The organism is Verticiella alkaliphila (assembly GCF_018904615.1).
Taxonomy (GTDB): domain Bacteria; phylum Pseudomonadota; class Gammaproteobacteria; order Burkholderiales; family Burkholderiaceae_B; genus Verticiella; species Verticiella alkaliphila.
This window is the reverse complement of sequence record NZ_JADCNH010000033.1, coordinates 1-43,463: the sequence shown is the minus strand read 5'-3', so window position 1 is coordinate 43,463 and position 43,463 is coordinate 1. Positions and strand designations below refer to the sequence as shown.

The following is a 43,463-nucleotide window of genomic DNA, read 5'->3' as shown; positions in this document are numbered from 1 at the left end:
CACCGTGAGTTACTCGCTGGCGCGCCTGCGCGAATTGCTGGACGATCCGCTCTTCGTGCGCGGTGCGGACGGCATGCGCCGCGAGCGCGCCCGTGGCGGCGACACCGGCCCTGTGTCGGCATGGTTTGGCGCCGGCCCTGCCGTTCGTGTGAAAGTGGCCTCCAGCGGTCTCATCGCAGCCGGCGCGCGCAGCTCGGCGATTCTGTCGGTGGATGGCGGGCGCGCGAAGACCTATGGCGTGGGAGACGCGCTGGCCAATGATCTGGTGCTGGATGCCGTGCGCGGCGATGGCGTCGTGATCCGCCAGGGCGGGCAGACGAGCTTCATCGAAGTGCCGCGGCTGCCGCCACCCACCGGCATCACGACAGTGGGCTCGACCCGTTGAACCTGACGCCCGCGCAGGGCAAGACGGGCGCGGCCTGCGTCGGGCCGTCACGGCGCTTCGAACGATGTGCCTACTGCACCAGCTGGTTGATCTCGATGATCGGCAGCAGCACGGCCAGCACGATCAGTAGCACGAAGCCGCCCATCACCAGAATCAGCAAGGGTTCGAGCAAGGCCGTCATGGCCATGGCGCGGCGCTCCAGCTCGCGCGACAGTGTCTGCGCCGCACGGGTCAGCAGCTCAGGCAGGGTGCCCGTCTTCTCGCCGCTCGCCGTCAGGTGCACGAGCAGGGGTGGAAAGCTCTTCTGCGCCTTCAGGGCCTGAGACAGCGACGCGCCCTCGCGCACGCGGCCCGTGGCGTCGGCCACATCCGCGCGCAGCTTGTCGTTGGACAGCGTCTGACGCGCGGCATCGAGCGAGCGCAGCAGCGGCACGCCACTGCCGGTCAGGATCGCCAGCGTCGAGGAAAAGCGCGCCGCGTTCATGCCCAGCGAGAAGCGGCCTGCCACCGGCAGGCGCAGCACGCGCCGATGCCACGCGAGGCGGGTGGCGGGATTGCGCAGCGACCAGCGCCACGTCGCAAACCCGACGGCCACGAGGGCAAAGGCCCACAGCCCCCATTCGCGCACGGCGTTGCTCAGGGCCAGCATGGCGCGGGTCAGCCAGGGCAGTTCCTGCTGCGCCTGCGAGAACGCGCTCACCACCTGGGGTACCACGTAGCCCAGGAGGAAGACGACGATGAGCACTGACACGATGCTCACGACGCCGGGGTAGATGAAGGCCGTCATCACCTTCGTCTGCAGGGTGTTGCGCTCTTCGATGTAGTCCGCGAGCTTTTCCATCACCTGGGCCAGGTCGCCGGATTCCTCGCCGGCGGCCACGAGGGCCCGGTAGATCTCGGGGAAGTCGCGCGGCCGTTCGGCGAGCGCATCGGCCAGGCGCTGCCCGGCGCGCACGTCGGCGCGCACGGCCGAGAGCACTTCGCGCACGTGGCGACGTTCGGCCTGGTCGGCGGTGGCGGTGAGCGCCTCATCCAGCGGCAACCGGGCGGCCAGCAGGCTTGCCAGCTGGCGCGTGGCCCAGGCGAGTTCTGCATCCGTCAGTTTGGGCGCGAACAAGCCCGCGCGAGGGCTGCCACGCGTACCGGCGGCGATCTCCACCGCCAGCGGCGTGAGCCCGCGCGAGCGCAACTGGCCGCGCGCCCCGCGGGCGGTGTCGGCTTCGATCAGGCCACGTTCGATACGACCCGTGGCGTCGGCGGCCTCGAAACGAAAGGACGGCATCGGGCGAAGCCGCGCGTCAGCGCGCGCTGGACTTCATGATGCGCTGATGCTCGCGCTGCCAATCCTTCTCGCGCGCCGTATCCCGCTTGTCATGGAGCTTCTTGCCGCGGGCCAGCGCCATCTCGAGCTTGATGCGGCCGTTCTTGTAGTGCAGATTGATCGGCACCATGGTGTGACCGCGCTGCTCGACCTTGCCGATGAGCTTGCGGATCTCCTCGGCCTTGAGCAGCAGCTTGCGCGTGCGCGTGGCATCCGGGCGCACGTGGGTGGACGCCGTGGGCAGGGCGCTGATGTGCATGCCCAGGATGTAGAGCTCGGCATTGCGCACGATGATGTGCGCTTCCTTGAGCTGCACACGCCCGTCGCGGATGGCCTTGACCTCCCAGCCTTCCAGCACGAGCCCGGCCTCGAAACGGTCTTCAATGAAGTAATCGTGAAAGGCTTTGCGATTGTCGATGATGCTCATGGTTGCCAAGCCGGTAAAATCGTCCGATTCTACCCTTTGGATCTGTCCGTCGTATGCACAACGTGAAACGGTCGGTGCTCGTGCCGTATTCCCCCGAGCGCATGTTCGATCTCGTGGCGGATGTGGCCCGGTATCCCGAGTTCATGCCCTGGTGTGGCGGCGCCACCGTGCTGGAGCAAACCGACACCAGCATGCGGGCCTCCATCACGATCAGTCTGGCCGGCTTGAAGCAATCCTTCACCACCCAGAACACCCATGATTACCCGCGCAGCATCCATCTGTCGCTGGTCGATGGCCCGTTCTCGGCGCTCGAAGGCCATTGGGAATTCCAGCCCCTGGGCGAGGCGGGTGACGCCTGCAAGGTGTTGTTCACGCTGGAGTACGCGTTCTCTAGCCGCACGCTGGAAATGCTCGTGGGCCCGGTCTTCAATCGCGTGGCGAGCAGCTTCATCGACGCCTTCAGCCAGCGCGCCGATGCGTTGTACGGCAATGACAGCGCCTGAGCCCGGCCTGCAAGTCGAAGTCTGTTATGTGCAGCCGGACGCGGCCTGGCTGTGCCCGCTCGTGCTCGACGCGGGTGCCACTGTGGCCGACGCGATCGCCGCGAGCGGCTTCGTCCAGGTGTTTCCTGGCGTGGATCCGTTTGCCCATGGCGTGAGCGTGTACGGCGTGTTGCGCGGGCCGGAGCACGTGCTCGTCGCGGAAGACCGCGTCGAGATCCTGCGCCCGCTACGATTCGATCCCATGGAGTCGCGCCGCCGCCGCGCGGAGCACAAGGCGACGAATACGCCGGGCCCGCGCGGGCGCCGCTAGCGGCTCAGGCCGCTGGCGCCGTGGCCCGGTCAAGACCGCGCCACCCGCGCGCGATCACCCAGGCCGTGACGGCATACGTCACCAGCAGCAAGATCAAGCCGTCCACGTGCAGCAGGGCGGGCAGGCCGTCCAGGATCGGCGCTGCCGCTCTTGGTGCCGCGACGAGCGCGATGCCCGTCAGCGCAATCGTGCCGGTGGCGTAGGCGACGAGTCGGATGCTGCGGCGCCGGAATCGCCCGGGCACGCAGAGCACGCTGCCGATCAGCGCTACCGCACACAAGATCGTGACAGTCATGCTCGCCACGCTCAGCGTGGAAAAGAAGGGGGCGGGTAGGGCCAGCTCGCGCGCGCCGTACACGGCGGCGGGCAGCACGAGCCCCAGCGTGAGCGCGCCGGTCAGCGCCACGAGTCGCGCTGCCCAGTCTTTCGGGCGCAGCGTCCAGACGCCCGCGCCCACGAGCAGCGCGAAGAGGCCGCCCGCCAGTTGCCACCAGAAGCGCATCGGCAAGCTGTTCAGCGGTCGACTCTCGGACGGGCTCACCGTGTGCGCCACGCGCGCGCCCTCGGGTAGCGTGAGATACACCGCCACCGCAGGCTGCGCGAGCAGTTCGGCGAGCTCGGACTGGCGCTCGTAGAAGCGCTGGCGCGCCGCCGCGCTGGCGAGCATGCCCGGATCCTGGCGGATGTCCGCCATCTCCACCTGCGTGTGGCAGCCATCGCACCGACGCATCGGCACCCCCACGCCCTGCAGCCGGGCTGGTGTCGTCATGCCGTCGGCGGGCCCGCGGGCCTGGGTGACCCACACCGCGCCAGTGGCATCCGGCACGAGCGTCAGGCCAAGCCAGGGCGCCTTCAGGGCATACCCGACCGCCAACGTACAGGCGAGAAGTCCGATCAGCGCAACGACCAGAAGCCGCAGGGCGGCGGAAACCGAGGGAAGGGGAACGCGGCGGGGGGCGACCATGTCAGCCTGGCGAGGAAGGGGAACGCTTGAGCAGGCATTCTGGCATGACCTCGTCAAACTCGGAAGCATGATGTTTCAAACGGATCGGAGCTCGACAGTACCGTGGCTCGCGCGCCACGCCGCCGCGTTCGTCACCCGCTGGAAGCGGGCGGTGCGCTTGCGTATAATTCGGCTTTGCGCCCAGAGATTTTCCTCATGCGTCTCGTCAAACAAGCACTCACATTCGATGATGTGCTGCTGGTCCCGGCTTATTCCGACATTCTGCCGCGCGACACCAGTCTCGCCACCAAGCTCACCCGCGACATCGTCCTGAACATCCCGCTCGTGTCCGCTGCCATGGACACGGTCACCGAAGGCCGCCTGGCCATCGCGATGGCCCAGGAAGGCGGCATCGGCATCATCCACAAGAATCTCACTGCCGACGAACAGGCCCGCGAAGTCTCGCTGGTCAAGCGTTTCGAATCCGGCGTGGTGGGCGATCCCGTCACCGTGTCGCCCGACATGACCGTGCGCGATGCGCTCGCGCTGCAACGCCAGCACGGCATCTCCGGCCTGCCGGTCGTGCAGGGCCGCCAGGTGGTGGGCATCATCACCAACCGCGACCTGCGCTTCGAAGACCGCCTGGATGCGCCGCTCTCGAGCGTCATGACCCCGCGCGATCGCCTGGTCACCGTGCGCGAAGGCGCCACGCCCGAGGAAGCCCAGACGCTGATGCACAAGCACCGCCTGGAGCGCGTGCTCGTCGTCAATGATGCCTTCGAGCTGCGCGGCCTGATGACCGTCAAGGACATCACGAAGAACACCGAGCGCCCCAACGCCTGCCGCGATGCCCAGGGCAAGCTGCGCGTGGGTGCGGCCGTCGGCGTGGGTGACGGCACCGAAGAGCGTGTGGAGAAGCTCGTCGCCGCCGGCGTGGACGTCATCGTCGTCGATACGGCGCATGGCCACACCCGGGGCGTGATCGAGCGCGTGCGCTGGGTCAAGCAGAATTACCCGCAGGTGCAGGTCGTGGGCGGCAACATCGCCACCGGCGCCGCCGCGCTGGCGCTGGTCGAAGCCGGCGCCGACGGCGTGAAGGTCGGTATCGGCCCGGGCTCCATCTGCACCACGCGCGTGGTGGCCGGTGTGGGCGTGCCGCAGATCTCCGCGATCTCGGACGTGGCTGCCGCGCTCGAAGGCACCGGCGTGCCGCTGATTGCCGACGGTGGCGTGCGTTTTTCAGGGGACGTTGCCAAGGCCCTCGTGGCCGGTGCACACACCGTCATGATGGGCGGCATGTTCGCCGGTACCGAAGAAGCCCCGGGCGAAGTCGTGCTGTACCAGGGCCGTTCGTACAAGTCCTACCGCGGCATGGGCAGCCTGGGCGCGATGACCGAAGGCTCGGCCGATCGCTACTTCCAGGATCCGGCCAACAACGCCGACAAGCTCGTGCCGGAAGGCATCGAAGGCCGCGTGCCCTACAAGGGCAGCGTGCACGCGATCATCTTCCAGCTGGTGGGTGGCGTGCGGGCCTCGATGGGCTATTGCGGTTGCCCCACCATCGAAGACATGCGCACCCGTCCGGAATTCGTCCAGATCACCGCCGCCGGCATGCGCGAATCGCACGTGCACGACGTGCAGATCACGGAAGAAGCCCCGAACTACCGCGCCGGCTGATCGCCGTCGGCGTGCCATGGAGCCCACGTCCTCGCCCTTCAAGAGCGTGCGTGGTGTGCGCCGGGTGTTCAATGCCTGGCGCTACTCCATGCAAGGCCTCGCTGCCGCCACGCGGCACGAGGCCGCCTTCCGCCAGGAATTGCTGCTCGCCGCGGTGCTCGTGCCCGCGGCGTTCTTCGTTGGGCGCTCGCTCATCGAAATCCTGCTGCTCCTGGGCACCGTCTTCGTGGTGCTCATCGCCGAGCTCCTCAATTCCGCGCTGGAAACCCTCGCCGACGCCGTGTCGGTCGAGCACCATCCGCTGATTGGTCGCGCCAAGGACATCGGCAGCGCCGCCGTGTGGTTGTCGCTGGCCCTGCTCACGCTGGTGTGGGCGGCCGTGCTGTGGGATCGGTTCGTCTAGGCGAATCGCCGCCGATGGGTTCATACTCCCGTCATCTTTGGGAGTCACGGCCATGATGCAACCCGCGAGCGACAAGACGCGCACACACGTGGCAGCGGCGCCACCGCTGGATTACCGCATTGTTCAAGACACCCGCGCAGGCGCACGCCGCATGGTGCGGGCGCGCTCGCCCCAGCCCGGCGTGAGCGGCGAGCGGGCCTATCTGCACGTGGGCACGGACATGTCCGTGAGCGCGTCAGACATGCGTCGCGCCGAGCCCGGCAGCGAGACGATCACGGTGGGCGATGTGCTCAAAGTGCATGTGCGGCTCTCCGGCGCCAGCCGGGTGGGCGTGGGCGCGACGTCCTCCTTGCCGGTGGGCATGGCCAGTTGCTCGGCCATCATCCATCCGGATGGCGAACGCAAGATCGAGCATTTCGGGGCAGACGTCGTCGAGCAATCCGTGACGGTGGCGTGCCGGCCGGATTGGCTGGCCAACGAGCTCGGCCTGGCGGATACGCCCGCGCCGGCATCCATCACCCGCTTCATGGCGGGGCGCAAGGAAGGCTGGTTCAGTTTCGATGCGCCGCTGCACCCGGAGGCGCACCGCGCCGCACGTGCCATCTTGACCGAGTTCGCCGGTGATGCGCCGGCATTGTTGATGGTGGAGGCGCGCGGCCTGGAGATCCTGGGGCATTTCTTCGGCCACCTGCGTCGCGCCGCCGACGGCGCGCCCGAGCCCGCCCTGCATCCGCGGGATCGTCGCCTGGCCGACAACGCGCGTGCCATCCTGGATGCGCGGGCGCTCACGCCGCCGTCCGTGTCTGCCCTGGCCCGTGAGGTCGGCACGCATCAGGCCAAGCTCATGCGCATCTTCAAGGCCACGCACGGGCGCACGATCAGCGATTATCTGGAGGCCGCCCGCATGGAACGCGCACGCGAGCTCCTGTGCGACGGGCATCACAGCATCACCGAAGTCGCCTTCGAGGCGGGCTATCAGCACCCTGCCAACTTCACCACCGCCTTCAAACGCTACTTCGGCATGCCGCCCAGCGCGCGCGCCGCGGGGCGAGGGGCGTCGCGCATAAGTGAAGCTGCCGTTGCGCAAAAGTCCCGGTGGGCGTGGCCACGCACCATGCGAAGGTGATTTCTTTCCTCTCGTGTGCCGCCCATGACAACGTCTTCTGAGTTCGATCCGTCCACGCCGTCTTCGCGCATCGTGCCGCACTTCTCCCGCACGCGGGATGCGGGCGATCTGGTCTTCGTGTCCGGCCAGCTGCCGTTCGATGCGAACCAGACGGTGATCGAAGGCGACGTGGCCGAGCAGACGCGCCAATGCCTGCGCAATATCGAAGCGAGCCTTGAGGCCACGGGCCTCACACTGGCGCACGTGGTCAAGACCACCGTGTGGCTCGCCCGCATCGAGGATTTCCTGCCGTTCAACGCGGCCTATGGTGCGGCCTTCCAGGGCGCCACGCTGCCCGCCCGCTCCACCGTGCGCGCCGATCTCATGGTGCCGGGTGCGCTCGTGGAGATCGAGGCCATCGCGCATCGCGGCTGAGTGCTGCCGCGCCATCTTTCATCGAGGATTCGCATGTCCACTGAACTTCCCTCGCTCGATCTGGGCGAGATCCGCCAGGTCGCGGCCACGCTGGCGCCGCATCTGGTGCGCACGCCGGTGACCCCGTTGCAGGGGCACACCCTGAACGCCCTGCTCGACCCGGCCACGCGCGTGCATCTGAAGCTCGAGCTCTTTCAGAAGACGGGCACCTTCAAGGCGCGTGGCGCATTGAACGTGGCGATGCAGCTGACCCCCGAGGCGCTGGCGCGTGGCGTGACCGCGGTGAGCGCGGGCAACCACGCCGTGGCGGCCGCCTTTGCGGCGCAGGCCGTGGGCGCCTCGGCCAAGGTGGTGGTGCAGCGCACCGCCAACCCGGCGCGTCTGGCCGCGGCGCGCGGCTACGGGGCCGAGATCGTCCTGGCCGACGACGGCACACAGGCCTTTGCCGAGATGGACCGCATCGTCAGCGAAGAGGGCCGCACGGCCATCCACCCCTTCGAAGGCCTGCACACGTCGCTCGGCACGGCCACCCTCGGCCTGGAGTTCATCGAGCAGGTGCCGGACATGGACGCCGTCATCATCGCCGTGGGCGGTGGCGGGCTGGCCAGCGGTGCGGCCGCCGCCATCAAGGAAGTGCATCCGGATTGCGCCGTGTATGGCGTGGAGCCCGTGGGCGCGGCCGTGATGCGGCTGAGTTTCGACCAGGGCGAGGCCATGCGCCTGCCCGAGCCGCCGCGCAGCGTGGCCGACAGCCTGGCACCGCCCATGACGCTGCCGATGTCGTATGGACTGTGCCGTCGGTATCTGACGGACGTGGTCACCGTCAGCGATGACGAGATCTGCCGCGCGCTGGCGGTGCTGTTCCGCGACGGCAAGCTGGCGGTGGAGCCCGCAGCGGCGGCGGCCCTGGCGGCGCTGCTGGGCCCGCTGCGCGAGACGCTGGCCGGCAAGAGGGTGGGGCTGGTGGTGTGCGGGGCCAACCTCGATCACGCAACCTATGCGGATCTGCTGGCCAAGGGCGAGGCGATGCTGGGTTGAGGTAGCCACCAGGGCAGATCAATCCTGCCCTGATGGGGCCAGACCGTCAGGACTGCGCCGGGCGAGTGACGGAGCTGACGGATCAGCAGCCGTAGGCCAGCCGTGTCCGTGATGCGTTGGCCTCAGGCGCGACTGCCCAGATCCCCCAGCGCCTGATCGATGAGGTGCTGCGAGCGCTCGAACACCGCGCGCCGCCATTGCGTGTCTTCGGGGTAGAAGAAACGCAGCACGGCCTGCCGGTACGGCTGCGAGACATGGTCTGCATCCGGCTTGGCCAACGTGTGGCGGTGGTCCGCCAGCAGGATCTCCAGCATGCGGTCCGGCGCGTACGTGCCGTATTCCAGCACCAGCGCCGTCACGTCCGCGTGCGCAAGAATGGCTTCGTAGCCCGGCGTGGTGTGGCCCGTCACCGGCACGAAGTCTTCCTCGCGGTCCGGCGTGAGCGGGGCCACCACCCATTCGCCGAACACGCGGCGCACGCGCGCCAGCGCCTCGCCCTGCTGCAGAGCCACCACGCAGCCGAAAGAATACGAGCCCAGGCCGGTGTGGTAATCGATCATTGTCACGTGCTCAGCCTGCGCCGCATGCTCGGCCAGGATGCGCTCCATCGTGACACGCGACCAGTTCTTGAACGTGCCGCCGAATCCCAGGCCATCCGGATGCTGGTACTGGCCTGCCATCAAGGCGCTGTAGAGGGCAGGGCTGCCGTGCTCGGCGCGGTAGCGATCCAGCGCGGCATCGGCCGCCGCCAGGGCGCCCGCGTCATGCGGGTCCACATTGGCATGCACGTGGAGCGGCGCATAGAGCGCCCCGGGTGGCAACGGGGCATCGAAATCGATGTAGTTCCGGCACAGATCGACGTTGTGCTCGGTGTAGCGCCGCAGATGCGCCGCGCCCCACGGATTGATCGCGTGGATGAGCAACACGGCCGTGTCGGGCGGCAGCGGCAGGCTCGCGCCGCCGCGCAGCAGGTAACCCGTCTGGCAGCCGGAGCCCGCCATCATCTCCGGTCCATGCACGCCGGAGGTCAGCACCAGCAGCCGCCGCGCGTTCATCGGGCCGATGCGCGCCACGTCCGTGAAGAGCGGCTCGCCCGCCGGCCCCGTCACCGTCTGCGCGTGCGATTGCACCGGCAGTTCTCGGATGGCGCAGGCCGCGAGGAACTTGGCGCGGGCCGTGGCGTAGTCGGGCGAGAAGTAGAAGTCCGTGGGCATCGTCGTCATGGTCATGCGTTCACTGCGCCTGGTAGCCCGATTCCTTCACGATCGGCCCCCAGTGCGCGAGCTCGTCGGCAATCGTCTGGCGCATGGCCTCCGGCGTGCTCGTCTCCGGGCGAAAGCCCATGGGCTCGAGCGTGGCCTGGATCTCCGGCATGGCCGCCACCTTGGCGATGGCGTCATTCATGCGCCCCACCAGGGCCGGGTCCGCGCCAGGCTTGGTGAAGAGGCCCACCCAGCCCGAGGCCTGCAGGCCCGGGTAGCCCAGCTCGCTGAACGTGGGTACATTCGGCAGCGTCTTCAGGCGAGTCTCGCCGGTGGTGGCCAGAATCTTCAGTCGGCCGTTCTCATGGTACTGGGTCAGTGAGCCCAAGGCATCGACCGCCGCGGGCACGTGGCCGCCCAGCAGATCCGACAGCAGCGGGGCGCCACCCTTGTAGGCCACGGGCTCCAGCGCAATGCCGTTTTGCTTGCCCACCGTGTAGCCGATGAAATGCGGGGCGCTGCCGGGGGCGGGGATGCCGTAGAGGCGATCCTTCTGGTTGGCACGGGCAGCCTTCAGATAGTCTGCCAGCGAATCCACCTTCAGGCTTGGCCCTGCGACCAGCACGTGCTCGAAGCTCGCCATCCGGCCGATCGGCTGGAAGTCCTTGACGGGGTCGTACGTAACCGACGGCACCGTGAGCGGCAGCGTCGTCATCATGTGGTTGTTGGCAAGGAGGAAGGTGGTCGTGTCGCGCGGGGCGGCAAGGAAGTTCTGCGCGGCGATCTGCCCACCCGCGCCCGCCTGGTTCTCCACCATCACGTTCGTGCCCAGCACCGTGCGCAGCTTCTCGGCATAGGCGCGCGCCACGGCGTCGGCCGTGCCGCCGGGCGGATAGCCCACCACGATGCGGATCGGCTGGGCTTGCGCCAGCGCCAGCCCGAACGGCGCCACGCTGGCGACACACAACACGGCCACGCGCGCGTGGCGAACGAGATTCTCGAGCATGGGGCATCCCTCAGGCAGCGCTCCCGGCGGCGCGACGGTGCCCGCCAGTAAAGACTCATTCAGTGTAGGGGTGCCCCCGCGCGCGCTGTTTTGCCTGGGAATGGCAAAAGCTTTGCGTGATGGTGCAGGTGAACGGTCGGGTTTGTGGCGTCTAACGCAACAACGCGCTCAACTGCGCCAGCCAGCCCTCGCCGGCAGCCACGGCCTCCTTGAAGGCCGCATCCGTGTTGCGCACTTCGCGATCCAGCAGGCGCACGTCATGGGTCGGGTTTGTGTCATTGTCGATCCACAAGCGCAGCTCTACACGGTGTACGGTATCCATGGGGACTTGTTCGCCGCGCGGGGAGGGTGGCGCGGCGGGCGCCGGCTGGCGCTCGCGCAGCGTGGCCAGCCGGGCCTGCGCGCCGTCGCGTGTCACCGTGCCGATGCGCTGGCCATCCTGGTAGAGATCCGCCCCCAGCACGCGGCTGGCTTCCACGCGCGTGGCAGGGCGGTTGGGCTGCAGCAGGCCCACCGCGCGGGCATTGGGATCCAGCGCCACGCCGGTGCCGCCGTCTGCGCCGAACAGCGTCAGCGCCGGGCTGAAGCCCTGCATGGCATCGAGCGAGGTTTGCAAGGCCGCCTCGCGCTTGGGCTCGTCGCGTTGCCAGACGAAGGCGCCCAGGGCGATGACGATGATGAGAGCGATGACGATGAAACCCATGGTGGCTCCAGGAGCGCCGAGAGACGGACAGTGTACGGCAGGGCCTGGTCAGGGCTTGACTACAATCGGCTCGGGTCCGGGCTGCGCACAGCGCTCGGCTGGCGCAGGATGGAACGTGGAGATTGACGATGTCGAGAGCCGGCTGGCGGCCATGTCTGAGGGTGCTGAGCGCGATCGTTTGCGCCGCGGTAGCGTTGCCCGTGGCCGCCAGTCGGCCCGCGCCGCTGGCGCCGCCGTCGGCGCCGGCAGTGGCGACGTCCGATCCTGTCCAGCGCGAACGCGATCATCTCCAGCTGTACACGCATTTCGCGGAGATCGCGCAGCGCAACCCCGCGGCCTTGAAGGCCATGATCGAAGCCGATGTGAGCTACGCCGCCATCGGCCCGTCGCAGTACCAGCGTCTCATGCAAGGTGAGGAGGCGCGTATCAGCCGTATCGTGCGCGTGACGGGCGCTGACGGTGAAGACGCCCGCGCCGACTGGCCGTATCCCCTTCGCCTCTCGGGGCAACGGGCGTTGGCGGCGGGCTGGTATCGGGTGCATGGGCGCGTGCGCCTGGATCCGCATACGCGAGATGAGGAAGGCTTGCCGATGACACGCATCCAACCGGACCACGACGGCGTGCTCGCCTGCACCCAGCCGGGCTGCGCGGAACGCGCGAATGCGCTCACGATGACGCGCGATCGCATCGGCGATCCGGAGTGGACGCCCGAGCGCGCGCAACAGGTGATCGCAGGTGCGCCGTCATCGTCGCGGGGCGTGCCGTGATGGCACGTCGCACGCGATTCCTGGCAGTGGCAGGCGGTGTCGTAGCGCTTGGCGTCGCGGCCTGGTTTGGCACCACCCATCTCGCCACGCAGCGCGCAGAGGCGGCGGTGATCGATCTGCTGCAACAGCGCGGCCTGCGCGATCATGTGCACTGGCGCAGCCTGTCGGCTACGCCATTGGGCAGCGTAACGCTGCGCGAGGTGACGGTGACTGGGCCCGATGCGGTCACGGCGCTCACCTTGGACGCGGTGACGATCTCGGACCTGCAACACCACGCCACGCAGTCGCGCGGCAGGCTCGGCTTGCGCGGCGTGTCAGCGCCTGACGGCAACAGCCCGCTGGCCGACTTGCCGCTGGTGCATGCCGGCGGCGTCGTCGCGTTGCCCCCCATGCACGCCGATGTGGCGTGGGACCTGGACCGCGTGCAGGGCGACGCCACGGTATCCGTCGCCATCGACCAGCCGGAGGCGTTACGTGCGGAGGCTGACGTGTCGATCGTGGGCCTCGCGCCCATCCTGGAAGCGTTGACCACCGGCGCCATCAGTCCCATGGATCCGGGCAGTGTGGGGCCCAAGGTCTGGATCGAGCTGGGCGGGCCGATCGGCCTGGTTCGGGGGCGTGTTGCGGTGACGGACCAGGGACACGTGACGCGCAGCCTGGCGCTGCACAAGCGCTACGCCTACGCGCTCGATGCCCAGGGCGCGAGCCCGGCGGAGCAGCGCGACGCCGCCTTTGCCCAGGCCGTACAGAAGGAGGAAGTGGACTGCCCCGCAGCGTTGGCGCAGTTTGGCGCGGAGGACAGCTGCAAGGCCATCCTGGCCTTCGTCAGCGGCCAGGAGAAGTCCTTGACGGTGCGGGCCGATCCGCCTGTCGTCGTGGTGCTGGGCCAGGCCTTGCCGCACTGGGCGTTTGGATCACGCCAGACCGTGATGCGGCAGCTCAACGTGACGACGAGCAACGACTGAGCGGTCCGAGGTGTGGGCCGCGATGAGCGAGCGCCGGAGCTGATGAGGGCGTTGGCCGAGCAGGCGAAGTGAGACCCGCACCTGCCCGTGCGACGCCGCCGATCAGACGCGCAAGCCCGCGCGCTCCACACGCGCAGTCAATAGCGTCTCCAGCAGGATCAACAGCAAGGGCGCGTCGAAGAGTGTGGTGTAGCTGTGCGTCACGATGCGTCCGTCGTGCAGTTTGAGCGTGATGCGCTCGCTCCAGCTCGAGACATCAATGGCCGCGATCGAGCCCAGATTGACGGTGGCATCCGGCAGCTCGATGCGATCGCGGCTCAGGCGCACCGTCTGCGTGGCCATCGTGGCGTAGTGCTTCACGCCCAGGCTGAAGATGCTCTTGAGCTTGCCGCCAGCGGAGAGTGTCTGAAACCCAAGTGTGTCGCCCGCTTCCAGCTGCCGGAGCAACACTGGCACGCGCGCCTCGTGATAGCCCGTCAAGAAGCGATCCAGGAACTTCAAATAGCCGCCCGTGCGCGCATCCAGGGCAGCCCACTCGGTCTCGCCGTCACGACGCCAGGCGAGGCCCACGGACATCCCGTAGCGGTAGAACTGGCAGGTTTCGCCAACGTCGGTGTAAAGCCACGTGGCGCCATCCGGCAGGCGCTGCACACCCAGCTCGCCTTGCACCCAGCGCTTGCGCCGCAGGTACAGCGCCAGGGCCATCGTCGCTAAGCCCATCACGCCCAATCCCACCATCACCGCCTGGATGAGAGCTGCCGCCTCGAGCGGCGCGCGATCCCGGACCGCGAACAGCAACCCAGCGGCGCCCAGGCACAGCGCACCGAGGAAGAAAGTGGCGACGCTGAGCATCGAGAGATTGACGTGGCGCCCGAGGATGGGCCCGAGGCGAGAGGTACTGGACATGCCAACGTTCCATGAATGAGGGGCCGGCATTATCGCCAGCCCCTCATCTGCTGCAAACCCAAATCCGTAACAGATTCATGCGGATTGTGGGTACATGGAAAGCGTCACTGATCCTCTCGTGTCAAAGCCGCAGCGGGTCCGATCCCGAGCCCGCTGTCTGACGTTCGCGCTAGCGTGTGTGCGGCGTCACCCGAAAGCCCAGCCCCGGCGACAGCACGGTCACGCCATCGCTCTCCAGCGCGGTCACGGGCAAGGCCGCTGCCGACACGGCATCCTTCGCGAAAGTGGCAATGTCTCTGAGCTTGGACACCGGCACGTTGCGCCGCATGAGCCGCGCTTCGAGCGCATCCCCCGTCTCACGGGCAAAAGCCTCGCGCAGCCGCGACTTGAGCGCCGCTGGGTCCTTGGCGCGCACGAAGCTCGGCTGGCCGCCCAGGGTGAGCGGCGGATCGAAGATGGCCGGGTCCGACATGGCGTCCTGCATGCCGAGCTCGTCCAGCAGGGCAGCCAGCTGCGGGGGCGTGTTGGCGCCCACGGCAATCCACCCGCCATCGGCGGTGGGGAAGAAATCCGCCGAAGGGCTTCCCGAGTAACCCTGGTTGCCCACGCGCGGCGGGTTGCCGCCTTCGGTCAGCGCCACGCAGGCAAAGGGGTACATCATCTGCATGGCCGCTGCCGTCATGGACACATCCAGGAAGCAGCCCACGCCGGTGCGATCGCGCTCGCGCAGCGCCGCCAGGATGGCGAACGCCGCCAGCACGCCCGTGGCCGAATCCACGCCCGGAAAGCCCGCCTTGATGGGCGGATCGCCTTCGGTGCCGGCCATGAAGGCCATGCCGGTGGCGGCCTGGATGACGTGATCGTAGGCGGGGCGCTGGCCCCAGGTGGGGCTGTGCCGGCCAAAGCCCGAGATCGCGCAGTAGATGATGCCCGGGTTCACCTCTTGGGCGGCCTCCAGTCCCAGGCCGAGGCTTTCCAGCACGCCGGGGCGCAGGTTGTCGACCAGCACGTCGGCTTCGCGCAGGAGGGCCTTGGCGCGCGCCAGATCCTCCGGCACCGCCAGGTCCAGATGCACGCAATCCTTGCCCGCGTTGAGCGCCACGAAGGGCGCCGGGCCCTTCTCGTTGTTGCGCATCACGTCGCCGCCGCGCGCGTTCTCCACCTTGGTCACCTGCGCGCCCAGCTGCGCCAGAAAGAGCGTGGCCAGAGGCCCCGCGATCACGTGCGAGAAGTCCAGCACGCGCACGCCGGTCAGTGGCGCAAAGCCGGCCGTTGGGTTCTGGAAGCTGCTCATTGGTCCACCTTGATGTCGTTGTCGCGAATGATGCGAGCGTACTTTTCCGTCTCGGCGCGCACGAAATCCTTGAAGGCCGCAGGCGAAGCCGTGGTGTCGATCACGAGTCCCGTCTTCTCATAGAAGTCCGCCTGATCCGGTTGCGCATACACCGCCTTGAAGGCCTTCTCGAGCTTGGCCGTGATGTCGTCCGGCAAGCCCTTGGGCGCCCAGATGCCGCTCCACGAATCCAGCGCCAAGTCCGTGCGCCCGAAGATCTCGTTCAGCGTGGGCACGTCTGGCAACTGGGCGCTGCGCTTTGCCGAGGTCACGGCCAACGCGCGCACCTTGCCGTCGGTCACGTGGGGCAGGGCGGTCGAGGCGGTGGGGAAGGCAAAGGCCGTGTCGCCCCGCAGCAGCGCGGGCACGATCTCCACCGAGCCGCGATACGGGATATGCACGGCCTTGATGCCCGCATTGGACGCGAACGCCGCGCCCGCCAGGTGCGCCGCGCTGCCGATCCCGCCCGAGCCGTAGTTCAACGGGTCCTTGGCCGTCTTGGCGGCCTCGATCAAGGCCTTCACATCCGTGTAGGGCGAGTCGCTGCGCACCACCAGCACCTGCGGCGAGAAGCCCGTGCGCACGATCTGCGTGAAGTCTTCCACCGGATCAAAGCTCAACGACGGCTGCAGGATCTTCTGCACCACCAGCGTGGAGGCGCCCAGCATCAGCGTGTAGCCATCGGCATGCGCGCGAAACAGATACTCGCCGGCCAGCATGCCGCCCGCACCCACCTTGTTCTCCACGACGACGTTGGCGTTCATCTCGCGCGCCAGTGCCTCGGCCGTACGCCGCGTCTGCACGTCCGGCCCGCCGCCGGGGGCGTAGGGCACGATCAGGCGGATGGGGCGGTCCGGGTAGGACGCGGCCATGGCGGGGGTGATGAGGAAGGCGGGCAGGGCGCAGGCCAGCGCGGTGAGCACCGTGCGCCGGCCAAGCTGACGGGATTGGGGCATGAAAGTCTGCTGATGATTGCAGATCGCACGCCGCATCGGCATGGGCTCCGGGGTGCCATCGTCTGTCGCGGCGGCTATCCCGGGGATGTCTGCATTGTTCGCCGTCAGGCCATCGCTGTAAATTATCCAGATCGGATTACGTGATCAGGATTGGTGATGGCAGAAGAAGGCAGCGCTTCCATGTCGCAGTCGCCAGAGGGGCCAGCGCCCGACGCCGCCCTGGGCAGCCCGCTCGAAAGGCTGCGCATTCGTCATCTGCGTTTGCTGTCGCTCATCGACACGCAGGGTTCATTGACCGCGGCCGCGCAGGCGCTGCACATCAGCCAGCCTGCCGCCACCGCCATGCTGCGCGAGCTGGAGCAGGCATTGGGCGCGACACTGATCACGCGTAGCGCCACCGGCAGCCACCTCACCCCCGCCGGCCGGATCGCGTGGCAGCGCCTGCAGCACGCCCTGGGCGCGCTGCGCCATGCCGCAGACGCCATCGCCGCTGCGCCGGATCTGCCCACCGTCCATCTCGGCATGGTGCCGGCCGCCGGTGTGGCCGTGGTGCCAAGGCTGGTGGGTGCTCTGACGCAGGCCGGACGCCTGCCCCGGCTGGTGCTGCATGAAGCCAACGTGCCCCGGCTGATCAACGGCCTGCTGCGCGGGGATATCGATTGCCTGATCGGCCGCCTGGATCCCAGCGACGCCTCGCCCGAGTTTCTGCGCGAGCTCGTCTCTGAAAACCTGTGGACTGAACAACTGGCCGTGGCTGCCGCCATCGATCACCCTTTGGCGAAGGCCGGCGCGCTGGACACCGCCGCCCTCTTGGCAGCCGACTGGATCGTGGCCCCGGCCGGCACGCGCATCCGGCAGCTCTTCGATCAGCGGTTTCACCAGGCCGGCGTGATGCCGCCCACGCCGCGCATCGAATCGTTCTCGCTGCACACCAATCTGTGCGTGGTGGCCGACAGCGCCTTGCTCACCATCGCCCCTTTCACGGCGGTGACGCATTACGCGGCGCGGGGCAGGGTGGTGCCGTTGGCGCTGACGGAGCCGTTCACACCAGGCGAGATGGTGTTCGTGCGCAGGCGCGGCGTGGCGCTGCCCGCCGTGGACGACATTGCCGCGGCCTTGCGCCAGACGCAGGGGTAGCGCCGGCAAGTGCCACTACACTGGCCTCGGTGCAACGACCACGTGTTCCGGGAGGCAATGCTGCATGACAGAAGACCCCAACGAGCGTCGCTGGGATGACGATCCCGACGCTGCCGCCTGGAAGGCGGGGCTTGACCACGAGGAAAGGCGCAACCGCCGACACATGCGCTGGGCCGTGCTGCTCTTTTTCGTCGTCTTCGGCGTGCTTGCCTGGGACAACGCCACCGATCGCACGCCGGCGATGCGCGCTCTCTATGCACTGCTGGTGGGGGGCGGCGCTGCCGCCTTTTTCGCCGGCATGTGCTGGTTGCTGGTGCACGGCTCACGATGGGCCGGCGAGCTCCCGTTTCGCATCCGACACCGGTGGCGCCAGCGCCGCGGCCGGCGCTGAGGGGAGATGTCGTGCCGCTAAGCGCGCTCGTGATGTCGCTGGGCTTGCCTGCCGCCGCCGTGGCGGGCGTGCTGTTCCTGCTGATGCCCGCCGTCTGGGGTAAGCGCGTGTGGCTGGCGGTGGCCGTGTTGGCCGTCACCTGGCATCTGGGCGGACAATCGAACGACACCGGGCAGGATCTCACGCCAGGGCCACTGTCGGGTTTCCTGCTGATCCCGGCCGTTGGCGCGCTGGTGGGCGGTGCCGTGGGCATCGCGCTGCGGGCAGCCAGACAGCCGGGCACGCTGCCCTCGCGCAGGGCCATAGACATCGGCGAGGCCCTGCTGGCGTTCGTCGCGGTGCTGCCCATCGGGCCCTTCGTGATTGCGGCGGCCAGCCTTGCGCTTGCCGGCAGTGCGCATCCGGTGGCCTGGCACATCGGCTTGCTGACTGCCGCCGCCGTGGTGGGCGGGCTTGCGTGCTGGCGCGGCAAACCGGTGCTGCGCGGTCTGGCCCTGGGCGTGGCGGTCTCGTGCGCCTGGGCCACCATCGATTCCCTGCGCTTGGAGGCCACCTTGCGCGCTTACCTGGAGACGGCGTACTTCGAGCCCGGCGCCCAGGCGTGTCTGGGCACGGGCCCCCAGGGCCGCGCACTCACCGACCAGCGCCCATTGATGACCCTGACCGTCGAGCGCCCGCTCATGCTGCGCACCACCGGCGAGCCCTTGATGGCCTCGCGTTACTGGTTCTTTGGCGAGCGTACCTTCGCCACCACCTCGCCCCCACCGCCGCTGCCCACCTGCGTACCGTCGTCCGGCCCACTGCTGCCTGAGTGAGGAGAATCCGCCCGCAAACCGTTAAAATGCCCGGTTTCCCAGACATTTTTCGGGCACCCACGCCATGCACGACCGCATCCTCATCCTCGACTACGGCTCACAGGTCACCCAATTGATCGCGCGCCGCGTGCGCGAGGCCCAGGTCTATTGCGAAATCCACCCCGGCGACGTCGACGACGCCTTCGTGCGTGACCAGGTGGCCCAGGGCGTCAAAGGCATCATCCTGTCTGGCGGCCACAACTCCGTGTACGCCGACGGCGCCGACGCCGTGCCCCACGCCGTGTTCGAAGCCGGCGTGCCCGTGCTGGGCATCTGCTACGGCATGCAAGCCATGGCCAAGCAGCTGGGCGGCGAAGTGAGCTTTTCCGACCACCGCGAATTCGGCTACGCCGAAGTGCGCGCCCAAGGCCACACCAAGCTCCTGAACGGCATCGAAGACTTCCGCAATGCCGAAAGCCACGGCATGCTGAAAGTGTGGATGAGCCACGGCGACAAGGTCTTGAAGCTGCCCGAAGGCTTCGTGCTCATGGCCAGCACCCCCTCGTGCCCCATCGCCGGCATGGCCGACGAATCCCGCGGCTTCTACGGCGTGCAATTCCACCCCGAAGTGACGCACACCATCCAGGGCCAGGCCATGCTCTCGCGCTTCGTGCACGAGATCTGCGCCTGCGCCCACGACTGGAACATGCCCGATTACGTGGACGAGGCCGTCGCCCGCATCCGCGAACAAGTCGGCAGCGACGAAGTGATCCTGGGCCTGTCCGGCGGCGTCGATTCGTCCGTGGCCGCCGCCCTGATCCACAAAGCCATCGGCGACCAGCTCACCTGCGTCTTCGTCGACCACGGCCTGCTGCGCCTGAACGAAGCCGAACAGGTCATGAAGACCTTCGCCGACAACATGGGCGTGAAGGTCATCCACGTCGATGCCAGCGAACAGTTCCTGGGCCACTTGGCCGGCGTCACCGACCCCGAAGCCAAGCGCAAGATCATCGGCCGCGAATTCGTGGAAGTGTTCCAGGCCCAAGCCGGAAAGCAGACCAGCGCCAAGTGGCTCGCCCAAGGCACCATCTACCCCGACGTGATCGAATCCGCTGGTGCCAAGACGGGTAAAGCGGTCAGCATCAAGTCCCATCATAATGTGGGCGGGTTGCCGGATACGCTGAACCTTCAATTGCTTGAGCCGCTGCGCGAGCTCTTCAAGGACGAAGTGCGCAAGCTGGGCGTAGCCCTGGGCCTCCCGCCGGACATGGTCTATCGTCACCCGTTCCCTGGCCCCGGCCTGGGCGTGCGCATCCTGGGTGAAGTGAAGCGCGAGTACGCCGACTTGCTGCGCCGGGCTGATGCGATCTTTATCGAAGAGCTGCGCAACACCAAGGATGAGGCTACCGGCAAGACCTGGTATGAGCTGACGTCACAGGCCTTTGCGGTGTTCCTGCCGGTGAAGTCGGTTGGGGTGATGGGGGATGGGCGGACGTATGACTACGTTGTGGCCTTGCGGGCTGTGGAGACGACCGACTTCATGACGGCGGGGTGGGCGGAGTTGCCTTACTCGCTGCTGGGGCGGGTGAGTGGGCGGATTATCAATGAGGTGCGGGGGATCAATCGGGTGGTGTATGACGTGAGTTCTAAGCCGCCTGCTACGATTGAGTGGGAGTGAAATCAGGTCCTTCGGGGACTATCGTCAGCTATCGAAAATATGTTGTAACGTATTGATTTATAAGGAGATACGTCACGGCAGCTATCGGTGGCTATCGCCGGCCAGCGGAACAGGTTGGCGGTAGAAGTGGCGGTAAGAACTGGAGGCCGGATTAAGACCGTCCCGTTCACTATTCAGACCAAAGCCGTCTTTGACGGTAAAAGTCTTCTCGGGAAAGCTGGTTTTATGCGGCTTTCCGAGCATCAGCAGGTCTCCTGGCCCCTGACGGTAAAAGCCGTCCAAAACTGGAGAAGAACCTCGATGCTCACCGACACCGCACTGCGCAACCTCAAGCCTAAGTCCAAGACTTATAAGGCTTCCGACCGTGATGGGATGTACGTGACGGTATCGCCTACCGGTACCGTCACCTTCCGCTACGATTACCGTCTCAATGGCCGCCGTGAGACGCTCACCATCGGCCGTTATGGGCCTGCGGGCATTTCGCTGGCGCTGGCCCGCGAAAAGCTGATTGACGCTAAGAAGGCCGTCGCCCAAGGCAAGTCCCCGGCGCTGGAGAAGCAGCGCGAGAAGCGCCGGCTGACCGCCGCCAAGACCTTTGGCGAGGTGACCGAGAAGTGGCTGGCGGGCGCCCGGATGGCCGACAGCACGAAGGCGATGCGTAAGAGCATCGTTGATCGGGACATCCTGCCGGCCTTCGAGAACCGGCAGCTCAATGAAATCACTGCCGATGACCTGCGCGCCCTGTGCAACAAGGTGAAGGCGCGCGGTGCGCCCGCCACGGCGGTACATATCCGCGACATCGTGAAGCAGGTCTATGCCTTCGCCATCTTGCACGGCGAGAAGGTGGACAACCCCGCCGCCGACGTGGGTGCCGCGTCGATTGCGACCTTCGTGCCGAAGGATCGTGCCTTGTCGCCGTTGGAGATCCGCTTGATGGCGCGGCAGATGGAATCGGTGGCCACCTATCCGACCATTCGGCTGGCGCTGCGCATGATCCTGCTGACGCTGGTGCGCAAGAGCGAACTGATCCAGGCCACGTGGGATGAGGTCGATTTCGAGAACGCGACCTGGACGATCCCGAAGCAGCGGATGAAGGGGCGAAACCCACATGTGGTCTATCTGTCGCGCCAGGCACTCGACATCTTCGTGGCGCTGCACACCTGTGCGGCTGGTTCCAAATTCGTGCTGCCATCGCGCTATGACGCCGACCGCTGCATGTCGAACGCGACCTTGAATCGGGTCACGCAGATCGTTGCGGAGCGAGCGAAGGCCGCAGGCCTGCCGCTAGAACCATTCACCGTCCACGACCTGCGCCGTACCGGCTCGACGTTGCTGAACGAAATCGGCTTTAACCGCGACTGGATCGAGAAATGCCTGGCACACGAGGACGGGCGTTCCTCGCGCTCGATCTACAACAAGGCCGAATATGCCGAGCAGCGGCGCCACATGCTGCAGGAGTGGGCCAACATGGTCGATGCCTGGATCGACGGGCAGACCTACGTGCCGAGGCTGATGCCGGAGAACGTGGTGGTACCCGCGTTGAGCGCAACTGCCTGACAGGGTGAAAGGGTGGCTGGAGAGGTTGCAGGTCAACATGGCGAAGGAAGTCCGGTGGTTGCCGCCCCTTGTCGTCCAAGCAACTACAGCCGTGGTCGGATGAGCGCCCGCCCTCGTTTTCATTCCTCGCCCGAATCCGTCCGGACAGGGCGAGTTTTTCGCAGGTGGACATCCGGCTTCGAGGTGCCGGCGCGAGGGGTTTGCTTGCGCTGCTCGATCCACGCTTCCACTTCGGCCAGGTCCCACACGACGCAGCGCGGGGTCAGGTTGAAGCGACGTGGGAACTCGCCGCGGCGCTCCATTTCGTAGATCGTCGTTTCTGCCAAGGGGACGATCTGACGCAGCTCCTTTCGGCGGATGGTGCGGCGGAAGGGAAGAGCGCTGCGTTTGGGGAACTGCGGCAGCGACTCGTAGGCTTCTGTCCCCGGCAACGGGAGGGACTGATCGGCGTCGATGCCATCCGTGTTCAATGCTTGCGGTAGCTGTTTCACCTCGGACTCCATGAGTGTGCTGCATGGAGTCATGGTGAGGTTCAGTACCTATCGGAGACAACCTGCTAGGGCGTGTTGGGGAACACTCCAGCGGACGTACAGTCCGCTCGGAGCGTTCCGCCTCCAGCTATCCGAGCAATGCTCGTAGGTTGTCGCGAACGAGGCTGGCCACGTCGCTCGCAGGTAGCCGATGCAAACGCCCCAGTTCCTCAACGACGCTTGCTACATCGGTCGGCTGTGAAGGCCTGTCGCCGGTGCGAGTGAAAGGGCCATCGGTTTCCGTCAGCATCCGATCCAAGGGGATAGCCTGCACCATCGGTGCGTGCCTCTCATTGCCCAGCATTCCCGCGTTGATGGAGAAGTAGCAGCCCAACGCCAACGCGCGCTTCGCCTCGCTCTTTGTTCCCGTGAACCAGTGGAGAACGATTTTTCCGCGCTCGGGCGGTAGATTCGCTTCGACGAGATCGAGAACCGCCTTGGCCGATCTGATGCTGTGGACCGTAATGATCTTGTCACCGGCCTGCGCGCAACGCTGCAACACGTGCTGGAAAACACGCTTCTGCGCATCGAGCGACTTGAAGAACCGGGGGCCGGCGTCCAATCCGACTTCGCCAACATAGCGCGTCTCCGCGAGGTATCGATCCCACAGCTCGATCTCGCTTTCACGCTCCGCGACCAGTTGGGGGTGCAGCCCCAGCGCTGCGCGCACATGCTTCGTGCGCTGCGCGAGTTCGTGATTGCGGGGCCACGCGCGAGGTGTCGTCGTTACGGCCAGCGTGAACACGCCGGACGCCTCCGCATCCTGGACCGCCGCTGCATGGTCCGGGTAGAGGTCAAGATGGCAGTGGAAGTCCACGAGGCCCGCAGTGGCGATCATGCGCGTACCCTCATCTTGGTTTCGCCTCTGCACCGTCGATGAGTCGTGCGACTTCGCCCAGGCCGCGACGGTAGACATCGGCAAGCTGGTCCAAGTGTGCGGCTTCATCCGCAAGCGAGCCGGGCTTGTGGATCAAGAGGTTCGCGAGCTGGGGCTTACCCTTCAAGCGCTCGATAGCGTACTGGAACGACCTGACCTGCACTCCTGTCGCCTGGCGTGTGTCCAACGGCTGCGCATGAAGATCGGGTACCGTGTACGTCGTCGGGTCGTTCCCGGTCCCCCATGCTGCTGTCAACGCTGCGCGACGGATGAGGCATGGCAGGCAATAGCCACATTGCTCGATACCATGTCCTAGCCATCTGGCCTTGGCGGGCGACGAGCACGACAACGAATCTGTCGCCAGCTTTTTCAAGAGGTCTGGGTTGCGGCAGGCTGCGGCCATCTCGCCCTTCGTCTTCTCCCAGTATGGGTTCCGGATCTCGCCGTCTATGCCGAGTGCGACGAGCAGGTCGTTCCACCTCGCCATGTAATACGGATGCGTGGTGCGGGTGCTGTTTGATCCCAACCGCAGGGGGTCCAAAGGCACATTCAGCGCGATCAGCCCATTCTCTGGGACACGCAGGATGAAACGGCGCCCAAGCCCAGTACCCGCGAACACCCCGAGAGCGAAAAACAGGAACGACCTGCCGCGTGTGCTGTTCTCGCCGCCGACGCCTTCCACAAGACCATCCACGAAGGTCATGCCGACCCGCAAACGCTCGAAAGATGACTTGACGTAGTGCTTCTTCAAACCTGCGAACAGCTTGCCTTGAGCATCGCTCGTCGCGCCCTCGCCGAAGTGGCTGACCAGTAGGGGAGTGGCGCCGTCCTCCAGCAGATCGATCGCCCCGATCAAGCTGTCCAATCCACCCGAGAACAGGCTGACGGAATCAAAGGGAGGAGCGATCAGACTCGGAGGCGCTGCTTGGGTGATCGTCGCGAACCGATCTGGACGTGCCCTGAACCCGATCGTCCAGCGATCGCCCGTCAGGAAATCCAGAGACTTCTTGAGAGTCGGTGCCGCAGCGGTCCAGCGAGATGGATCGCTTACCGGCACAACCAGTCGTATCTCGCGCGTCCATGAGTCCTGCGATTGCTCGGTGCGAGAGATGCGTGTGTCCGCCGCATGGACATGGGCGGCCAAGACCAGCAGGTCAATGCCGATCTCCGAGGGAAACACACCGATTTTTTTCAAGCTAGTCAGCGCGCCACCGATGCCATGATCCAAAGACTTCTCGCCGGCAACGAGTTGCAGGTAGGTCCTTTGTTCATCGGCGCCCGCCGTCACATCGAAGCTGTCGTCAGGACCGAAGCGGCCCGCCAGGAGTTGTCGCTTCATTGGTCCGCCTCCGCATCGCCCAGGGTTTGCAAGATTGCAAATGCAGACTCGTACAGCGCATCGACGAAACCCTGAATTCGCTCCGGCGTGAGATTCGGCGTTTCCGCACGGGCCCGCGTCAGCGCGTCGCTCACCCCGCCCCGGATGAAGTCGCGCAACTGCTGTTCGACGCGGTGCGCAGCTTGCGTGTCCGCTGGCATGGTCACGGCCTTTGTGCCAATGTCGTTGCAGATGCGGGCTTCTATCGCGTGTGTGGCATACAGCTCGAAGACTGTCTGCATCTGATCCGGCGTGAAGGTGGTCAGATCGGTAAGCCCTTCACTTGCCAGTTCAACGATGGTTTCAATGTACGCCTCGCGGGCGATGCCTTCATCGACGGTGCCCGCGCCTGGGCAGACGTAGTCGGCTAGGCCAACGAAGATTTCCGTGAGCGGTCGTCCGGCCAACGACTCCAGGTCCAGCGCCCGTAGCGCCTCGCGCACACCCCTTGCTTGTGCATCGGCCAGAAAGCCAAGCAGCCGTGCCCCGGCTCCGCGCGAGGCGCCCATGCGTTGGGCAGCCTGGCGCGCGCCGCCGGCCGATGTTGAGACGTATCTTGAGACTGCGCGGCCCAGGTTGGCACGATCGCTGCCACCAGAACCGGCAAATCGCGTGAAGCTGTTGCGAGCACCGGAGAAACGCTGCGGGTCTGCCGTCTTGGGAATGGGTGGCCGGTTCGGCGGCACCGGCGGCGCGGTGCCGTCCGCCGGCGGCTGGCCATCCGGGACTGCGCCATCGCCCGGAGGGGCTGCTGGCGCGCCCGCGCCATCGGCGTCACCCAACCATGACGGAACAAGCGGTGTTCCGCCGCCAGGGCCGCCGTAAGCCGTCGAGGTTCCCATCAACGTCCTCCCTTCAAATCCTTGAGCGCCGCTTCGGCGCTGGCCTTAAGGCGGGGTTATTGGTGACCTTGCTCCAGTCTCCCAGCAGCTTCGTCAGGCGAGCAGCGCATTCGCTGTCCTTGATGACGCCTTGCCAGCCGCTGACAGCCCAAGGCCCACACTTTCCACTTGGCAGTGCCTCCAGGAAATCCATCAACCGGCTCTGGAGTCCAGGCTGCGCCTTCACAAGGACGGCGAGACCATCGATGCCTGCAGGCCTGGTATCGAAGGTGCCCGTGCTCATGATCTTGCTGCGCGCTGCCTCGAACACCTTTTCGGCTTCGGGCTGCACGAGCTGCTTCAACTCGGCTTCGTAGCCCTGGACGGTCATCTTGCCGCCGAACAGTTTCTCGACCACGCCAGCTAGGTGGCCGAGTACCGACACCGGACCGAAGTAGTCTTTCTTGTCCTTTGTGACGAACAAGTAGGGGCGCAGATCGATTCCTGATAGCTTCGGGGAGAGGTGCGCCCAGTCGCGCACCGTCTCCGACGACTTCCACTCGTTCAACACCGCGTTGTCAGAGGCGGACACCGCTTCGGCGGCCTTTTGCCCCTTCGACTCGCTATCCTTGCCGTCAGCCGACACCAGGCTCTTCTCCAGCGTTTCGAGGTCTTCACACAGCCCTTGTGGATGGACCGCTGCGACGAACGCGATTTGCTCGAACAACCTTGGGATGAATCGTTCTGCGAGCATGAGCTTCGCGAGTACGGGGAGCTTGATGTCGTCGCCAAAACCGCGTGCAGTCGCAGTGCGCTCGCGCAACAAAAGCGTGTTGAGGAAGCGTTTGATTTGGCGCGGGTTGCCCTTTGCGCCGCTTGCGAGAATGGGTCCGATCTGGTCGCTGAGTGCCAGCGCATTGTTTGCCTTCTCGGCCTGTTGGCCGAGCGCTGTCTTGACCGTCGCGGCATCCAGACCGCCACTGGTCCACGGCCGTTTCAGCTTCTCTCGCGCTACAGCGATCAGCTTCCCGTAGTTCTCGTCGTTCTCGCCGACTTCTGCGCCAGCGAGCAACAACGTCACGTAGATTCGCGTCTCGGTTTCACCCAGGGCCGGGATGCGGAACGGAACTTGTATGAGTTTTTCGAGGTAATTGCGGGCGTAGTCTCGCGGCCCAGTGCTGTCGGGTAGGTCTGGAAAGTGCTTGCGCACCGCGTATTCGATCATTGCCTCATCAGCCGCGACGACGAAGGCCGTTCGCGCGGTGAACACGAACAGCCGGATGGCTTCGAGCGTTTCAATGGCGGTGTCGGGCAGGCATCGATCAAGGTCGTCGATCAGGACAACGAGCTGTTTGATGCCTGCATCTTTCAGGAGCTGGTCGAATGCCTTGCGGAAGGCCTCCACTTCCTCCGGCACATTCTTGGACTCGCCCGGTTTCAGGACGGCCTTCGCTTCATCAATGGCTGTCGAAAGGTTTTCTTTCGTGAGGAGCTTGGCGGGGTCTGCCACGAGTGCTTCGAGTGAGCCGACGATGGCTCCGATTTGCTCGGGCGTCGGGATGCCAGTGAATGCGGTCAGGGCCAGGCCCCCGGCCCGCTTGGCGACCTTCAGCCAGTCGATGCGACGGAAAACATCCTTGACGGCCACTGCCGCCTTTTTTAGTGCTGGACGTTTTTCGACCAAGCCTGTGACGATTCCCTCGATCAACGCGATTTTCGCGTCCTCGAAGCCTTGGAAGCGCCATCCATTGAACTTGAGACACAGAACATCGTCCTGATCGGCAAAGCCAGCCTCGATCATTTCGAGCACGCTGGACTTTCCCGCCCCCCAGTCGCCATGTACGCCGATCGTCACCGGATGGTCGGGCTTCGCGCGAAGCAGCCCGATGATCGTGGTGGCAATGGCCTCGTTGTTCAGCAGATCAACTTTGGTTTCGTTATCGGTCAGGATCATTCGTCTCTTCCCCGTTCATCCAGCAACGCCAGCCGCATCACTCCTCGGGCGCAATAGTGTGGCTGTGCCTGCCCCCACGCAGCGGCGAAGCCGGTCTTCGTCCAGATTTTTCAGGTCATCTTCGTTGCGAACACCGATGGACAGCAATTCCAGGCATTGGCCGCGTGTCAGCCGCACCGAAACCTTCATGAGGGGCAGGGCCGCGGAGGGCAGCCCGAATTCGAGCCGCTGAAGAATCTCGTCCAAGCCCTTGAGGAAATCAGGTTGATCAGGGAAGAGCGTTGCGAGAATCTGATGCGCGGAGCGCAAGTGAAAGCGCGTCGCATCGGCAATGCCGATGATGTTTCCGTAGCCGATGGCCCCGCCAAATGGCGTGGTGGAGTAGCGCTTCTCCAGCACGTCAACGGGCGTTCCCTCGATCCAGTCATGAAGCAGCGCCGCGCGCTTGCAGCGAGCCCAGAACTCGATCTGGTCGCGGCAATACCGCTGCAGCATTTGAGGCATCTGATGCCCGAAGCGCTGCGATGCCTCGCCGGCGCGCACGCTCTCCGATTGGCCTTTCTTCATGACTGGCGTGTAGATGGCGTCCAGTTCATCCAACACCTGCACCATCGCGAGGATGTGGCCGGGCGGCGTCAGCGCTACGTTCAGGTGTCCCATCAACTCGACCAGGCGCAAGCTCGACTCGAACGACAAGGACGAGGAGCCGCAGGCGCGCCCGAGCAGTGTCAAGTGAATGAGATCGCCTTCGCGCTCGGCCAGTCCCGCCTGCAGGAGGCGATCAACCAGCGTGGTTACGTCCCGCTCCACCATCGCGACCCATTGCGGATTCGCGCGCGACGCCGAATATCCTCCGAACGTGTTGACCAGCAACCCCGGAATCTCATTGGCGCGAACGCCGCGCACCTGGCTAAGCAAGCGCAACGTCCATGTCGGCAGGTCGCGTTGCTGAAAGGAGGACTTCACGTCCTCAGGCACGCCCAGCACGTAGCGCTGAAAAAGCTGCGCACGTTCCATTGGCGTTTCCGCCAAGATGATTGCCTTGCCAATCTCGTTGAAGCCCAGCCGTCCGGCACGACCCGCCATATTCTTGTACTCGGCCACGGTAAATTGCCGGCCGTCTTCACCGACGAACTCGTTCTCCGCGAGCACGACCGTCGATGCTGGCGTGTTGATGCCGGCCGCCAGAGTTGTTGTGGCAACCAGCGCGTGAATGCCACCCGTGGCGCTGCGATACCCTCTCTCAACGGCCTCACGCTCCGCCCGCAGCAAGTTGGTGTTGTGAAACGCGGTGCCCCCGCTTAGGCACTCCCGCAAGTCCTGTGAGGCGCCCGTCAGATCCTGGGTCGGCAGAACGTCGAGGACAGCGGTTGCTGGTGGCAGACCCAGTTCCTTGGCGAGATACTTCGCGCAACCTTGGGCTGGGCCACGCATGTTGCGAAAGATCAGCAGTTTCTCGCCCTGTCCCACCAGTTGCTGTGCAAGAGGCACGATCACGTCTTGGGAACTGGGTTTGTCCCGGCGCTGCACGATGCGATGCGAAGGCAGCAAGGCCTCGGTCTTCGTGCTTCCATCGGCATCGACGTACTGGAATGTTCCGCGGCGGTCGAGCACGCCTTCGACCAACGGCACGGGCCGCTCGCGCGACAGTAGGAGCGGAACGCCGAGCCAGCGGTCGAAGCTGTTCAGATTGCCGATGACCGCCGACAGGATCACGAGCTGTGGCTCGATACCCCGCTGGCGTGCCCGCAAGAGCAGCGAGAAGATCAGTTCGACCGTGATGCCGCGCTGCGGGTCGGTGATGAACTGCCCCTCGTCTAGCACAACCAGACCGAGCTGGGTCAGAAGCCGTGGTGAGCCGAGGGCGAGGTTAAGAAAGGTCTCGTAGGTGAAAAAGCCCAGGTCATAGCGCCCAGCCAGCACGGGCCCAATGCCGTCAGTGGCATCGCCACTGCAGCGGGCTACGCGCAGTCCTGCCGCCGCATAGCGCTCGGTGAACTCCTCGAATTTTTCGTTGACCAGCGCGCGATAGGGCAAGAGGAACGCCGCCTTCTTGCCGGCGGTGACTGCCTGAATCGCCGCCACCTCGCCGACCATCGTCTTGCCTGAACTCGTCGGCGCAACGACCAACAAGGAATTGCCGCTGAGTACGCCGAACTCGTTGACTGCCTTGAGCTGCAGTGTGTTGAGGCCTTGCGGAAAGTCTGCTGACCATCGCTCGACGATCTCGGGCGGAAAGCCGTGCGCGGAAAACTCCGCGAACGATCCGGACATCTGCTGCACGGCTCTGGCGGGAAAGGCCGCGGCGTAGTTGTCGCCGCGCTTGAGAACCGGGAACGTCAGACCGCCCTGAACATTGCCCAGGAACACAGGCGTTTGCGTGACGCTGATGCGCTCGGCCTCTACCCGTGCCAGTCGGATGATCTCGCCCGCGATCTCGGGGAAGCTGACAGATTCGCCGGCGTCACCGGTCAGGGCCTCGATCACCGCATGCGTGAGTAGCCCGTGCCCAGTGCCCGGTTGCTCCCATGCGGATTCGTTGGTTGCGCAGGCGGCTAAGAGGATGCGTCCCTCACCGTAAATGCCAGTGAGCGCGAACGCACTGCGCGGGCGAGCTGCCGTCTCCAGCACGCGCGCCGGCGCTTGACCGCTGAAGCAGCAGTCAAGGATACACAGGACGGCACGGGCCTTCGTTGCCTTGAAGGCATCCGCCAAACCGGCCATCGAGAGGGCCGTTCCTGCGAGGTCACTCGCGTTCGTGTCGAACAGCACCAAGTTGCCGTCTGGAGAGCCATGCCCAGCGAACGCGATGACCACCACGTCGTCCGTGCTCGCTGCAGCCAAGGTGCCGAGCATGGCGCTTGAAACTTCCGTGTGCGTTGCGGCTTCGTCTACCAGCAGACGTGCACTCAGGCCTTCGATCGTATCGGTGAACAACGCCCACAACGCTGTCGCGTCACGGCGCGCACCGCTCAATTCGGGTATGGAGCTATCGAGATGCTTGTTGATGCCTACGAAGATTGCTTTGATCGCCATGCATGTCCCCCTTATCCGATTCGCGCAAGGAGTTGTTCGATCACGTCGCTGGCTTGACGCTGCCGCAATGCCCGCACTTCGCGTTGCTCGGGATCATCGCCTTCGCCCAGCTCGAACTTGGCAACCGACACGGGGCCATCCTTGCGATAGCCCTCCGTCTTCTCGTCGTTGGTGAAACGGCTACGCAGGATCGCCAGCGAGGCCTCGATGACGGCGCCATGCTTGCCAGCTCGTTCTTTGCGGAAGTGTTCGGCCACGGCGTCCATGCCTTCGGGCGCGTGCTCGATGCAATAGATCAGATCGTGCGCGTCTTTACGCTCGAATCGCTGGTCGAACGCGAAAGACTTCAGGCAGGTGAAGCTGACGAGATTGGCATGCTTGATCTTCTCGGTGGCGACGCCGTTGCCGCCCAGCAGCTCCGCCTGGATTTCGGTGACCTGATGCAGGTCGAAGACGATCGATGAATGCGGGATGTTCAGGGCCGAGATCGTCCCCTCGGTCGGCAGGGGCTGTACCTTGCCGCCGGCGAGATCGGGGGCGTCCGCCAGTAGTTCCAGGACCATCAGCGCACCATGTTCGGTGCGGGTCTGCCAACGCCACGAGAGTTTTTTCCCAGCTTCGTTCTCGGCGCGCTCGAAGCCCATCTTCTTGAGGTTGTCCTCCAGCGTGTGATACGCCTCGGTGTCGGCCAGGATTTGCAGGTCGATCACGATGTCCACGTCCAGCGTGCCTGCGTGCGCCGGAACCATAGGCGGCCGCGCGGCGACGAGATACCGTGGTGTGAGTCCACCGACCAGGTAGACCGAATCCTTCCACGGCCCGAGACCGCGCAGCAGCGTCACGAGGACACGTTCGCAGTCCACCGTGTACTGGTCGCTATAACCGTCGAGCGTTGCGGGCTTGGCCATCAGAAGCCGATCCTTTCTTTGCGGAAGTGCTCGGCCATCTCCTTGGAGCGGCCTTCGCCGCGCAGCAGATCGAGATAGATTTGGATTGGGCTAGCCAGCCATAGGCCATCCATCTGCTCGCGAAACAACAGCTCACCCGGAGACTTGGCTTCGACGACGCCCAAGTTAGCGCCTTCGTTGACGACACGTGCATCCAAGTCGCCGATCGCGGCATCGGCGTTCGCCCCGATCAGTACCCGCACGCGCACCTGGGAGACGTTGGAAAGGAACGGCGCATAGCGTTGCGCGGCGGCCTCGTGGCTGACCTCGTACTGGACGTCGTGCGCGTCGAAGGCACGGCCGATCCGCGCCGCCAGCGTGTCGGCCTTTGTGCCTGGCACGTAGTATCGGCGCAGGGCTGGCGGGCGAATGGTGGCGAGTTGCTTGGCCCAGGCGTCCAGCAAGGCCGCCGGCTCGCGAAGGTGGCGCTCCTTGCTTGGGCCTTTCCCACGCGACTCCAGCCAGTCGAAGCGTTCTAGCTCGGTCAGTACCTGCGAGGCGGTGGCAGGCGAAACCATAGCCTGCTGTGCCAGCTCGGTGACGCCGAACCAACTCTGATGCTCGACCAACAGAGCATGAAGCACTTGGGCGCGTCGACCGCTAAACAGCGTGCGCACCGACTTTGTCAGGGTTTTGGGGGGCGGTTTGTCTATATAGAGGTATGCACCGGGCGCAGGCAGGTACAGGCTGCCGCCGCTGTCGTAGTAGCCAACGCGCTCGCTTCTGAGCAGTTCCTTCGCGCCAGGGGAGATGGACTCGGCCACGAGCAACGGCAAAGGCTTTTCCCCGTGCCCAGCAGGCTTCCCGTGGCTCGCGGCCTGAAGCTGCCAGATCACCTGGCGGACATCCCGGGGAAAGACGGCCTTCTTGGCTTCAAGCAGCAGGACGAAGGACCTGCCGGCGACATGCAGATCAACCTGAGCATCGTACCCACGGTCGTGCGCGCCGGTGGGCTCCCAACGGTCGAGGCTAGCCTCCACCTCCGGAAGCTCCCGCAGGGCGTCAAGGAAGCGCGCAATTAACTGTTGTTCGGTCAGGCTGGACTCAAGCATTTGGGCAGTCGTGGCTCGTTTACTGTTCAGTAAATATGGGCACCCTACCGTAAATTCGGCAAAACAGCAATTTTTACTGAGCAGTGAAAGATGGCCTTCCTGCGGCTGCCGGACTCAGCCCTGTTGGGTGTCCCGCATTTCGCGGTCGGGTTCGCGGGCCGCACCCAGGTCTCGTGCAAAGTCGCGGCCATCCGGCTTTGACCCTCGACACCTTCGATCCTCGCGGGCCTGCTGCGCGCTTCGCTTGCTGGTCCTGTGCGCGTGGGAGGGAAGGGCGGTCTTGCTGTTTCCTTCACCGTATCACGGCGTTCTCGCCTTCAAGGGCGGCGCGCGCGTTGCGCGCTGGCGTCCTGGCGGCCGGCTTCGCCCCCTGACGGCTTGCGCTGCGCCGTGCTGGCGCCGGTTCCGGGCAATTCCGCCCGAGCAACCGGAGCACGATCATGTCGCAGTTTTCCCTCTCTTCCGATGCATCGCTGCTGGTGCGTGACGGCCGTGGCCGCTATCTGCCGGCGTCGGCCGACCAGATTCTGGACGCTGCGCGTCGGGTCATCGACCAGAAGATGCGGCGTGGTGCCGAGTTCAGTTCGCCGGAGACGGTCAAGGAATACCTGCGCACCAAGCTGGCGGGCTTCGATCATGAGGTCTTCGCGGTCCTGTTTCTCGATGCGCGCCATCGGTTGATCGAGTACGTCGAGATGTTCCGTGGAACGATCGACGGCGCCGAGGTGCATCCGCGCGAGGTGGTCAAGGAAGCACTGCAGCACAACGCGGCGGCGGTGATCTTCGCGCACAACCATCCGAGCGGGAATCCAGATCCGAGCGCTGCCGATCGAGCCCTAACCCAGCGGCTCAAGCAGGCGCTGGTGCTGATCGACGTGCGTACACTGGATCATGTCATCGTCGCAGGCGACAAGACGATGGCTTTCGCCGAACGCGGCTGGCTGTGAAGTAGGGGGCTTCGGCCCCCTTTTTGCTGCGCCGCTAGGGTGATTTGCGCGTTGCCGATGGTCGGCGCGTTGTCACTTGCCGCCGTTGCGTTCGCGCTGTCGGAGGCGCTTCACATAGGTGCTGTCGGCCAGTTCGTCCGGTCCAAGATCCAATGCGCAGTTCGCCAAAGAGGCCAACGTGCCGTCGGTGGGCTTGAAACCCTTGGGTAGCAGCCCGTAGTTGCGTGCGCTGTTTTCCTCGATGGCGGCGAACAGAGCCTTGAAGAAGTCGGCCCGGGATGGACGCGACGCCATGGTGGCCGCTGCGGTCAAAGGGTCTGTGGCCTCCATGCCGGCGTTCTCCGCATCAGCGGCCAGCAGCCGAACGAACTGGTCCAGCGACGGCCAGTATTTCAGGTCGAACTGGCCGCGAAGGGCATCCAGGCGATCCTTGACCCAGGAGTTGAACAAGTAGTTGTGCTCGGATGCCGCTTCAATCACATCGCAAACGTGGTAGTGCGTTTCGCTGCTGAAGCCTGATGTGTTGTTCAGATCGGTACGTCGCTCCAGCAGCTGCGCCAGTTCCTCGGCCTTTCGCGCGATCTGCCGGTTGACGTTGGCCAGTTCGTCCCGCCCCACGCGCGCCTGGGCGATCTTCTCTGGGCTCCAGAACGCCGCCGTGCTCAGCAGAAGGTCCAAGAAGACCTTGAGTGTCGGTGGGCGCTGGTGCAACTTCTCGTACAACTCGCCGTAGGCCTCCCTCAACTCGATGCCGCGGGCGAGCAGACGGTCGGCGACGGCGTTCTCGCTGGGCAGGATGCCATGCTCGATGTTGTAGCGCTTTCCTTCGATGAGGATGGCCTCGCAGGCTTGCTGCGGGTTCGTGGTCTGGGGTGAACTCATGCTCCGTCCCTGCTGTTGAAGACGCTTTGCAGCGTATTTAACCAAGGCGGCCTTGTCGGTACCCGAGTCTTGGTCGACCGACTGGCTCTCAGGTACCCGGCGCGTCATGCCCCTTTCATGGTTTGAGCAAAGCCGGCAGGCAGTCGGCGAAGGCCGGTTGGATCTTGCTCAGCGGCTTGGCCACGGCCTCGTCGCCGGTGAGAACCGCCATCGTCATGCCGGTCATAGTGCTCAGGCCGTTCGAGTTGCGCAGCACCTGCAGCGCTAAATGGACGGGGAATCCTTCGGCGTTGCGCCGCAGCGGATGGATGCCGCCATGCACGAATGAGTTCATGGCGTGCCAGGACACATCCTTGAAGTGCGACAGCATTTGGTGTGCGGCAGGCGGCACACCTTGTCCGGCCCGCCTGCCGATCTGCTCGATCATTTCGCTGGCACCGGGAAGATTCTTGGCGGCTTGTTCACTCTGCAGCGTCAGAGGGGCCAGCAGCTTGTCGATCGCTGTATCGCTGGCGGCGTAGAGCAGCCACATCGCCCGCGTCAGCGCCTCGAACTGCAGCCGCATGAGACTGACGGCCGAGGTGGGCAACCGCAGTGCCATCAGCGTGCGCAATGCGATCGCGTGTTCCATAGCGACCATGCACATGCCTAGGGCCGCTTCGCCACGGGGTGAGCCGTCGAATTCGGCATCGCCGAGCAGTGCATCCAGCCGTGCGTGCAAGGCGTCTGAGCGTTGGAGCATCTGCTCCAGAGGATCGTCTTTGTGGATGGTGGTCTTCTCCGGCATGTCGGGATAGTACGGCGATGCCTCCAATCGTGCGTCCCCGGCCAGGAGTTGTGGCCGGGCGCGCTGTCGTGCTGCGCATCGAGCCACCTGCGGCGTCTCGCCCCTTTGGGCTTCCATCACTGACGCCTACGGCCCGGATTGCTTGGTCCGGGCCTGCGCGCTTCGCTTGCGTGCGGTCTGCACATAGGGGCGGCCGTTGCCTTGTCCAGCCGTCTCCCCTGACTTCATCACCTTGACCGCGACTGTAGCCCGCGCCCGTGTGCCGTCAAGGCGCGCAGGGCCGTGTCCTCGCTTCGCTGCGGGCCGCACCAACCCTGCGCTTGCCTCCTTGACGACCCCCGTCCGCGCGCTCCTGACCGTCGCGGGCGATGAACTCAGGAAAGACGGTGGCAACAGGGCCAACCGGGTTCCTCGTGCCGACCGCACCGAACAGCCGAAAGGCTGGGCTTCCGAATCTAGGAATCCGGTGTGCGGTGAACAGCAAACCCTTTTTTCTTTGTCAGGAGAAATGCCATGCAACTCGCATCCCGCTTCGCTTCCCGTTCCCCGGTGCTGCGTTCGGAACGTCCCTTGTCCGACGACCAAATCCGGGCCGTGGCCCCGTCCATCTTCGCGGACGCGCCGCACGAAAGCCGCTCCGAGCGGTACAGCTACATCCCCACCGCGACCGTGCTGCAAGAACTGCGCGGGGAAGGCTTCGAGCCTTTCATGGTGACGCAAACCCGCGTGCGCAACGACGACCGCCGCGACTACACCAAGCACATGATCCGGCTGCGCCACGCCAGCCAGATCAACGGCCGCGAGGCCAACGAAATCATCCTGCTGAACTCCCATGACGGCACCAGCAGCTATCAGATGCTGGCCGGGATGTTCCGCTTCGTTTGCAGCAATGGCCTTGTCTGCGGCGACACCGTGGCCGACGTGCGCGTGCCGCACAAGGGCGACGTGGCGGCGCATGTGATCGAAGGCGCTTACGAAGTCCTGCACGGCTTCGACCGGGCGCAGGAATCCCGCGATGCCATGCGCGCCATCACGCTGGACGCCGGGGAATCGGAAGTGTTCGCCCGCGCTGCGCTGGCGTTGAAGTACGACGAGGACAAGCCCGCGCCCATCACGGAATCGCAAATCCTGATGCCGCGCCGCCATGACGACGACCGCCGCGACCTGTGGAGCGTGTTCAACCGCACGCAGGAGAACTTGACCAAAGGCGGCCTGTCCGCCCGCGCCGCAAATGGCCGCCGCCAGACCACCCGGCCCGTGCAGGGCATCGACCAAAGCGTGCGCCTCAATCGCGCCCTGTGGCTGCTGGCCGATGGCCTGCGCCAGTTGAAAGCCTGAATCCCCACGCGGCAGGGGCAGGCAGCAGCCCTTGCCGCTTCTCTCGCTGCTGCATCCCAACCGCAAGGAGTTATCACCATGAACGCCGTACTCAAAACCGAAACCGTCGCCATCGAAGCCGCCGCACCGCTGGAAGTGGCCGACCCGACCAAGAACCTGATCTTGGTTCCGCTGTCGCAACTGTTGCCGCGCCGCTCCAAGCGCAACGTCCGCACGACCCCGCGCCAGTCCATCCCCGAACTGGCCGCGAGCATTGCCCGCATCGGCCTGCTGCAAAACCTGATCGTCATCCTTTCCGCAGATGGCGAGGCTTACGAGGTGGTGGCAGGCGACCGCCGCCTGACCGCCTTGAAGCTGCTGGCGAAGAAGAAGCGCATCCCTGCCGACTACGAAGTGCCGTGCCTGCTGGTGGCCGATGCTTCCGCCCGCACCGTCAGCCTCGCGGAGAACGTGCAGCGCGAGAACATGCACCCCGCCGACCAGTTCGCGGCCTTCGCCGCGCTGGTCAAGGAAGGCCGGCCCGTCGAAGACATTGCCGCCGACTTCGGCGTGTCCCCGCTGGTGGTGCAGCGCCGCTTGAAGCTGGCGAACGTCTCGCCGCGCCTGATGGCCGACTACCGGGCCGGTGGCGTGACGCTGGAACAGTTGATGGCCTTGACCATCACCGATGACCACGCCGCGCAGGAAGCCGCGTTCTATGGTGCGCCGGAATGGCAGCGCAGCCCGTCCAAGCTGCGCGAGCGCCTGACCGAACGCGAAATCGACGCCACGCACGCGCTGGTGCGCTTCGTCGGGCTGGACACCTACCGGCAGGCAGGCGGCGGCGTCCGCCGCGACCTGTTCGCAGAAGGCGATGCCGGAACCTACCTCACCGATACCGCAGTGCTGGAAACGCTGGTGCGCGACAAGCTGGCAACGCTGACCGAGGACGTGCGCGCCGAGGGCTGGGCATGGGTGGAGGCCGTGCCACATCTGGCCTACGAGGAACGGCAAGCGTTCCAGAACGCCCCGCGCCACCGCCGCGAGCCGACCACCCGCGAGGCTCGCCGCATCGCCTCGCTGGAAACTCGCCTCGAAAAGATCGACGCCGAACTGGAAGAAGCCTGCCAAGGTGAAAGCAGCGAGGACGAGGCCAAGGCCGAGAAGCTGGAACAGCGGCGCGATCAGGTGGTCGGGGAACTGCAAGACGCGGAGGACGCCTTACAGGGCTATGCCCCCGAGGTGTGCGAGGTGGCCGGTGCCATCGTCGCCATCGACCGCAACGGCGAGGCCGTCATTCATCGCGGCCTGCTGCGCGAAGCCGAGGCCAAGGCGCTGCGCACGCTGGAAAAGCTGCGGCGCGGTTTCGGCAGTGTCGATGGCGAAGCCGCCAACGACGAGCACGAGGACGCCGACGACGCGCCCAAGGCCGCGAGCCTGTCCGACCGGCTGGCGCAGCGGTTGAGCGCCCACCGCACGGCGGCGCTGCAAATCGAAGTCGCCCGGCATCCGCACGTCGCGCTGGCCGCGCTGGTGCATGGCATGGTGCAGACCGTCTTGCAGGAAAGTCACTACGGCCACGACCTGCCGCTGGGCGTGCGCCTCACGGCGCAAGACCGACTGGAAGGCATGGCCCCGGACTGGCCGGAATCGCCTGCCGCCGTGGCGCTGCGCGAACTGCAACAGGTAGCCGGTGAAGCCTTGCCGGAGGACGGCGCCGAACTGTTTGCCGCGCTGCTGGCGAAGTCGCAAGACGAACTGGTGCGGCTGCTGGCCGTGTGCGTGGCTTCCACGGTGGACGTAGTGACGCCCCGTGCCACGCCGCACCAGCCCGGCGCAGAACTGGCGCAGGCCGTGGGCCTCAACATGGCCGCATGGTGGAAGCCGACCGCAGAAGGCTACTTCAAGCACGTTTCCAAGGCCGTGATTCTGGATGCCGTGGGCGCGTTTGCACCGGAATCCGTCACCCGGCTGGCGAAGCTCAAGAAGGCCGACATTGCCCGCGAAGCCGAACGGCTGGCCGATGGCACGGGCTGGATGCCCGCCATCTTGAAGGCCGCAGGCCCGCAGGATGCCGCGCAGGAAACAGGCCCGGAGCAGGACGCCCCGGAGGATGCCGAGGCAATGGCGGATGAACCCGCCGAGGCGCTTCGCTGCAAGGAGAAGCCCCCATGACCCGCACCACCACCAGCCGCCCGCGCATGGCGGCGATCTACGCCGCCGGCACGGTACGCGTCCGCCGCTGGCACGGCGAAGGCGACGTGCGCGGCTACCGCCCGCCCTCGGGCTGGTCGGCCCGCGCCGACCTCACCGACATTCATCCCATCACGGGCCGCGCCTTGCCGCGTGCCGCGTGGTGGCTCATCGAGACGAAGGAATAACCGCGTTCAGCACCGCGCCCAGGCCGTTCCGTCCTGGGCGCGGTGGACGCAAAATCCGGGCGCGGCAGTGGCCGCGCCCGGTGTTCCAAGCCCACAGCCAAATCGGAACGCCGCCGCCATCACGGCAGTTCAGGCGGCGGCGTTGACGTGACCGGGCTTCCCGCCCGGCAATGGCAGGCCCGCATGAGCCTGCAAGCCGAAGCGCCCGCAGTGCGCAGGAATCACCAGCAGTTTTTGGCTTGCCGCGTGCATACCCCGCAGCGTAGGCCGCGCCCATTTCATCAGAGGCATGTCCGCGTTTCCTGTTTGGAAATCTGGAACGGCCTGGGCGTGTCGGCGCACAGCGCCGCCGGGCTTTCGGGCTGCGCCCCGTGCCGACTTCGCTGTCACGGCCATTCGGCTTCAATCCCTCACGCCTTCGCGCCTGCGGCGCTGCGCGCTGCGCTTGCCTCTAGGGGAAAGCCCTGCGGGCTATCCCCGCCGCGCGCAGCTTGGCGCCCCTCGATGTGGCCGAACCGGCTGCGCCGGATCGGCCCGTCCAGCGCCCCGCCGCGATGAACGGGGCGCTGGCGAACACGCTGGCGCTTGCTGCGGCAGGTTGTGCAGGTGCGTGCCGTCCTCAACGCTGGCGGTTCCTGCCCATCACGTCACGAAGGACGGTTCACGGACAACCCGCCCGGCATCGCTAGGGAGCTTCCACGCCACGCCTCAAGACCGGCGCCGCAAGGTGTGGTGGAGGCGTTCTCGCCTGTCGTTGCGGGGTTGACCTCGCCCGCGTCAGCGGGCGAGCCGGAGAAGCCTTCGAGCGGGGATGCCGAGCAGGCCCTATCTCCTTTCGGAGCGGTTCGACCCAAGGCGTCCTTGCCTCGTTGTGAATCCTGGCGGTGGCGCGGCTGCGCCTCGGGCTTCATGGCTGCAACCGTCCGGCGAAAACAATTTCCCCGCCGCTGCACGGCTTCCTCGCGCAGCAAATTCTCTTCGCCTCCCGGCTCTCCACTGCGTTTCGACCGCAAGCGGTGCGGCCAGCCCGTCCCCTGCCGGCCGGATCACAACAAGGACGCGATGGGCGCGAACCTTGTTCAACCGAAAGGAGAAAACATCATGGCCAACATCGGCACCTTCACCGCAGACAAAGACGGCTTCACCGGCACGCTTCGCACCCTGACACTCAACGTCAAGGCCAAGCTGGTTCCCAACGACAAGGGCAGCAGCGAGAACGCCCCCGACTTCCGCCTCCAGGCCGCCGGCCACGACATCGGCGCGGCGTGGAAGAAGACAAGCGAGGCCGGGCGCGATTACCTGTCCGTGACCCTCGACGATCCTTCGTTCCCGGCTCCGGTCTATGCCCGCCTGATCGAAGGCGAGGACGGCACGCACGACCTTATCTGGTCGCGCAGCAAGCCCCAGGCGGCGTGACCGCCGCAGCGCCCCGCCCATCGCGGCGGGGCGCTGTGCTGCTGGTCGCAGCACATCACAACGTCACGCGCGCGGCTTCGCCGCGTCGCGTTCCTTCAACACCGCCTCCAGCTCCTGGCGCACCTGCGCCAGCAGCTCGTCAGCCTTGTGCGGGCTATCGCCCGCGTAGGCCAGCGTCAGCAGCGTGAGCGGGTGGATCTCCATCACCTCGCACAGCTCGGCCAGCTTATGCAGGGTCGGGCTTTTCAGGTCGCGTTCGAGGGTGCTCATATAGGTGCGGCTGGACACGTCAGAAAAGGCTTCCTGGCTCAAGCCACGCGCCTTTCTAACTATCTTCAACGCCTTCGCCAATGAGTTCCCAGCCGCCACCTATGGTTTCCCTCGAAAAACCAAGATGACAGCCCATTGCGCCCTATAGGGCTACAATCTATAGTGTTCATTTGGTGTTCTACGTTTTTGTGCCCTTACGGAAATCCGCATCGGCGGATTCCAGCAAAGCCACGCAAGCGCCTTCGTGCTTGCGCACGAAGGCGTAAATCCGGTTTGGCGGTTCTGCGCTTGGGCGTGAAACCGCATCCGTGCATCATTGGATTTGTGGGATTGCCGACCATGCCCCAGCCACTCGCCACCGTCCCGGAGCGCGCGCAACTGCTCGCCAACGGCGAGGCCCGCGCCGCTGGCCGGGCCATCGACCCGGTGCCCGTGGTGCGGCTGTTCACGCCGGACGCGCATGTGACCTGGCTGCTGGCCGCACTCGATCCCGCCGATGGCGACACCGCCTGGGGACTCATCGACCTGGGAATCGGGATGCCGGCGCAGGGAACCGTCAAGCTGTCCGAGCTGGCCGGCATCGTCGGGCCGCGCCAGCAGCCCGTGATGCGCGACCTCTATTTCCGCCCCACGCGCACGCTGTCGGAATACACCCGGCTGGCCGAGCGCGACGGAGCGATCCCGGACTGAATACGGCTTACTGTGACTTTTTCAGTCTGGTGTCATACCGGGTAAGTCTCAATCGGGATTCTTGCGGCGTAGCCCCACCAGTCTGACCCAAATAGACAGGATGCTTGGCGCGGGTCGCGGCAGGCTGGCTTGTGCAGTGTCCCCGGTCGGGGCGCTGCCGCCGCAGCATTGAGACGAATACCGCAACACATCGGAGCCAATCGGTCTTGACAGCCCCATCCGCCTTTGTAACCCATGACGTTCCGACGAGGGCGATGTAGCGCGTAGTTCTTCCGTGGCGGCGAGTCCTGTTCGCAGGAGGAGACGTCATGGTCAATCCTCATCACCTCGCGCATTGGTATCCGACTGCCGCATACCTGTATGTCTTTTGGCTGGATGCGCTCGCGCTCGCTTGGGAGTACCTGCGCAGGCATCCCGACTACCGGCTCGACTGGCTGCGCCGTCATCGCCGGCCTGAAGCAGCGCATCGCTGGGGCTTGCGCCTGCTGGAAGATCCGATGCTGGATGCGCGTGACGCGCATCCGGCCTGGCTGCCTGGTCATGCCGCCGTGGTGCAGCTCTACCCCGACGCTGATCCGCCGCAGGATGCCACCGCCTTCGCGTTCTGGCGCATCCCCGGCCACAAGCAACTGTTCCACGACGGCAAGAAGCTGGCGCTGATCGCGCGCAGCCCAGGCCATTGCCTGCGCTTTGCGCTGGCGCCCGGCCTGGAAGACGGCATGGCCGTGGCCTATGCCCAACGGAGCGGCACTGCCGCGCCTGTGCGCGGTCATGCACGCGGCGCGACCTTCGCTGCCACCACGCCCAGGCCAACACCTTCCGCGCTGCTGGAACTGCACACCTTGCAGGCGCTCGACGCGACCCTCGCGGGCGCGTCCTTGCGCGATGTGGGCGAAGGACTGTTCGGTGCCGACGCTGTGGCCGATTGGTACAGCGACGGCGGCCTGCGCTCGAAGGTGCGCCGCCTGGTGCGGCGCGGCGATGCGCTGATGCGCGGCGGCTATCGCCACCTAGCACAGCTTCCGCCGCTTGAGAAGGGTCGTTTTGATGTGGACGCAAAACGACCCTGAGTAGAAGGGCCGCGTTTTCTGAGACTGCCTCCATCCGGTCGCGCTGTGTGGCCGGGCGCTTTCAACCGATGGAGGTTCACACCATGCGTCCCGCTCCCTTGCGGCCTGCCGCCACTGTCTCGACCGCTGCCGCGCAGCCCCAACGCTATCTCACCAACGACGAAGCGGCCGAATACCTGCGCCTGTCGCCGCGCACGCTGGAAAAGCAGCGCGTGATCGGTGGTGGTCCGCGCTTTCGCAAGTTCGGCCGGCGCGTCATGTACGCCGTGGCCGACCTCGATGCCTGGGCCGCCGACCGCAGCTTCGAGACGACTTCCGATCCCGAATACGCCGAGCACCACTCGGCCGACAGCCGTGCGTGCTGATCGGCGGCGCGCGGCAGGCCATCGCCATGTCCAGCACCGTGCTGCCGTCCCGGCAGCGGCCGTTGCAGGAGCGCGAACAGCTCGACCTGTTCCGCGCCTTGCCCGGCGACATGGCGCCGCGCGACAGCCAGGACTTGATGGCCTATCCGTTCTTCTCGCTCGGCAAGTCGAAGCGGGTCAAGCCCATCGACTTCCGTGCGGGCAACGTGACGATTCGCGTGGAAGGCACGGCCGAGCAAGGCATCGCCACGATTTGGGATGCGGACGTGCTGATATGGGCGGCCTCGCAGATCGTGGAGGCGAAGGACGCGGGCTTGCGGCCATCGCGGCTGATGCGCGCCACACCCTACGAGATCCTGCGCTTCATCGGGCGCGGCAAGTCGCTGCGCGACTACCAGCGCCTCAAGGCCGCGCTCGACCGGCTGCAATCGACCACGGTGGCCACGTCCATCCGCGAGACGACCGGGCGGCGCCTGCACCGCTTCTCGTGGATCAACGAATGGAAGGAACTGGCCGATGCCAGCGGCACGCCGCTGGGCATCGAACTGATCCTGCCGGACTGGTTCTACGCGGGCGTGCTCGATGCCGCCCTGGTGCTGACCATCGACCCGGCGTATTTCCGGCTGACCGGCGGCATCGAGCGGTGGCTGTACCGCCTGGTGCGCAAGCACGGCGGCAAGCAGACATACGGCTGGCAGTTCGACTTTCGCTACCTGCACCAGAATGGGCTTGCCCCATCCCGCCGGACAGGTTGTTTAACCTAACAAGCCGCCGCCTCGAACTGGATGGGGCTGACGTATC

The 43,463-nt window shown here is 65.8% G+C and carries 44 protein-coding genes and 1 pseudogene; 24 read left to right on the top strand and 21 right to left on the bottom strand.

The annotated features are described in order from the left end of the window. Window positions 1-385 (top strand): type II secretion system protein N (locus tag IMZ29_RS17520; RefSeq protein ID WP_216186486.1); only part of this gene is annotated, 385 nt, incomplete at its 5' end. Window positions 386-455: 70 nt separating this feature from the next. On the opposite strand, the gene gspF is transcribed toward IMZ29_RS17520, so the two are convergent. Continuing rightward, window positions 456-1,667 (bottom strand): type II secretion system inner membrane protein GspF, encoded by a 1,212-nt coding sequence (gspF, locus tag IMZ29_RS17515; protein WP_216186484.1) that lies wholly within the window; start codon window positions 1,665-1,667, stop codon window positions 456-458. 16 nt (window positions 1,668-1,683) lie between these two features. Continuing rightward, window positions 1,684-2,133 (bottom strand): SsrA-binding protein SmpB, encoded by a 450-nt coding sequence (gene smpB, locus IMZ29_RS17510; RefSeq protein ID WP_216186482.1) that lies wholly within the window; start codon window positions 2,131-2,133, stop codon window positions 1,684-1,686. A 53-nt stretch (window positions 2,134-2,186) separates the two neighbouring features. Here smpB and IMZ29_RS17505 point away from each other — a divergent pair, with 53 nt between their 5' ends. Together IMZ29_RS17505 and IMZ29_RS17500 are read left to right on the top strand one after the other, a co-directional pair. Beyond that, window positions 2,187-2,636: a type II toxin-antitoxin system RatA family toxin gene (locus tag IMZ29_RS17505; RefSeq protein WP_216186480.1), complete on the top strand. Its 450-nt coding sequence runs from the start codon at window positions 2,187-2,189 to the stop codon at window positions 2,634-2,636. Further along, window positions 2,623-2,946: an RnfH family protein gene (locus IMZ29_RS17500; protein WP_216186478.1), complete on the top strand. Its 324-nt coding sequence runs from the start codon at window positions 2,623-2,625 to the stop codon at window positions 2,944-2,946. Before IMZ29_RS17505 ends, IMZ29_RS17500 begins: the two co-directional genes overlap by 14 nt. Window positions 2,947-2,950: 4 nt before the next feature. Here the strand turns inward: IMZ29_RS17500 and IMZ29_RS17495 are convergent, their stop codons facing one another. Beyond that, window positions 2,951-3,910 carry a hypothetical protein gene (locus tag IMZ29_RS17495; RefSeq protein ID WP_216186476.1) on the bottom strand — a complete coding sequence of 320 codons (960 nt, stop codon included), beginning with the start codon at window positions 3,908-3,910 and terminating at the stop codon, window positions 2,951-2,953. A 195-nt stretch (window positions 3,911-4,105) separates the two neighbouring features. Between IMZ29_RS17495 and guaB the strand changes: the two genes are divergently transcribed. The 5 genes from guaB to IMZ29_RS17470 are packed head-to-tail and all read left to right on the top strand — an operon-like array spanning window position 4,106 to window position 8,547. Continuing rightward, a complete protein-coding gene (gene guaB, locus IMZ29_RS17490; RefSeq protein ID WP_216186474.1) occupies window positions 4,106-5,566 on the top strand; it encodes an IMP dehydrogenase in 1,461 nt (486 codons plus the stop codon). 16 nt (window positions 5,567-5,582) lie between these two features. Next, entirely contained in the window at window positions 5,583-5,969 is a 387-nt protein-coding gene (locus IMZ29_RS17485) for a diacylglycerol kinase (protein ID WP_216186472.1), read from the top strand. A 52-nt stretch (window positions 5,970-6,021) separates the two neighbouring features. Continuing rightward, window positions 6,022-7,095 (top strand): helix-turn-helix transcriptional regulator, encoded by a 1,074-nt coding sequence (locus tag IMZ29_RS17480; RefSeq protein WP_216186470.1) that lies wholly within the window; start codon window positions 6,022-6,024, stop codon window positions 7,093-7,095. Between the two features lie 24 nt (window positions 7,096-7,119). Then, window positions 7,120-7,509: a RidA family protein gene (locus tag IMZ29_RS17475; RefSeq protein ID WP_216186468.1), complete on the top strand. Its 390-nt coding sequence runs from the start codon at window positions 7,120-7,122 to the stop codon at window positions 7,507-7,509. Window positions 7,510-7,542: 33 nt separating this feature from the next. Beyond that, window positions 7,543-8,547, top strand: coding sequence for a threonine ammonia-lyase (locus tag IMZ29_RS17470; protein ID WP_216186466.1), 1,005 nt, complete (start codon window positions 7,543-7,545; stop codon window positions 8,545-8,547). A gap of 122 nt (window positions 8,548-8,669) precedes the next feature. Here IMZ29_RS17470 and IMZ29_RS17465 read toward each other — a convergent pair whose 3' ends face one another. The 3 genes from IMZ29_RS17465 to IMZ29_RS17455 all read right to left on the bottom strand — a co-directional run bounded on the left by IMZ29_RS17465 (window position 8,670) and on the right by IMZ29_RS17455 (window position 11,458). Further along, the gene (locus IMZ29_RS17465) at window positions 8,670-9,776 is read right to left on the bottom strand and encodes a DUF2817 domain-containing protein (RefSeq protein WP_216186464.1); all 1,107 of its coding nucleotides are present in this window, start codon (window positions 9,774-9,776) and stop codon (window positions 8,670-8,672) included. Window positions 9,777-9,780: 4 nt separating this feature from the next. Next, window positions 9,781-10,755 carry a tripartite tricarboxylate transporter substrate-binding protein gene (locus IMZ29_RS17460; protein ID WP_216186462.1) on the bottom strand — a complete coding sequence of 325 codons (975 nt, stop codon included), beginning with the start codon at window positions 10,753-10,755 and terminating at the stop codon, window positions 9,781-9,783. A 151-nt stretch (window positions 10,756-10,906) separates the two neighbouring features. Further along, window positions 10,907-11,458: a hypothetical protein gene (locus IMZ29_RS17455; protein WP_216186460.1), complete on the bottom strand. Its 552-nt coding sequence runs from the start codon at window positions 11,456-11,458 to the stop codon at window positions 10,907-10,909. Between the two features lie 248 nt (window positions 11,459-11,706). On the opposite strand from IMZ29_RS17455, the gene IMZ29_RS17450 reads away from it, so the two are divergent. Next, on the top strand, window positions 11,707-12,225 hold the full coding sequence (locus IMZ29_RS17450) for a hypothetical protein (RefSeq protein ID WP_216186458.1): 519 nt from the start codon (window positions 11,707-11,709) through the stop codon (window positions 12,223-12,225). Continuing rightward, window positions 12,225-13,190 (top strand): hypothetical protein, encoded by a 966-nt coding sequence (locus IMZ29_RS17445; protein WP_216186456.1) that lies wholly within the window; start codon window positions 12,225-12,227, stop codon window positions 13,188-13,190. The genes IMZ29_RS17450 and IMZ29_RS17445 overlap by 1 nt, the downstream gene beginning before the upstream one ends. Window positions 13,191-13,292: 102 nt before the next feature. On the opposite strand, the gene IMZ29_RS17440 is transcribed toward IMZ29_RS17445, so the two are convergent. The 3 genes from IMZ29_RS17440 to IMZ29_RS17430 form a co-directional block, all read right to left on the bottom strand. Continuing rightward, a complete protein-coding gene (locus IMZ29_RS17440; protein WP_216186454.1) occupies window positions 13,293-14,096 on the bottom strand; it encodes a hypothetical protein in 804 nt (267 codons plus the stop codon). A 169-nt stretch (window positions 14,097-14,265) separates the two neighbouring features. Next, window positions 14,266-15,390 carry a CoA transferase gene (locus IMZ29_RS17435; RefSeq protein ID WP_216186452.1) on the bottom strand — a complete coding sequence of 375 codons (1,125 nt, stop codon included), beginning with the start codon at window positions 15,388-15,390 and terminating at the stop codon, window positions 14,266-14,268. Further along, window positions 15,387-16,385 carry a Bug family tripartite tricarboxylate transporter substrate binding protein gene (locus IMZ29_RS17430; protein ID WP_216186449.1) on the bottom strand — a complete coding sequence of 333 codons (999 nt, stop codon included), beginning with the start codon at window positions 16,383-16,385 and terminating at the stop codon, window positions 15,387-15,389. Before IMZ29_RS17430 ends, IMZ29_RS17435 begins: the two co-directional genes overlap by 4 nt. 180 nt (window positions 16,386-16,565) lie before the next feature. Between IMZ29_RS17430 and IMZ29_RS17425 the strand changes: the two genes are divergently transcribed. The 4 genes from IMZ29_RS17425 to guaA all read left to right on the top strand — a co-directional run bounded on the left by IMZ29_RS17425 (window position 16,566) and on the right by guaA (window position 20,385). After that, window positions 16,566-17,522: a LysR family transcriptional regulator gene (locus tag IMZ29_RS17425; protein WP_216186447.1), complete on the top strand. Its 957-nt coding sequence runs from the start codon at window positions 16,566-16,568 to the stop codon at window positions 17,520-17,522. Window positions 17,523-17,586: 64 nt separating this feature from the next. Further along, the gene (locus IMZ29_RS17420; protein ID WP_216186445.1) at window positions 17,587-17,913 is read left to right on the top strand and encodes a hypothetical protein; all 327 of its coding nucleotides are present in this window, start codon (window positions 17,587-17,589) and stop codon (window positions 17,911-17,913) included. An 11-nt stretch (window positions 17,914-17,924) separates the two neighbouring features. Next, the gene (locus IMZ29_RS17415) at window positions 17,925-18,728 is read left to right on the top strand and encodes a hypothetical protein (RefSeq protein ID WP_216186443.1); all 804 of its coding nucleotides are present in this window, start codon (window positions 17,925-17,927) and stop codon (window positions 18,726-18,728) included. 64 nt (window positions 18,729-18,792) lie between these two features. Continuing rightward, window positions 18,793-20,385, top strand: coding sequence for a glutamine-hydrolyzing GMP synthase (gene guaA / locus IMZ29_RS17410; RefSeq protein WP_216186441.1), 1,593 nt, complete (start codon window positions 18,793-18,795; stop codon window positions 20,383-20,385). A gap of 81 nt (window positions 20,386-20,466) precedes the next feature. On the opposite strand, the gene IMZ29_RS17405 is transcribed toward guaA, so the two are convergent. After that, complete coding sequence (locus IMZ29_RS17405; RefSeq protein ID WP_198654994.1) at window positions 20,467-20,628, bottom strand: hypothetical protein; 162 nt, start codon at window positions 20,626-20,628, stop codon at window positions 20,467-20,469. A gap of 57 nt (window positions 20,629-20,685) precedes the next feature. Here IMZ29_RS17405 and IMZ29_RS17400 point away from each other — a divergent pair, with 57 nt between their 5' ends. After that, window positions 20,686-21,942: a tyrosine-type recombinase/integrase gene (locus tag IMZ29_RS17400; RefSeq protein ID WP_216186439.1), complete on the top strand. Its 1,257-nt coding sequence runs from the start codon at window positions 20,686-20,688 to the stop codon at window positions 21,940-21,942. A 119-nt stretch (window positions 21,943-22,061) separates the two neighbouring features. Here IMZ29_RS17400 and IMZ29_RS17395 read toward each other — a convergent pair whose 3' ends face one another. The 8 genes from IMZ29_RS17395 to IMZ29_RS17360 form a co-directional block, all read right to left on the bottom strand. Further along, the gene (locus tag IMZ29_RS17395; RefSeq protein WP_110140764.1) at window positions 22,062-22,445 is read right to left on the bottom strand and encodes a helix-turn-helix transcriptional regulator; all 384 of its coding nucleotides are present in this window, start codon (window positions 22,443-22,445) and stop codon (window positions 22,062-22,064) included. 115 nt (window positions 22,446-22,560) lie between these two features. Then, window positions 22,561-23,310: a Qat anti-phage system TatD family nuclease QatD gene (gene qatD / locus IMZ29_RS17390; RefSeq protein ID WP_059529390.1), complete on the bottom strand. Its 750-nt coding sequence runs from the start codon at window positions 23,308-23,310 to the stop codon at window positions 22,561-22,563. Between the two features lie 10 nt (window positions 23,311-23,320). Next, window positions 23,321-24,688 (bottom strand): Qat anti-phage system QueC-like protein QatC, encoded by a 1,368-nt coding sequence (gene qatC / locus IMZ29_RS17385; protein WP_110140762.1) that lies wholly within the window; start codon window positions 24,686-24,688, stop codon window positions 23,321-23,323. Continuing rightward, window positions 24,685-25,569: a Qat anti-phage system associated protein QatB gene (gene qatB / locus IMZ29_RS17380; RefSeq protein ID WP_032966680.1), complete on the bottom strand. Its 885-nt coding sequence runs from the start codon at window positions 25,567-25,569 to the stop codon at window positions 24,685-24,687. Before qatB ends, qatC begins: the two co-directional genes overlap by 4 nt. A gap of 13 nt (window positions 25,570-25,582) precedes the next feature. Then, window positions 25,583-27,502, bottom strand: coding sequence for a Qat anti-phage system ATPase QatA (qatA, locus tag IMZ29_RS17375; RefSeq protein WP_253207218.1), 1,920 nt, complete (start codon window positions 27,500-27,502; stop codon window positions 25,583-25,585). Window positions 27,503-27,517: 15 nt separating this feature from the next. Then, window positions 27,518-30,538, bottom strand: coding sequence for a DEAD/DEAH box helicase (locus IMZ29_RS17370; protein ID WP_110140758.1), 3,021 nt, complete (start codon window positions 30,536-30,538; stop codon window positions 27,518-27,520). A gap of 11 nt (window positions 30,539-30,549) precedes the next feature. Beyond that, window positions 30,550-31,446, bottom strand: coding sequence for an antitoxin (locus IMZ29_RS17365; protein ID WP_110140756.1), 897 nt, complete (start codon window positions 31,444-31,446; stop codon window positions 30,550-30,552). Then, a complete protein-coding gene (locus IMZ29_RS17360; protein WP_216186437.1) occupies window positions 31,446-32,537 on the bottom strand; it encodes a hypothetical protein in 1,092 nt (363 codons plus the stop codon). Before IMZ29_RS17360 ends, IMZ29_RS17365 begins: the two co-directional genes overlap by 1 nt. A 440-nt stretch (window positions 32,538-32,977) precedes the next feature. On the opposite strand from IMZ29_RS17360, the gene radC reads away from it, so the two are divergent. After that, the gene (gene radC / locus IMZ29_RS17355) at window positions 32,978-33,484 is read left to right on the top strand and encodes a RadC family protein (protein WP_088375410.1); all 507 of its coding nucleotides are present in this window, start codon (window positions 32,978-32,980) and stop codon (window positions 33,482-33,484) included. 72 nt (window positions 33,485-33,556) lie between these two features. Here radC and IMZ29_RS17350 read toward each other — a convergent pair whose 3' ends face one another. Both IMZ29_RS17350 and IMZ29_RS17345 read right to left on the bottom strand, forming a co-directional pair. Beyond that, complete coding sequence (locus IMZ29_RS17350) at window positions 33,557-34,474, bottom strand: hypothetical protein (RefSeq protein WP_253207217.1); 918 nt, start codon at window positions 34,472-34,474, stop codon at window positions 33,557-33,559. 7 nt (window positions 34,475-34,481) lie between these two features. After that, entirely contained in the window at window positions 34,482-35,153 is a 672-nt protein-coding gene (locus tag IMZ29_RS17345; RefSeq protein ID WP_088375412.1) for a DUF6988 family protein, read from the bottom strand. A 513-nt stretch (window positions 35,154-35,666) separates the two neighbouring features. Here IMZ29_RS17345 and IMZ29_RS17340 point away from each other — a divergent pair. The 4 genes from IMZ29_RS17340 to IMZ29_RS17325 all read left to right on the top strand — a co-directional run bounded on the left by IMZ29_RS17340 (window position 35,667) and on the right by IMZ29_RS17325 (window position 40,267). Further along, window positions 35,667-36,491, top strand: a complete 825-nt coding sequence (locus IMZ29_RS17340; protein ID WP_110140749.1) for a DUF932 domain-containing protein — start codon at window positions 35,667-35,669, stop codon at window positions 36,489-36,491. Between the two features lie 78 nt (window positions 36,492-36,569). After that, window positions 36,570-38,645 carry a ParB/RepB/Spo0J family partition protein gene (locus IMZ29_RS17335; protein ID WP_216186435.1) on the top strand — a complete coding sequence of 692 codons (2,076 nt, stop codon included), beginning with the start codon at window positions 36,570-36,572 and terminating at the stop codon, window positions 38,643-38,645. Then, entirely contained in the window at window positions 38,642-38,851 is a 210-nt protein-coding gene (locus IMZ29_RS17330; protein ID WP_216186433.1) for a hypothetical protein, read from the top strand. The genes IMZ29_RS17335 and IMZ29_RS17330 overlap by 4 nt, the downstream gene beginning before the upstream one ends. A gap of 1,101 nt (window positions 38,852-39,952) precedes the next feature. Next, complete coding sequence (locus IMZ29_RS17325; protein ID WP_015014848.1) at window positions 39,953-40,267, top strand: DUF736 domain-containing protein; 315 nt, start codon at window positions 39,953-39,955, stop codon at window positions 40,265-40,267. Window positions 40,268-40,330: 63 nt separating this feature from the next. Here the strand turns inward: IMZ29_RS17325 and IMZ29_RS17320 are convergent, their stop codons facing one another. Further along, complete coding sequence (locus IMZ29_RS17320) at window positions 40,331-40,636, bottom strand: helix-turn-helix domain-containing protein (RefSeq protein ID WP_041110964.1); 306 nt, start codon at window positions 40,634-40,636, stop codon at window positions 40,331-40,333. A gap of 240 nt (window positions 40,637-40,876) precedes the next feature. Between IMZ29_RS17320 and IMZ29_RS17315 the strand changes: the two genes are divergently transcribed. The 4 genes and pseudogenes from IMZ29_RS17315 to IMZ29_RS17300 form a co-directional block, all read left to right on the top strand. Then, entirely contained in the window at window positions 40,877-41,227 is a 351-nt protein-coding gene (locus IMZ29_RS17315; RefSeq protein WP_216186431.1) for a DUF2958 domain-containing protein, read from the top strand. A 308-nt stretch (window positions 41,228-41,535) separates the two neighbouring features. Continuing rightward, window positions 41,536-42,297, top strand: coding sequence for a DUF2285 domain-containing protein (locus tag IMZ29_RS17310; RefSeq protein ID WP_110140737.1), 762 nt, complete (start codon window positions 41,536-41,538; stop codon window positions 42,295-42,297). Between the two features lie 83 nt (window positions 42,298-42,380). Further along, entirely contained in the window at window positions 42,381-42,662 is a 282-nt protein-coding gene (locus IMZ29_RS17305) for a helix-turn-helix transcriptional regulator (protein WP_216186429.1), read from the top strand. A 26-nt stretch (window positions 42,663-42,688) separates the two neighbouring features. After that, window positions 42,689-43,384 (top strand): annotated as a pseudogene (locus IMZ29_RS17300) (replication initiator protein A); the annotation flags it as partial. Window positions 43,385-43,463 lie beyond the last annotated feature (79 nt).

Bases quoted from the DNA above. Each gene is read 5' to 3' on its own strand.
- gspF (WP_216186484.1), bottom strand. From the start codon at position 1,667: ATGCCGTCCTTTCGTTTCGAGGCCGCCGACGCCACGGGTCGTATCGAA.
- IMZ29_RS17460 (WP_216186462.1), bottom strand. From the start codon at position 10,755: ATGCTCGAGAATCTCGTTCGCCACGCGCGCGTGGCCGTGTTGTGTGTC.
- IMZ29_RS17315 (WP_216186431.1), top strand. From the start codon at position 40,877: ATGCCCCAGCCACTCGCCACCGTCCCGGAGCGCGCGCAACTGCTCGCC.
- IMZ29_RS17370 (WP_110140758.1), bottom strand. From the start codon at position 30,538: ATGGCGATCAAAGCAATCTTCGTAGGCATCAACAAGCATCTCGATAGC.
- IMZ29_RS17445 (WP_216186456.1), top strand. From the start codon at position 12,225: ATGGCACGTCGCACGCGATTCCTGGCAGTGGCAGGCGGTGTCGTAGCG.
- IMZ29_RS17350 (WP_253207217.1), bottom strand. From the start codon at position 34,474: ATGACGCGCCGGGTACCTGAGAGCCAGTCGGTCGACCAAGACTCGGGT.
- IMZ29_RS17405 (WP_198654994.1), bottom strand. From the start codon at position 20,628: ATGCTCGGAAAGCCGCATAAAACCAGCTTTCCCGAGAAGACTTTTACC.
- IMZ29_RS17305 (WP_216186429.1), top strand. From the start codon at position 42,381: ATGCGTCCCGCTCCCTTGCGGCCTGCCGCCACTGTCTCGACCGCTGCC.
- guaA (WP_216186441.1), top strand. From the start codon at position 18,793: ATGCACGACCGCATCCTCATCCTCGACTACGGCTCACAGGTCACCCAA.
- IMZ29_RS17465 (WP_216186464.1), bottom strand. From the start codon at position 9,776: ATGACCATGACGACGATGCCCACGGACTTCTACTTCTCGCCCGACTAC.
- IMZ29_RS17470 (WP_216186466.1), top strand. From the start codon at position 7,543: ATGTCCACTGAACTTCCCTCGCTCGATCTGGGCGAGATCCGCCAGGTC.
- IMZ29_RS17345 (WP_088375412.1), bottom strand. From the start codon at position 35,153: ATGCCGGAGAAGACCACCATCCACAAAGACGATCCTCTGGAGCAGATG.
- IMZ29_RS17310 (WP_110140737.1), top strand. From the start codon at position 41,536: ATGGTCAATCCTCATCACCTCGCGCATTGGTATCCGACTGCCGCATAC.
- smpB (WP_216186482.1), bottom strand. From the start codon at position 2,133: ATGAGCATCATCGACAATCGCAAAGCCTTTCACGATTACTTCATTGAA.
- qatB (WP_032966680.1), bottom strand. From the start codon at position 25,569: ATGGGAACCTCGACGGCTTACGGCGGCCCTGGCGGCGGAACACCGCTT.
- IMZ29_RS17420 (WP_216186445.1), top strand. From the start codon at position 17,587: ATGACAGAAGACCCCAACGAGCGTCGCTGGGATGACGATCCCGACGCT.
- IMZ29_RS17485 (WP_216186472.1), top strand. From the start codon at position 5,583: ATGGAGCCCACGTCCTCGCCCTTCAAGAGCGTGCGTGGTGTGCGCCGG.
- IMZ29_RS17500 (WP_216186478.1), top strand. From the start codon at position 2,623: ATGACAGCGCCTGAGCCCGGCCTGCAAGTCGAAGTCTGTTATGTGCAG.
- IMZ29_RS17425 (WP_216186447.1), top strand. From the start codon at position 16,566: ATGTCGCAGTCGCCAGAGGGGCCAGCGCCCGACGCCGCCCTGGGCAGC.
- IMZ29_RS17395 (WP_110140764.1), bottom strand. From the start codon at position 22,445: ATGGAGTCCGAGGTGAAACAGCTACCGCAAGCATTGAACACGGATGGC.
- qatA (WP_253207218.1), bottom strand. From the start codon at position 27,502: ATGATCCTGACCGATAACGAAACCAAAGTTGATCTGCTGAACAACGAG.
- IMZ29_RS17330 (WP_216186433.1), top strand. From the start codon at position 38,642: ATGACCCGCACCACCACCAGCCGCCCGCGCATGGCGGCGATCTACGCC.
- IMZ29_RS17435 (WP_216186452.1), bottom strand. From the start codon at position 15,390: ATGAGCAGCTTCCAGAACCCAACGGCCGGCTTTGCGCCACTGACCGGC.
- IMZ29_RS17495 (WP_216186476.1), bottom strand. From the start codon at position 3,910: ATGGTCGCCCCCCGCCGCGTTCCCCTTCCCTCGGTTTCCGCCGCCCTG.
- IMZ29_RS17440 (WP_216186454.1), bottom strand. From the start codon at position 14,096: ATGTCCAGTACCTCTCGCCTCGGGCCCATCCTCGGGCGCCACGTCAAT.
- IMZ29_RS17365 (WP_110140756.1), bottom strand. From the start codon at position 31,446: ATGGCCAAGCCCGCAACGCTCGACGGTTATAGCGACCAGTACACGGTG.
- IMZ29_RS17480 (WP_216186470.1), top strand. From the start codon at position 6,022: ATGATGCAACCCGCGAGCGACAAGACGCGCACACACGTGGCAGCGGCG.
- IMZ29_RS17360 (WP_216186437.1), bottom strand. From the start codon at position 32,537: ATGCTTGAGTCCAGCCTGACCGAACAACAGTTAATTGCGCGCTTCCTT.
- IMZ29_RS17325 (WP_015014848.1), top strand. From the start codon at position 39,953: ATGGCCAACATCGGCACCTTCACCGCAGACAAAGACGGCTTCACCGGC.
- IMZ29_RS17475 (WP_216186468.1), top strand. From the start codon at position 7,120: ATGACAACGTCTTCTGAGTTCGATCCGTCCACGCCGTCTTCGCGCATC.
- IMZ29_RS17340 (WP_110140749.1), top strand. From the start codon at position 35,667: ATGCAACTCGCATCCCGCTTCGCTTCCCGTTCCCCGGTGCTGCGTTCG.
- qatC (WP_110140762.1), bottom strand. From the start codon at position 24,688: ATGAAGCGACAACTCCTGGCGGGCCGCTTCGGTCCTGACGACAGCTTC.
- radC (WP_088375410.1), top strand. From the start codon at position 32,978: ATGTCGCAGTTTTCCCTCTCTTCCGATGCATCGCTGCTGGTGCGTGAC.
- IMZ29_RS17335 (WP_216186435.1), top strand. From the start codon at position 36,570: ATGAACGCCGTACTCAAAACCGAAACCGTCGCCATCGAAGCCGCCGCA.
- IMZ29_RS17430 (WP_216186449.1), bottom strand. From the start codon at position 16,385: ATGCCCCAATCCCGTCAGCTTGGCCGGCGCACGGTGCTCACCGCGCTG.
- qatD (WP_059529390.1), bottom strand. From the start codon at position 23,310: ATGATCGCCACTGCGGGCCTCGTGGACTTCCACTGCCATCTTGACCTC.
- IMZ29_RS17505 (WP_216186480.1), top strand. From the start codon at position 2,187: ATGCACAACGTGAAACGGTCGGTGCTCGTGCCGTATTCCCCCGAGCGC.
- IMZ29_RS17455 (WP_216186460.1), bottom strand. From the start codon at position 11,458: ATGGGTTTCATCGTCATCGCTCTCATCATCGTCATCGCCCTGGGCGCC.
- IMZ29_RS17400 (WP_216186439.1), top strand. From the start codon at position 20,686: ATGCTCACCGACACCGCACTGCGCAACCTCAAGCCTAAGTCCAAGACT.
- guaB (WP_216186474.1), top strand. From the start codon at position 4,106: ATGCGTCTCGTCAAACAAGCACTCACATTCGATGATGTGCTGCTGGTC.